The following is a 57,671-nucleotide window of genomic DNA, read 5'->3' as shown; positions in this document are numbered from 1 at the left end:
CTTTTTTGAGGACGTGCGGGTCGTGCGGTATTTGCGGGAGGTGACGTTGTTGTTGATCTGGGTGTCGGGCCTGGTGATTGCGGTGGTGACGGCGGCGCGTCAGATCCCGGCCGAACGGGAAAGCCGGACCATCTTTCCGTTGTTGGCCAAGCCGGTGACGCGGGCGCAGGTGGTGTTGGGCAAGTTTGCCGGGGTATGGCTGGCGACGGGATTGGCGCTGGCGCTGTTTTACGGGTTTTACCTGGTGGTGGGGGCGCTGCAGGGCGCGCCGGGTTCATGGACGCTGGGGTTCCAGGCGTTTTGGCTGCACTGGATGATGCTGGGGGTGGTGGTGAGCATGGCGATTCTGGGGTCGCTGGTGTTCAGTGCGCCCTCGGTGAACAGCACGATTTGTTTCATTGTGGTGGCGGGGATTCTTTTGCTGGCGGGTCATCTGAACGTGATGGCGGCCGCGCAGCCGGATCCGTGGGGCTCGGTGTTGTACGCCCTGTACTTTGCCGTGCCGCATCTGGAGTTGTTCGATGTGCGTGACCTGTTGATTCACGAGCATCCGCCGGTGGCATGGGGCGCAATGGGGGTGGCGACGCTGTACGCGGCGGTGTATGCCGGGCTGTTCCTCACGGGTGCGTGGTGGATATTCCGCAAGAAGGCGTTGCCGACATGACGGGTCGAATCACAGCCCTGGTGTGGACAGCCGGCCTTGTCCTGGCGATGGGCCTGGGCGCATGGCTGGAGCCGCGCTCGGAAGCATGGCGGGGCCGGCGCGCACAGGCCGACAGTCTGCTGTGGACGTTGCTGGGCGACGGACGCCGGCTGTTTGCCAACCACTTTTTCGTGAAGGCGGACGTGTACCTGCACAGCGGCTATTACCCCTCAATTTTCGATCAGGCGCGGCAGGCGTGCGAACACGGGGTGGACGCGGACGCTCACGATCACGACGGCCACAACGCGGAGTCCAGGGACGGTGGCGGGATGCTGGCCGCGGCTGCTTTCGGGGAGGTGAGCCGGGGAAGCCATGAGCATGAAGAAGGTCGCAAGGAGGTGGAGGGCGGTTTCATGGGCCCGCCCCGCGATTGGATTGACCGGTTGAGCCGGCATTTCAAGGTCACCGAGCATACACATCTGTCCGGAGGACGCACCGAAGCGGAAGTGTTGCCGTGGTTGCGGGTGGCGGCGGAGTTTGATCCACATCAGATCGAGGTGTACACCACGGCCGCGTACTGGCTGGCCAACCGGTTGGGGAAGCCCGATCAGGCGGAGGCGTTCCTGCGGCGCGGGTTGCGGGCCAATCCGGACAGTGAGGAAATCTTGTTTGAGCTGGGCCGATTGGCCTGGCAGCACCGACGGAACGCCGACCGCGCGCGGCATCTGTGGCAGGCGGCGGAACGGGCCTGGCACGCGCACAACCCGGTGTTGAACGAGACCAACCGCCTGGTGCTGAGCCGCATTGTCGGCATGCGGGCGCAGATGGAAGAGGATCTGGGCAACTACGAGGAAGCGATCCGGTACTGGACGAAACTGCAGGAGTTGTCGCCGCAACCGGAGGCGATTGCCCGGCGGGTGGCGTCGTTACGCGATCGGCTGTCGGGGATGCATTGATCGGGTGAGCCGGGGGTGCAGCAAGGTTGCCCCACCCGTTGGACGTGGGCGCGGTGTGAGGGGCTGTCGGGTGCTGGATCCTCCCGGCCGGTGTTCGAGGGTGGACGGCGCGCGCCAGCGGGCGGACAGGTCAGGGCCGGGCTTGGCCCTCAGAGGCTCCGCAACCACGGGAGAACACGACGCGGCTCCGGCGGGCCATCGGAAATCTGCAAGGCGCGGCGGCGACCGAGCTCGGCGTAGAGTTGTCGAAGTGTTGGGGCGGGCAGCGCAGGTTCGGCGCGGGCCAGAAAGAGCGGTCGGGGTGCGGCCAGCAGGACGGGCGTGAGAGGTCCGTTCATGGCGAGGAAACCCGGGCAGAACAGGTCGGGTTGCGCGAGTCGTTCGATGTCCTGCAGGTCCATGTGTTCCAGGTCGGCCACCACTGCGTCGGCCTCCGGAGCGGCGAGCAGGGCCCAGAGGCCGGCCCGGCCGGATCCCCACAGCAGCCGGCCTTTGGGCGGGGCACCTGAAGGTGCCAGGTTGGCCACACTGCGCAGGAGGGCGACGACCGTCCGGACGTGGACCTGCAGTGCCGTGCGATTGTAGGTGTAAAAATGGGGCGAAGCCTCGGGCGCCGGAACCGCCGGGAATCGGGAGATGGTGACGACCGTATGGCCCTCGTGCAGGAGGTCGGCCATGAGACGGGTCTGCGACGCGGACCCGGCTCCGTTGGCGGGGTCCGTGAGAAGCAGGACCATCCAGTGGGCGCGTTGGGGCCGGGTTTGTTCGGGGGCGGGCAGGTGATAGAAACCCTCGATGGGTTCCGGCAGGTCGGGGTCGTGGATTTCGAAACGGGCCGTGCGTGTGGTGGTCGAGCCCTGCAGGGGTGAGAATCGCAGCGTGGGCGGTCGGTCGGGGGGCGCCAGCTGGAGGGTGTGGAACCAGAGCGGCCGGGCCACGAGCCGGAACGAGTTGAAGTCGTCGCGGCGTTTGGGGAGGAGCGATTCCCACTGGCGTCGGCGGATTTCGATGCGTGTGCGGATGTAGTCCTCGGCCGTGAGGGTGGGTTGGGGTCGGCGCGGGTCATCCCCGATCCAGAGCTGTTGTTCAGGGAGAGTGGGGCAGGGTGGCTCGGGTGAGGCGGGTCGGTCCGGTTCACCCAGCAACCAGCGTTCGAACCATGCGTAGACGGCTTCGCGGCTGGCACGGTTGTAGTTGTGACCGGCGTCGAAGCGAACATAGCGCAGGTGATCCGGGACGCCGAGCAACCGGTAGACGGTTTCGATGGCGGGGCCTTCGATCTCCAGGGTGGTACGGGTCCAATCGCCGGTGGCGGCCACCAGGATTTGCGGTCGCGGCGCGGCTGCGGCTGCGAAGTCGAGGTTTGAGAACCGGATGCGCAAGCCCGGAGCATTTTCGCACACGCAGCCACCCTGCATGGAATGGGAGACCATGCAGACCGGGGCGACGACGGCGGGGCGATGGTCCACGGCCGCCAACAGGAAGGTTTGCGTGGCGCCGCCGGATGCGCCGGTCACGCCAATCCGGTTGGTATCCACCTCGGGCAGGCTGCAGAGGAAATCGAGGGCGCGGAGGCTGTTCCAGAGCTGGAGCCCCAGGAGGTTCACGCTCCACAGCCGGGCGGTGTCCGTCTCGGGGAAGGCGCGGTGTCGTTGGTCGAAAGTGGCGGCGTCGAACCGGGCGGGGCCGTCCGGGGCGAAAAACGTGTCGCCGTAGCCGACCATGTCGTAGGCAAAGGCCACCATGCCGCGTCGGGCGAAATGGATGCAGCGGGCGGGGAACCCGCCATCGGGCGATGGCGTGGCCCGGCCCAGCGGCCAGTGTCCGTGGGGATTTAGCACGGCCGGGAACGGGCCGTTGCCGCGGTCACGCGGCTGGTAGAGGTTGCCCCCCAGGTAAAAGCCGGGCCAGGTTTCAAGCAGGACCTTTTCGACGGTGAAACCTTCGTGGTCGGTGCGATCGAATCGGTGGACGCGGAGCGGTGGGCGATCCGGCATGGGCCAGAGCCCGGCACTGACGAGGATTTGTTCCCGGATCTGACGGGTGCGGCTTTCCCAGTCCGCCCGTGAGACGGGAGGTTCGAACGTGCGGGGTGTGTTGTGGGTTCGAACCGTGGGCTGGGCGGGAACGGTGGAAGTTGCCGCCGCGAAGGTCAGCAGTCCGAGGAAAACGCTCCCGGCGCGGTGCAGCAGGGCTGTTGCCGGCCGGCGCAGGCCCCGGGAGCCTTCATCCGTTCCCTCCCGGGGGTTGACAACTCTCCGAGCGGCCCGGGGAAGAATTCGCGACGCGTGGACCGTGCGCGCGTTGGTGGAAAACCGCGTTGCCGGACGCATGGCCTGCAGGATGAGCCGTGGCAACGGATTGCGCCAGCCGGAAACGGTCGCGGGCCGACGAGACGTCAGGCTCGGGCGGATGCGCGCGGTGATGCAGGGAACGGCCGTGGGGACCGCGGTTGTTTTTGCCGGGTGACGTGCCGTAAGATGCGCGGGATAAGAGGCAAATCCATGGACAGCCAGATGAACCTGGACGCACGCGCAGCTGCGGGGGAAAACCGTGCCCCCGCGGAGGGGGCACCGCGGTTTTCGGTGGTGTTGCCCGTGTACAACGAGCGCGAAAACCTGGAACCGTTGCTGTCGGAGCTGGAAGAGGTGCTGCGCGGGCTGGGCCATGCATTTGAGGTGCTGGCCGTGGACGATGGCAGCACCGACGGCAGCGTGGAGGAGTTGCAACGGCTGGCCCGGTGCCGGCCATGGCTCCGTGTGGTCCGACACCGGTTCAACGCGGGCCAGAGCGCGGCCTTTCTCACGGGTTTTGCCCATGCCCGCGGCGAGATCGTGATGACCCTGGACGCCGACGGTCAGAATGATCCCCGCGATCTGCCGGCGATGCTGGCGCGACTTCAGGGCCGTGTGGCCGCGGTGTGCGGCATCCGACAAAAACGCCGGGATTCGTGGGTTCGGCGCGTGTCCTCGCGCGTGGCCAATACATTTCGCAACGTGGTGACCGGGGACCGGGTGACGGACGCCGGGTGCGCGTTGCGGGTGATGCGGCGCGAGGCGTTGCGGGAACTGATTCCCTTTAACGGACTGCACCGGTTTCTGCCCACGGTGTTGCGGTATCAGGGTTACGAGGTGGTGGAAATGCCGGTGAACCACCGGCCGCGCACGCGGGGGCAGTCAAAGTACGGGATCGGCAACCGGCTCTGGCGCGGCATTGTGGATTGTCTGGCCATGCGTTGGTACCGGGCCCGGGCGTTGCGGGCCGACCGGGTCGTGCCCGAGGCGACAGGCCCGGCCGCATCCGGCCCGGCCGAACCGGGTCGGACACCCTGAGGCCGGGCATGGCTCTGCGCGGGGCATACGAAGGGCTGCGATCGACGGCGGGGCGGTTGTGCCGGGGCGGTTTCCCGGCATGTTGGAAGGGCCATGGTGACGGAGGGTTTCCAACCGAGTGATCCGACGCGATTTGCCGAGGCGATCCGCCGGTTTGATGAGGAAAACGCGCGGGATCCCAACACGATCGAGGTGGACGGGCAACGTCTGCCGCGCGAACTGGTGTATGCGCGCTGGCTGAGCGAATGGGTCGTGCGACTTTGTCCGCAGGCCGGGGAGGCGTTGCGGCTGGCGGCACGGTGCCAGCATTTGCGGCGATGGGAGATTCCGCGGGAATCGTTCCCGATGGACCGCGCCGGTTACCTGCGCTGGCGCACCACGCTGCAACGGTTCCACGCCGAGCAATCCGGTCGGATCCTCCGCGAGGTGGGGTATCCGGAGGAGATGGTGCGGCGGGTGCAGGAGCTGAATCTCAAGAAGGGCCTGCCCCACGACCCCGAGATGCAGGTGCTCGAAGACGCGTTGTGTCTGGTGTTTTTGGAGCATCAGCTTGAAGACCTGGCCGCGAAGACCTCCGAGGAGAAGCTGTTGAACGCATTGGCGCGGTCGTGGAAAAAGATGTCGCCCGCCGGCCGTACGGCCGCCCTGGGGCTGCACTATTCGGAGCCTTTGCGGGGGTTGTTGGCGCGGGCGATCGCGATGGCCGAGGGCGGGGAAACGGGGGCGGAGGAACCCTGAAACGTGGGGCGGGTATCGCCCGAAGCCCGGGATCGGGGTGGGCAATGGATACGTCGGGGAGCCCCGGCCTCTCGGGGCACTGCCCGGAGTGGCTTCGACCAGGGCTTCATGGGGTGGCGGCGCGGCGTCTTCCGGGCTTTGACAGGGCATGGAGCCGGGGCAACGTTCGTGGGTCATGCGAATCCGAACCATAACCCGGGCTTGTACCGCCCTTTGCGGCTTGGGTCTTTGTGCGGATGGATGGGTGCCGGGATCCGCGCAGGCCGGGCCGTTGCAGCGCGAGCCGAACACCACGCTGCGGATGCCGTTGGTTCCCGGTCGGTTGGGGTACACCTTCGAGGATGCGTTTCTGGGTCTGGTGTTCACCAATGCGGTGGCCCTGGCCACGCCCCCGGGCGAAACCAACCGGTTGTTTGTGGTGGAGAAGTCGGGCCGGATCGTGGTGATCACCAACCTGGCGCAACCCACCCGGACAGTGTTCCTGGACATCAGCGCTCGGGTCAGCACGAGTTTGAATGTCAGCGACGAGCGGGGGCTGCTCGGGCTGGCGTTCCATCCCGGTTACGCCACCAACCGGTACTTTTACGTGTTTTACACCGGCCCGGCCACCACGGCGGTGCCGGGCGGGACCAACGCCCTGCACGACATTCTGTCGCGATTTCAAACCCGGGCCGACGATCCAAATCGCGCGGATCCGAACTCCGAGGTCCGTCTCCTGGTTCAGTACGATCAGGCGTCGAACCACAACGGTGGGGACCTGCACTTTGGGCCGGACGGGTACCTTTATGTGTCGCTGGGCGACGAGGGCGGCGCGCACGATCAATACGGCAACAGCCAGCGGATTGACCGGGACTTTTTCGCCGGCATCCTGCGTCTGGACGTGGACCAGCGGCCGGGCAGTTTGCCGCCGAACCCGCATCCGGCGGTGACCGGGCAATATCGGGTTCCGCCGGACAATCCATTTGTGGGGGCCACTTCGTTCAACGGGCGCCCGGTGGATCCGGCCCGGGTGCGAACCGAGTTTTGGGCGGTGGGATTGCGCAACCCGTGGCGGATGGCCTTCGATCCCGAGACGGGTTGGTTGTTTTGCGGCGACGTCGGTCAGTCCACGCGCGAGGAGATCAACCTCATCGGGCGCGGTGGCAACTACGGGTGGAGCTATTTCGAGGGCAACTTCCAGCGGACCAACAGTGCGCAGATCCCGCCGGGGTTCCAGCATGCACGGCCCCTGCTCGATTATGGTCGGTCGCTGGGTTACTCGGTAACCGGCGGTGTGGTCTACCGGGGACACCGCTTTCCCGATTTATACGGCGCGTATGTGTACGGCGATTATGGTAGCGGCCGCATCTGGGCCCTGAAAACCGACGGCACGAACGTGTTGGAGAACCGGCTGCTGTTTCAGAACCCGCTCGGTGGCCCGTTCAACGCCGGCGGAATCTCGGCCTTTGGCCGGGACCCCCGTAACGGCGACGTGTTGTATGTCGACCTGCGGTTCGGCACCAACTCCGTGATCCGCCGCATCATCAACAACACCAACTTCACCGGCACGCCGATCCCTGCCACGTTGGCAGAGACCGGCGCCTTCGAGGATCTGACCCGGCTCAAGCCCGCCCCCGGCGTGGTGGCGTATGAGTTGAATCTGCCGTTCTGGTCGGACGGCGCCCGCAAACAGCGGTGGTTCTCCATTCCCGACCCCTCCCAAACCATGGAGTTCTCCCCTGACGATCCCTGGCGGTTCCCCGCGGGCACGGTGTGGGTGAAACATTTTGAGCTGGAACTGACCAATGGGGTGCCGGAATCCGCCCGGCGCCTGGAGACGCGCCTGTTGGTGTTCGACGGGCAGGCCGGCTACGGTGTCACGTATCGCTGGGGCGACGCCACCACGAACGCCTGGCTCGTCCCTGAAGAAGGGTTGGACGAGCCGCTGATTATATACGCGGCCGACGGCTCGGTGTTGCGCACCCAGGTTTGGCGTTATCCCAGTCGGGTCGAGTGTCTCCAGTGTCACCGGACCTCGGCAGGCTTTGCCCTGGGATTCAACACGCCGCAACTGAATCGGGACCACGATTACGAGGGGTTTGTAACAAACCAGATCCTGGCCCTGGCGGCTGCCGGATACTTCACCCATCCGCCCACCAACACCGCCGGCTGGCGGGCCCTGGCCGCCCCCGGGGATTCAACCGTGAGTCTGGAGTATCGTGTGCGCTCGTGGCTGGCCGTGAACTGCGCGCAATGCCATCATCCGGGCGGGGTTCAGATGGCCCGGTGGGATGCCCGCCTGAATACGCGGACCGCAGAGGCCGGACTTCTGGACATGCCCCTGTTCCACGCCGCCCCGGGTGATACCCGGCGGTTGGTGGCCCCGCGCGATCCGGATCGGTCGGAATTGTTGCGTCGAATCGCCGTACGCGGGCCCGGCCAGATGCCGCCCATTGCCTCCACCTTGGTGGATGAAGAGGCCGTGGCACTGCTAACGGCGTGGATTCGCGATGGCCTGACCGATTGGGAACCGTGGGAAGCCTGGCAACGGCGCAGCTTCGGCGATCCTCCCGGGCCGGAAGCGGCGCCGGCGGCAGATCCCGACGGCGACGGTGATCCGAACGAACTTGAGTTTCTGGCGGGAACGAACCCGCAGGACGGCCATGACCGTTGGCCGTTGACGGTCATGGTCGGATCCGACGGATCCGTGCGATTGCGGGTCTGGCAGCCGGCCAACCGGAGCGTCCGGATCGAGTTTACTCCGGAACTTCAACCGCCCGTGATCTGGACAGCCCTGCCCGTGCCCGCCAGGACTTTCCCCGCGGAGGGCCGGTGGGTGGAGTTCCTCCTACCCTCGGAACGTTCACGGGGCTTTTACCGGGCCTCGTTGGAAGCGCCCTGAGAACCGTGATGAACCCGCGTGCCCCGGCGCTGTGCCCGTCTGACGAGACGGCGCGGACCGGCCGCACGAAGCAGTGGCGGCCCGGTTGTCGATCGGCGATGAGCCCCGGTCACTTGGGCCGCGGCAAAAGGGCGTCCAGGAGGCCGTTGCTGGCCACCATGACGTAGGCCTCGCGGCCGGTGTTGGAACCGGACCACGGCCGCGTCCAGAAGCGGCCGCCGGCGCACTCGACCAGCAACCCACCTGCGGCAATGTCCCACAACCGAACCTGGCGCTCGATGTAGGCATCGAATCGTCCGCAGGCCACGTACGCCAGGCCGAGTCCGGCCGAGCCCATGATGCGAACCTTTCGCGCCCGCCGGGCCAGCCAGGCAAAGTAGGGGAGCGATTTCTCCAGGTTGGACCGCGTTTTGGAAAAGCCGATCATGATCATCGCCTCCTGCAACCGCGCAGTGCGGCTGACCCGGATCACACGCCCGTTCAACCGGGCCGGTTCGCCCCGAACGGCGGTCCACACCTCGTTCACAAACGGGTCATGGATCACCCCCACCATCGTCACCCATGCCGCGGTGCCACAAGAGCGCGGCATTTCCGGGGGCACCCGCGAGGCACGCACCTGTAGGGCAATGCAGACACAAGCGTGCGGGATGTTATGGGCAAAATTCACCGTCCCGTCGATGGGGTCCACCACCCAGCGCACCTCGGTGGAGGCGTCCCCGCAGGAACCTTCCTCCCCCACCACCGGAATCTCCGGGAAAGCCCGTCGAAGCCGGCGCTGGATCTGTTCCTGGGTGCGCACGTCCAGCTCGAGTTTAACGTCATGATGCGTGGCCAACTGAATCGCCTTGGCCGAGTGCAAATGCCGACGCAGCTGTTCGCCGGCGGCCACGGCCGTTTCCGTGGCCACCTTCAACGCAGACCGCAATGTCCTCAACGACAACGTCTCTTCCATAAGACCTTCTGGTGGCCTGCCTCCCCGCAGTGCCCACGGGGTAGCGACACCAATTCGCCCCTCCAAGGCAAGCAGAATTTCCGCCTGCCGGACGAACGAGCCGAGCAGCCCGGGCAGGGGAGGACACACACCCCACCGCGGTTTGGAGCCACCGGGGAACCGTCCGGAACGCACCGGTAGGCGCGAAGGGTCGTTGTCCTCCCCCGCGGCTCATTTGCCGGGCAGGGATACCTATCAGGCGCAGACCGGTTTCAGGCCCTGCAGGGAGGTTTTCCATGCGTTGCGGCTCGAAAACCTTCCCGACCCCGGTGGGGCCCATGCCCATGGGCCAGGTGGAACGCACTGCACTCTGAATGAAGGCACATCCGGGAGGTGAAAGAGAACGGGGCCGGAATGTCCCCGCCGTTCCAACTGTCAAACGGATGCGTGCAACGCCACGGGATCCGAATCGAGCGGAGTTCAACTTGCAAGCCCTGGCCGGAATTTTGGAGTGGGAGGGCCTGCGGCGGTGCGCACCCCGGCCGGATCCCACCTTTCCCGCCCCCAATCAACCCGGCTGTGCTGGCGCTGGATTGGATGGCCGGTGGGTTGTTGAATCGATACGCCTCTGCGGTTTGTTGGAACAGGGCGCGGACGAGGCCCGCCGCCGCTTCAGAGCCACGGCTGCAACCGCGCCCGCAGGATCTGGCGGGCGCGGTACAGGCGGGATTCCACCCCTTTGACGGTGGTGCCCAGCACGGTGGCAGCCTCCGCTTGGGACAGCCCCTCCCATTCACACAAGACCACCACTTCGCGCAAAGAGGCCGGCAGCTCCGCCACGGCCCGGCGCACCGCCTCGAGTCGTTCCTCCGTCATGAGCTGATCGGCCGGAGAGGATGCGGTCTGCGGGGTCGAAGGAGTTGCCGGGACCGGGTCGGCGCGATCCTCGCCGGCAAGGGACTCCCAGGAAATCGTGGGATGTCGTTGCCGCCAGCGAAGGCGGTTCCGCGCCAAATTGGTTGCAATGGTGTACAGCCAGGGGACCAACCGGTCTGTACGACGGAACCGGGCGCGGGCCCGGTACAGGCGCACGAAAGTTTCCTGGGCAAGGTCCAGTGCATCTTCGGGGTTTTGCAGCAGGCCCAATAACAGACGGTAAACGGCCGGGCCGTGTCGCTCCATGAGTTCGTCCAGGGCCGCGTCGTCGCCGGCGGCCAGGCGCTGCATGCTGCGCCGGTCCAGCTCGTCCGGATCAGGGGTGCTCATGACCTGCGTGCTGTTGCCGGGCCATGGCCTGCTCGGTGGCCTCATGCGTCGTCAGGGTCAGTCGCAGCATTTCCTCGAAATAGCGCCGACCCTGCTCCGGCGGCATGGCGCGGCGGACCTCGTCGAAATGCCGCAGCATGGCCACCTGACATTCGGCGCGCAAACCGGCCAGTTCCCGCACCAGTTCCGCCGCCCTCGGCGTGAATCCTCCGCCCCGCACCAACTCCTCTTCCAGTTCCGCCTTCTTGGCTGCGATCCGCGCGCACCATTCCCGGCAAACCGGCAGGTAACCCTCATGAAGCTGGCGAATCCGGGCCAGTTCCTCCCTGCCCAACCGAAACTCGCGGCGCAGCCATTCCAAATCATCATTGGGATTGCTCCAGCGTGCCGCTGACCAGTGCGCCGTCAGCCGGGCGGCACCGAGAAACAACCCCACGCTTACCACCACCGCGCAGGCCAGAATCCAGGCGGCAACACGTGCATTCATGGCCAGGGAGAAACGGGACTGACCCGCGCGACGTAACGTTCCCGGGCCAGGCGTTCGGACTGTTGCCAACCCTGCACCAACCCGGTCGCCATCCCCAGCACGCAGACCACCAACAACGTGGTCAGTGCCCGACGCGGTTCCAGCCACAGTGCCACCAACCGCATCCACCACGGTTCGCCGGTGAACCCGATGGACGCGTCCACGGCTTCAATCCGGCGCCATACACCGGCTGCGAACCCTGCGGGCAACCGGACCTCCGGTCGAGCCCGCCGTAACAGCTCGTCCAGCTTCAATTCCCCGGTTGGATCCTGATGTTTCATGGTCTCTGATCCGGGCGCATTCGGCCACCGCACGCGCATTTAACCCGGACCAGCCTAACTTCCGGATCGCGTTCGTGGCAACCGTGCCGGCGCGCGGGGGGTGCGCCCCCATGAGTTGGTACACCGGCAACCCGGAAATCCCTCAGAGGGGGCCGAGCCAGCGGGCACGGGTACCCGGCCGAAACGGCGCGGAGCCGGACCCGGGACTGTTGCCGCGCCCCGCCGTGGCACTTCGGCCCGCAGGTGCCGTCGTGGGTGCGGCCCTCACGGCGGACATGTGGCGCCGGGATGTCCGCCTTGGCCCGGTGGCGACCCGCGAAAAAAGAATGAGGGATTCCCGGAATGCCGGGGTAGTAACGGGTGAGACCGGGATCGGCCGGCTGAGTGCGCCGGTCGGATTCGGGTCGAAACGGCCGCAGGCCTCGAGCGGAGAGATGCACGAATGAAACCGATGACGCGATTCACGGTGGCGACCATGTCGGCCACGCTGCTGGCGTGGGCTGTGACGGGTTGTGGTTCCGGTCCGGGCGGTGCCACAGCCGGGGCCAAACCCTATCCGTTGGACGTTTGCCTGGTCTCGGGTGAGAAGCTGGACGGGCACGGGAAACCGTACGCCTTTGTCCACGAAGGCCAGGAAATCAAACTTTGTTGCAAGGATTGCCTGAAGGACTTCCAAAAAGAGCCGGCCAAATACCTCGCAAAGTTGGCGGGTCCCAACCCGGCCCCTGAAGGCGCCGCAAGGACCGGAAACGGTCACTGACGCGGGCCGGCGGGGTTCCATCGAGTTACAAGCCGGTTTGACGGGCGAAAAACCGCGGGGAGAAGCCGCGGGCGGGGGAATTGTCGTGCCTGAAAACTCGTGCCGTGCGGTTCCTTGTGGAATCCGCCGCCAACCCCTGCCAGTCCTTCGGGCCACGGCCGGATCATTACCGGGCGACAGGCTTTCCGGTGACCAACCGGTGCGGGAGGGGAACGGATGGGGGAACCGGCGTCCGGGTCGGGCGGGGGCATCGTCCCGACCGGGCAGTAGCCGGGTTGTTTTCCGTCATTCAGATGCCTGACCCGTGGCGAGTGACATGCGGTTGAACAGATTCAACACGAAGCCATGCCCCGGATCGCACCTGGCCGGGATACCTGTTCCTCGGGGGGCCGGCGTGGAACGCGCTGCGACCGGCTGCCCGACATGGTGCCGGACAGCCGCGTACGGCGCAGTTGTTCTGGTTGCTTTGATCTGGGGCGGCTGCCGTGGAATTCCCACAGCCGAGGAGTCACGGCTCCGCCTCGCGGTGGCAGAGGTTACCCGGAGCCATGACCCGGGACGCGATCCCCGCTCGTTACCGCCCTTGAACGGGGAGTCAGGGCTGCGGGATTACCTGCTCCATGCCATGCTGAACAACCCGCGGGTGCGCGAGGCCTGGTTTGAGTGGGTCGCCTCGGTGGAACGGATCACCCGAGCCCGCTCGCTCCCGGATCCCCAACTGACCTTTCAAATGGACCTCGGCGAGGTGGTGATGGCGGTCATGCCGGGCCTGATGCAGATGTTTCCCGGACCGGGAAAGCTGGGCGCCGCCGCGCGCGTCGCCACTGCCGAGAGCCAGACAAAATACTTCGCGCTGGAGGCGGCGGTGTTGCAAACCGCGTTCGAACTGAAGCGCGCCTGCTACGAGCTGCACCTGCTCGACGAGCGCATTCGCATCCTCCGCGAGACCCTCGACCTGCTAAACCAGCTTGAACGCATTGCGCGCGCGCAAAACGAGGTGGGCGACGTCACCCTACAGGACGTGTACCGCGCTCAAATCGAGCAGGACCAACTCCTAACCCAAATCGCCAATCTGGAAGATTCGCGCCGTCCGCTGCTGGCTCAGTTCAAGGCCGCGCTCGGGCTCGCGCACGATCAGCCCGATCCGCCGCTGCCGGCCCGCCTGGAAACCACGCCGCTGGAACTCGACGGGGACACCCTGCTGGCGACGGCGTTCGCGCGCAACCCGCGGCTCAAGGCGCTGGAAGCCGAGGTGCGCCTGGCCGAGGCGGACCTCGCGCTGGCGCACACGGCGAAGGTGCCCGATTTCAACCTGGGGCTGATGGCCGACGCCAGGGCCACACCGACGATGTTCCGGCCGCTGGCCGGCATGACGCTGCCCATCTGGCGCGACAAGATCGCCGCGCAGATCGCCGAAGCTCAAGCGCGCCGGCGCGCCGCGGAAGCCCGCCTGACTGCCAGGCAGATCGACCTCGCGGTCGATTTCGCCATGAGGACCTTCGAGTTCCGCGAGGTCACCCGGAACCTTGCCCTGTTGCAGGAACAGCTGATCCCGAAGGCGCGCCGCTCGCTCGAGATCGCACAGGCCGACTATCTCGCCGGCCGGATCGGTTTTTTCCAGCTCATCGACGCGGAGCGAACGCTGCTGAGGTTCCAACTGGACGAAGTGAGCGCGCGCACGCGGCGCGAAATCCTGCTGGCCGAGTTGTCGCTGTTGATCGCCGGCGTGCCGCCGCAAGGCGCGCCGGTGTTGGCCTCCCCGCCGGAGATTTCCGCCGCCGGCTCGAACGTGTTGGATCCCCATGGACACTGAACTTTCCGGTTTCTCGCCCATGAAACTGAAACACCTCCCCGGTCTCCTGCTCCTCGCCGTCGTCGCCGCCGGCGCGTTTTTCCTGGGCCGTTCGACGATGCACGACCGCGCAGCGGCGTCCGGGGCCATGCCGGCGGGCGAAAGGACCTTTTACACCTGCGGCATGCATCCGCAGGTGATTCAGGACCGCCCCGGCAACTGCCCCATTTGCCGAATGAAACTGACCCCGATGCGACGATCCCCGGTCGGTACGGGGACGAAGGATGAAACGGCAGCGCACCGGGATGGCATCGTGATTGATCCCGTGACGGTTCAAAACATGGGGATCCGGTTGACCGTGGTGACCAACGGCCCGCTCCGCCGGACGCTGCGCACGGTGGGTGTCATCGAGCCGAGTGAGACCGCGTTGGTGGATGTCACGATCAAGTTCAGGGGCTGGATCGAAAAACTCCATGTCAACTACACCGGCGCTCGGGTACGGAAGGGCGAGCCGCTGTTCGAAATCTACTCTCCCGAGCTGTATTCGGCCCAGGTGGAGTACCTGTCGCTTTTGGGGTCGGACCCTGTGGGGCGCCCCGGGGCGGAGTCCTTGCGTCGTGCCGCCCGGATGAAGCTCCGGTACTGGGACATCACCGACGATCAGATCGCCGAGTTGGAAACAACCGGCACACCCCGCAAGACCCTCACGGTGGTCGCCCCCGGGGACGGTTTCGTCCTCGAGAAACACGTGGTCGAGGGTCAAATGGTTCAACCCGGGGAGCGGATGTATCGGTTGGCCGATCTGAGCGTGGTGTGGGTTCACGCACAGGTTTACGAACAGGACCTGCCGTTCGTCGAGGTGGGTCAGGAAGCGATTGTGACGCTCTCCTATTTGCCCGGGCAGAGGCTCCGCGGTTCGGTTCGTTACGTATACCCGAACCTTGACGAGAAGAGCCGTACCGTCCGGGTTCGGGTGGAGCTTCCCAACCCGGACTTCCTGCTCAGGCCCGGCATGTATGCGCGCGTGGAGCTGAGCCGGGAAGTGGATCCGGCCGCGCTCCTGGTACCGGAATCCGCCGTGGTCCGGAGCGGCACCCGCAACACGGTGTTTGTCGCCCTGGGCAAGGGCAAATTTGAGCCCCGTCAGGTCGCGCTCGGTCCCCGGGCGGACAACGACATGGTCCAAATTCGATCCGGTTTGCAACCCGGCGAACGCGTGGTGGTGTCCGGTCAGTTCATGCTGGATTCCGAAAGTCAGTTGCGGGAGGCCCTGTTGAAAATGCTTGAACCCGGGCCGACCGGTGCGGTCATGGAAAAGCCGGAAGCTTCCAATCCCACCGGTCGAGCACCCGCGGCGGCTGCATCGCCACCCATGATGAACCCCGGAACGAGGTAAACCCATGCACGAGTTGTTGCGGACAACCCGGGCCACTGCGCGGGACGCGATCCCGGGCTTCCGGCCCCGTCCGGCAGAGGGTCCGGTGCGGCCGCGCAATACCACCAGCGACCGACCCCCTCATGCGCATAACCGGCCCGCCGCCCCGACGGATGAAACTCGACCGAAGTCCGTCCGGTGCGGGGACTCGACCCACCGTGATGCGGCGCGTGTTGCCGGGCATCCGACCCATCACCGCGACCCGATGCAAAGTGGGGCTCTGAATCCCTGCAGACTCACACCGGCCATGAGGTTTGTGGTTCGCGACGCCACAGGGTTGCCGCGCCGGGGATTCCGTTGGACACCCGGCGGGGCGGGCATGAGATGGGTTTTCTGCCCGGGAACTCCAGATGGCCCGGACATGAGTCGGGTCGGGCCGGCTGCCCCTGAGGAGCTTCGGGTCCGTACGGGGGAAAGAATCCGCCCGGTCTTGGGGCAGCAAGGTCAGGGCGGTCCACCACTCTGCCCCGTTTTATCGTGCCGGGGCGAGGTCGGGTTTCGGGCACTTGTTTTGGCCAGCCGGCCGGGTGTGCGTCTCCGGATGGCAGACCACGGTCGGGTGCCCCATGGCGGGGCTTCAGGGCGGACCCGGGCGCCGGCAGGTGCCGTTTCCCACCGCTCAGAGCATTGCGCGCTGGCGTGGGTCCCGATCGGCACCGGCGCCGCCGACCGATCACCGGCGGGAACGACGACCCGGGTTTTCAACCGTGGGCAAGTTGCAATAAGGCCACATGCTTGCGCGCATCATTGATCTCTCCTTGAAGAACCGGTTTCTCGTGCTGGTGGCCACGCTGGCGCTCGTGCTGGGCGGCGTGTACGCCGTACGGAACATCCCGCTGGACGCCATTCCGGACCTTTCGGACGTCCAGGTCATCATTTACACCGAGTACCCCGGCCAGGCTCCCCGGATCGTGGAGGACCAGGTCACTTATCCCATCGCCAGCAAGATGCTCGGCGTGCCGCATGCCAAGGTCGTCCGGGGTTACTCGTTCTACGGTTTTTCGTTCGTCTATGTGATCTTTGAGGACGGGACCGATCTGTATTGGGCTCGGAGCCGCGTGCTCGAATATCTGAGTGCGCTGGGGCGACAGTTGCCCGCCGGTGTCACGCCCGTGCTGGGACCCGATGCCACCGGGGTCGGGTGGGCCTTCATGTATGTGTTGGAATCCGACCAGCGCGACCTGTGGGAACTGCGCAGCTGGCAGGATTGGCACCTCCGATACCAGCTCCTGGCCGTGGAGGGTGTGGCCGAGGTGGCGTCGGTGGGGGGCTACGTCAAACAATACCAGGTCACGGTCGATCCGGAAAAACTCCGGGCCTACAACCTGTCGCTGGCCGATGTGACTCGGGCCATTCGTGGGAGCAGCGGCGAGGTGGGGGGCCGCGCCATTGAACTGGCGGAGCGGGAGTACATTGTGCGAATCAAGGGGTACGTGCAGGACCTGGAGGCGCTGCGGAAGGTTGCCGTGGGCGTCGGCCCGGGCGGCGTACCAATCCTGCTGGGGCAGGTGGCGGATGTGCAGTTTGGCCCGGCGATGCGGCGTGGGGTGGCGGATCTGGACGGGCGGGGCGAGGCCGTGGGGGGGATCGTCGTGGTTCGCTACGGTGCTGATGCGCATCGTGTGATCCGGGAGGTCAGGAAACGGCTGGACGAGGCCATGAAATCCCTGCCCCCGGACATCCATTACAAGATTGCCTACGACCGGAGTGCGCTGATTGACCGCGCGGTGCGGACGTTGGAGGAGAAACTGCTGGAGGAGAGCCTGGTGGTGGCCCTGGTGTGTCTCGCCTTCCTGTTGCACTTGCGGAGTGCCCTGGTGGCCATTGTGATCCTGCCCGTGGCCATCCTCACATCGTTTCTCATCATGTTTGGGCAGGGGATCAGTTCGAACATCATGTCGCTGGGCGGCATTGCCATAGCCATTGGCGCGATGGTGGATGCCGTCATCATCATGATCGAGAATGCCCACAAGCACCTGGAGCATGACCAGGGCCGGCGACCCCACTGGCAGATCATCCGCGACGCAGCGGTGGAGGTCGGTCCCACGCTTTTTTACTCCCTGCTGGTGATTACGGTGAGTTTCCTGCCCGTGTTTGCGCTTCAGGAGCAGGAGGGACGTCTGTTCAAGCCGCTGGCGTACACGAAGACCTATGCCATGGCCGCGGCTGCGGTTCTGTCGGTCACCCTGGCGCCGGTGCTGATGGGGTATTTCATCCGGGGCCGGATCCCGCCGGAGGAGAAGAACCCCATCAACCGGCTCCTGATTGGGTTGTATCATCCGATGGTGGACGTGGTTTTGCGGTGGCGGTGGGCGGTCATCACGGGGGCCGCCGTGCTGGTACTCTGGACGTTCCTTCCCAGCAACTGGTTGGCCGCACGGTTCCTTCCCGAAGGTCGGCTCAGGGAGTGGGTTTTCTCACTGGGCAGACTGTTTCCGTACCAGAACCTCGGTTCGGAATTCATGCCGCCGCTTTACGAAGGGGACCTGCTCTACATGCCCACCACGTTTCCCGGCATCTCAGTGACCACCGCAAAGGAACTTCTCCAGCAAACCGACAAGATCATCCGGAGCTTTCCCGAGGTGGAACGCGTGTTCGGCAAGATCGGGCGGGCCGACACCGCCACCGACCCGGCCCCGCTCGACATGATCGAAACCACGATCATGCTCAAGCCCCGCGAGCAATGGCCCGAGGTTGAGATCACCGATGCCGAGGGCCATGTGATCGCCCGCCGGCGCCGCACGCCGGACGAGCTGGTCGATGCGCTCAATCGCGCCGTTCAGTTCCCCGGCCTGGCCAATGCCTGGACCATGCCGATCAAAACCCGCATCGACATGCTGTCGACCGGCATCAAAACCCCCGTGGGCATCAAGGTGGCAGGTCCCGACCTGCGCGAGCTCCAGCGGATAGCCGCCGAGATCGAGGCCGTGATCCGGCAGGTACCCCACACCACCAGCGCCTATGCGGAGCGCGTCTTCGGGGCGACTTATATCGAGGTGGACATCGACCGGGAGGAGATTGCACGGTACGGACTCAGCCTGGCCGAGGTGCAGGAAACGTTGGCGGTGGCGCTGGGCGGCATGGAGCTGATCAGCACCGTGGAGGGGCGTGAGCGCTACACCGTCAACCTGAGGTACCACCGGGATTATCGCTCCGACCTGGAGGCGCTGCAGCGGGAGGTTATCATCCCGACACCCACCGGCGCACAGGTACCCCTGGGACAACTGGCCACGCTCCGCATTGTGGACGGGCCGATGTCCATCAAGAGCGAGGGTGCCGTGCCCCAGGCATGGGTTTACGTGGACATCCACGGCGTGGACGTGGGCACCTACCTGAAGATGGCCATGCAGGCCGTCCATGAGGCCGTGGCCAGCGGTCGGATCCATCTGCCGACCGGTTACAGCATCTTTTGGAGCGGCCAGTACGAGTCCATGCAGCGGGCCCAGCAGCGTCTGAGGATCGTCCTGCCACTGACACTCCTGGTCATCCTCACGATCCTGTACGTCAATACCGGTTCACTCATCAAAACCGCAATTGTCATGCTGGCGGTACCCTTCTCGCTGGTGGGTGCCTTCTGGGCCCTCCACCTGTTCGAATACAACCTCAGCGTGGCGGTGTGGGTGGGGATCATTGCACTGGCGGGGCTGGATGCCGAGACGGGCGTGGTCATGCTCCTGTATCTCGACCTGGCTTACGAACAGTGGAAGAAGGAAGGGCGGCTGACCAATCTTACGGCACTGCGGGATGCGATTTACCACGGGGCCGTGAAGCGGCTCCGTCCCAAGGTGATGACCGCCACCGTCATCATCGCCGGCCTGATGCCGATCCTGTGGAGCCAGGGTGCCGGCGCCGATGTCATGAAGCGCATCGCCCTGCCCATGATCGGCGGCGTCATGACCTCCACCTTGATGGAGTTGCTGGTCTACCCCGCCATCTACTACGTCTGGCGAGGCCGGGAACTGCGAAGGCCGGGTCATGAGGTGGCGATATAGAATCCGCTGCGACCGCCGGGCCGGCCCGCGGACCCGGGGTCCGGTCCGGTTCGGCGCCGGATCGGTCAGGTCGCGGGCAGGGCTTTCCGCGTTTGTGCTGTTGAGTCCCGGTGTGTGCGCGGTTCGACCCTGATCTGTGGCCCGAGCCGAGACCGGGCCCACGCAATCGGCTGCTGCACCCGCGGCCGTGGTGTGTTGGATTGGAAGGCCGTCCGCCGCTCGGGATTTGGGTAGGCGGATCCTCTACCCGGAAACGAAACCGCCCTCTGTCACGCCGGGAGAGGCACCCGGGCGGCGCGATGGAAGGTTCCCGGGCCGGTGTGACCGCGGAGTCGGCGGACAGGGGGCTCACCGGGGGGCGGGCGCGGTAGGAGGGGCCGGTGAGCAGGCCGATAGAATGCGATCGGCACCGGGGGACGGAGTCCTCCGCGACGTTATAAGCGTGTGGGGTGGTGGGTTGCATGCGGGGCCTTGACAAGTTGTAACCATCCGCCGTATAAGCAATGCCGAACAAATCAACGAATTAACACCCCAACTTCAAGGTCCTCATATGAACGCATCCTGTTCCGGCCCTGTCCCTGTCGCCACGGCTTCCTGGTATCGGCTGCTGTTCAGTTTCCGGTGGCTCTGGAGGTTGCTGATTGTGGTGGGGATGGCGCGGGGTGGCCCGGTTTGGGGCCAGACGGTGACCGAGGATGGGTTCAACGGGTACAGCAGTGCGTCGGACATGGTGGCTGCCGGCTGGCGGCTTTCGGCGTTGAATCCGGCCCTCGTGACCACGACGTTTCCGGCGGCGGGGGAGGGACGGGCCCTTCGGTTGCGGGCCAACCCGGTGCCCGGGACGGCGCCTGCGGTGGGCATGTGGTATCGCACCAACGAGTACACCGATTTTTATGTGGCGCTGGACCTGGTGGACTGGCCGGGGACGGACAAAAACCAGGCGGTGGTATTGTTCGGACATCTCACCGATGCCACAACGGGTACGGTTCATCCGAACATCAATCCGGCCACGGCCCAGGGAGTGATCTGCAACTATGACACCTCGCAGTATGGTGAGGGGCCGACGGACCGGCGGCAGGGCCAGTTTCAAATCAACGTGGTGAATGCGGGGTTTAACACCCGGACCCTGGCCGTGGCCGAGGTGACCCTCGAGCCGGGCCGGTCGTACCGGATGACGTTTCGGTCGAAGTCGAATCGTTACACGGCCGAGCTTTACGATTACCACGATCTGACGCGGCCCTTGGTGGTGTTGGAGGCGGAGGATTTCTCGTTTTATTCGGGTGCGTGCGGGTTCCTTGGGTTCAGCCGGCAGGGCACGGAGGGCACGGTGGACCTGACCGTGGACAATTACTATTGCGGCCCGGACCATCCGCATGCGAACGAGGTGCCGGTGATGGTGCACCCGGTTGCAGGGACACCGCAGGTGGTGGCCCGGAATCCCACCAACCGGTTCACCCATTTCCATCCGGCGGTCGAGGGCATTCGGTTCACGGTTTCGACCTTTTCGGACACCGCGATTGATGTATCCGCGACGCGGCTGTACTTGAACGGGCAGGATGTGAGCGGCGCCTTGCAACCCTTGCCGGCGAACGCCTCCACGGTGACCCTTGCCACGGCACCGGGAACCCTCGCCCCCAACCGCGTGTACGCGGCGCGGATCGAGGTACAGGATGTTTCGGGGACCCGGCGGTCCACGAACACCTTCTGGTTCGACACCTTCCAGGAATCGTTGTTGGAAGCGCCGCCGTTCAAGACCATCGAATGCGAGGATTACAACTACGAGAGTGGCCGGTTCCAAACCGACCCCGTGCCGCCCAGCGGTTACACTCCGGACGGCACTCTGGTGAACGGATCTGGTGTCGGATACTACGACCTGGTCGGGACTCCGAATGTGGATTACTTCGACACCCGGACCTCGCCCGAGGGCGGTTGGAATGACTATCGCACCTGGGATGCTGTGGGCACGTCGTCCGGAAACCAGGACCTCAGCGACCTGACTCATTTCCTGCGCGACCCGCTGCCCGCCGGGCTGATCCGGAGCAAATACACCCGCCTTGGGCTTCAGGAGTATGTGGTGGCCCGGACCGAGCCCGGCGAGTGGTTGAATTACACCCGGATGTTTGTGCCCACGAATTACCACGTGTATCTCCGGGTGGGCAGTTTCGGGGCCACCGAGGCGGAGTTGGGACGGGTCACGAGTGATCCGACCCGGCCCGATCAGACGGTCGTTTCGCTCGGCCGGTTTTACATTTCCAACCACCTGATGCGGATTCATCAAACCTACGTGCCACTCATGCGGGACGGGCAGCCAGCCGTGGTCGCGCTTGCCGGGCAGGAGACCCTGCGCCTGACGATGGGCGGAGTGCCGGGTCAGGACGCGCGCAAGGTTTACCTGAATTACCTGTTGTTTGTACCGGTGGCGGCCCTGCCGGAACCGGTGCGGTTGGAAGTGTCCCGGGAGGGGTCGGACGTTGTACTGACGTGGCCGGAAGGGCCGTGGCGCCTGGAAGGCACGCCGGCCCTGGGGACGGCGCCCTGGACGGAAATCGTCGAGGGGATTGTGCAGGAGGGCAATCTTCGGCGCCACAGGGTCTCGCCAACCGGTGCGCGTTTTTATCGTTTGGTGGCTCCGTAGATACCCGGGCGTGATTGAGATCCGACCTGCCGGCAGGACCATCACGCAGCCGGGGGCCGTCACGGCGGGGTACCCGACTCCAGCGTTGCTGGCTCGGGTGAGACAGGACGTCCCGCCGGACCGGTGCCTGAGCTTTGCACACGTCCTGACCGACCTCGGACGGTCGGTTCCCGAACGGGCGGGTCCTGCTGCCGGTTGCCGCGGTGCGGGTGCTGTGGGGGTTGGATCCGAGGCGGGTGGTTTGCTCTGGACGCGACCCGTGGTTGGTGGGTAGAAGGACCGCATGAAGCGCATGCTGTGTCCGGGCCGCATCGGTCATGGGTTCGTATGGGCGGTGTGCATGGGGTTGGTGGCTGGGGCCGTGGCGCAACCCCGTTACGAGCCGCGGTGGGAGTCGCTGGACCGGCGTCCGACGCCGGAATGGTTCCGGGACGCCAAGTTTGGGATCTTCATTCATTGGGGACTTTATTCGGTGCCGGGCTGGGGCGTGAAAGGTCAGTATGCAGAGTGGTACTGGCACCGGATGGCCAAGAAGGGGGACAACAATCCCTGGTGGGAGTACCACAAGCGCGTGTGGGGTGAAGATTTTGACTATGCGCAGTTTGCGCCGCTGTTCCGATGCGAACATTTCGATCCGGACGAGTGGGCGTCGTTTTTTGAACGGTCGGGGGCGCGTTACGTGGTGCCGACGTCGAAGCATCACGACGGGTTCTGTTTGTGGCCCAGTGCCGAGGCCAGCCGTACGTGGGGACGGCCATGGAACGCCGTGGACACCGGCCCGCGTCGGGACCTGCTCGGTGCCCTGGCGGATGCGGTGCGAAAGCGGGGGCTCAAGTTCGGCTTCTACTACTCGCTGTACGAATGGTTCAATCCCTTGTGGCGGAGTGACCGGGCGCGGTATGTGAATGAGCACATGCTGCCGCAGTTGAAGGACGCGGTGCTGCGCTACCGGCCGTCGCTCATATTCAGCGACGGCGAATGGGAAATGACCTCCGGGGAATGGCGCTCGGAGGAGTTCCTGGCGTGGTTGTTCAACGATTCCCCGGTGGGTGGGGAAGTGGCGGTGAATGATCGCTGGGGCAAGGAGACGCGGCACAAGCACGGCGGGTATTACACCACGGAATACGCAGCCGGTCTGCCGGGCGCGGACCATCCGTGGGAAGAGAATCGCGGCATGGCCTATTCGTATGGCTGGAACCGGATGGAGACGGCGGATGACTATCGGTCGGCGCGGGAGTTGATTCTGCTGTTGTGTGACACCGTGAGCCGGGGCGGGAACCTCCTGTTGAACGTGGGGCCGACCGGGGACGGCCGGATTCCCGTGATCATGCAGCAGCGGTTATTGGAGCTGGGCGAATGGCTGCGGGTCAACGGCGAGGCGATTTACGGCACACGCTTCGCCGGGCGGGCGGCCCAGTGGACCGAGGGTCGCATCCCCGAACAGAAGTACGGTGACTACAACTTGGAGTACAAACTGCTGGAGCAGGTGGGACAGCAGCCACGTCCGGATGGGCAGGCAGTCAAACAGGTTTTCTTCACGCGAAAAGGGGACACGCTTTACGCCATTACGGCCGGTTGGCCGGGTCGACGCCTGGTGTTGCGCGATGTGGAGGCCCCGTCCGATGCGGAGGTGACGATGCTGGGTGTGCCGGGCCGGCTCAAGGCGAACCGGGAGGGGCGGAACCTTGTGATCGAGACACCGCAGTTGGGCCCCGAGGAGGCGCCCTGTCGGTACGCGTACGCGTTCAAGATTCGGGGCGGACGACTGCTTCCGGCGCCGGCCGCAGCCCGGTGAGCCTCGGGTGTTGCGGATGCCCGGCGGCGGGACACCGGCCTGCGCCCGGCCGGCAACGTGAGTGCAGGTGGCGGAGTGGGCCGGGACCTGCGCGGGGCGTGCGGGCGGTTTGGCTGTGAGTGGCGACAGCTTTGGATCCGGTGAGCCGACTTCATGAACCGATGGTGAGTCGCTGGCACAAGGTGGCGTGGGAAGGGATTGCTGTGAAAGGTAGGTCCATGCGCCTGGGTTGGGTTTCTTTGATGCTGGTGTTGGCCTGTCTGTGTGCCCGGTCCGGGCGGCTGACCGGGGCGGAAGCGGCAGGGCGTCGCTTCGACGCCGTGGTGGCGGCGGACGGCAGCGGCGATTTCACGAGCATTGAAGCGGCCGTGTACGCAGCCCCGTACCGGCCACCGGGTCAGGTGTGGATCATCCGGGTCAAGCCGGGGACGTACAGGGAACGTGTCTATGTGCAGCGGGAACGTGGTTACATCCGGTTGGTGGGGGACGATCCGGCCACGACCATTCTGACGCATGAGATCCACGCCAACATGACGGGACCGGACGGGCGCCGGTTGGGGACGTTTCGCACCGCCACGCTGCAGGTGGATGGTGACGGATTCGAAATGGAAAATTTCACGGTTGCCAACACGGCCGGGCCGGTGGGGCAGGCCCTGGCACTCCGGGTGGATGGTGATCGGGTCCGGTTCCGGCACTGCCGGTTCCTGGGTTGGCAGGACACGATCCTGTTGAACCGCGGCCGGCATTACTTCGAGGGCTGTTACGTGGAGGGGCATGTGGACTTCATTTTTGGCGGAGCGACGGCCTGGTTTGAGAACTGCCACATTCATTGCCTGCGGGACGGTTATATCACGGCCGCTTCCACGCCACCGGATCAACCGTATGGTTTCGTGTTTCGGCGGTGTCGGATCACCGGCGAACCCGGGGTGAAGACCTACCTGGGCCGGCCCTGGCGACCTTACGCCATGACGGTGTTTTTGGAGAGTTACATGTCCGAAGTGGTGCGGCCCGAAGGGTGGCATAACTGGGACGATCCGGGTCGGGAAAAGACGGTGCGATACGCCGAGTTTGGAAACCACGGTCCCGGCGCGGAGAAGGCTGCCCGGGTTTCGTGGGCCCGGCAGTTGACGGCGGAGGAAGCGGCCGCATTAACGCCGGCGGCGGTCCTGCGAGGTGCCGATGGTTGGGATCCTGTGGCCGGTTGGCTGCGGACGGATGACAAGCGGTGACGCTGCTCCGGCCGTTGGGTCCCCCATGGTGGATGGGCGGGCGGTGACAGGGTGTCTGCCGCGTGTTTTGGGGAGGTTTGACCGCGTCCGTGACGGGCCAATGGCTCGGGATTGAATCAGCGCCAGTGGGTGTGTGAGCGGCTTGGGCGCACCTCGAACCGCCGGGCGCCGCTGCGGGGGTTGATGGGGATGCAACGTGCCGGAGCGCACCGGGATGCGTTTCCAACCAGTTGGGGCGCGCGGCGGGGCTTTGGCCTGATGCTTCGGCGTTTGCGGCAGCGCGCTGGCATTGGGAGCATCCGAGGGCCCTGTCGATTCCCGGGCCGGGTCTAGCGGTAATTTTTTCGTGACCGCACAGGGCGATCCGGGTTATGGATGGTCGAGAAAAGCCGGATTCAGGGGTTCGAGCCGGGTGGGTGCCGGCGGTGGCGCCGCTTCGAGGCCCCATGAACATGGATCACGTCATCGCGTTGCGAGCCTTCCACCGGAAGGTGGTGGGGATTCTTCTGTTGCGCCGGGTCGTATTGGGGCTGGCTTTGTGGATGTTTGTGTGGGGTGCGGCGGTTTTGGTGTTGCGCGTGGCCGGGGTGAACCGTGGGTTGTGGCTTTGGGTGGGGCCGATGGGGTGTGTGCCGGTGGCGGCGGCGGTGGCGGGGTGGGAACTGCGTCGTGCACCGTCGCGTGCCATAATTCGGGCCTTGTATGACGGACTGCTGCGTTGCGGCGGGATTTTGATGAGCGAGGAACGGGAGAACATGCGCGCCTGGTACGGCCAATTTCCCGAGGCACGGGTACCAACGGTACGATGGCGATGGGGTCGGCCGGTGGGGGCGTGTCTGGCGGGACTGGTTTTCATGGGTTTGGGCTACTGCATTCCGGATCGCATGGTCGGGGTGCTTCAGGAACCGCGTTTGGAGTTTGGACAATGGTTGACCGATCTGCAGGAGGAGACGCGGGCCCTGGCGGAGGAACAGGTTTTGGCTCCCGAAGAGGCGCAACAATGGCAGGAGGAACTGGAACGGCTGGCGCGGGAGGCTTCCGGTCGTGAACCGGGGCGGGCGTGGGAGGCGCTGGACCATCTGCGGCAAAGGCACCAGGACCGGGCTCGTGCGGCGGCCGAGGAGGCTTTGCGGTTGTTGAGGGAGCTGCGGCAGATGGAGGGACTGGCGCGTGCGATGCAGGGGGCGATGGAGCTGGGGTTGGACGCCGAAGGGCTGGCTCCGGCGGCGCGGGAACTCTCGGACTTGCTGCAGGGTTTGGGTCAACCGACCCGCAGCGGGGGATGGGAGCTGTCGGGCGCGGCGGTTTCGGGATTGAACCTGACGAATGCGCCCGATTTGTCAAAGCTGCTGGCGATGGTGGGGGATGCGAAGCGGACCTTGAGCAATCGGGTGGCGCGGTTGTCGGAGTTGCGGTTGGTGGAGGGGCGTTATTTGTCGGAGTGTCAATCCCTTTGCCAATCCACGAACGTATCAGGGCTGGTGGCGTATTTGTGTCAGGGCGGGAGCACGAACGAACGGTCGGATCGCGTGGGGATTCCGGGTCGCGGTGGTGTGGACCGGGGGCGGGGTGACGCGCCGATGACATGGAAAGAGGCGACGGAAGAGGCGGGGGCACGGTTTGAGGAGCGGGTGTTGCCGGTGGGACCGGGGATCGGGGATTTACAGCGGCTGGGGGTGAGTTGGGGTGAGCCGGAAGTGGCGGGTGCGGACGTCCAGGTGGCGCATGGCGCGCTGGCGGGCGGGGCGGCGGGGGCAGGGGTGGCTCATGGTTCAGTGGTATGGCCGAGGCATCGGGAGGTGGTGCAGCGCTATTTCCGGCGGGAGGCTTCCGGAGCCGGTGGGCCGGGTCCGTAAGAGTGGCGGGGCGTCGCAAGGAGGAGGAGAGGAGGCGATGGACAAACCGATCATGCAGCCGGAGGAACTGGCGCCGGTGGTGGAGCTGGCCAACCGGGTGTTGGCGGAGCTGGATCGGATTCTACTGGGTCGAAGCCGCTTACATCGGCTCGTGTTGATCGGGATTCTCAGCCGGGGCCACATTCTGTTGGAGGGCGTGCCCGGTTTGGGGAAGACGGCTTTGGTGCGGACGTTGGGGCAGGTGTTGCGGTTGCAGTTTCGGCGGATTCAATTCACCCCGGACCTGATGCCGGCGGACGTCCTGGGGATGCACATTCTGCAACAGACGGATTCGGGTCGGCGCGAGCTGGTGTTTCAACCCGGGCCGGTGTTTACGAACATTCTGTTGGCGGACGAAATCAACCGCGCCTCGCCCAAGACGCAGTCGGCCCTGCTGGAGACGATGCAGGAGAATTCGGTGACCCTGTTGGGGACGACCCGGCCGGTGCCGCGACCGTTCTTCGTGCTGGCGACGCAGAACCCGATCGAGATGGAAGGTACGTATCCCCTGCCGGAGGCGCAGTTGGACCGGTTTTTGTTCCGGGTGTTTTTCGACCTGCTGGATACGGAGGTGCTGGAGCGGATTTTGTACGAGCGGCGTCGGGGCGAGTTGCCGGAGCCGAGCTGGCAGATGACGTCCGGGGACCTGGACCGGTTGTTTGAGGCGATGGACCGGATTTACCTGCCGCGTGCGGTGTCGCGGTACATTGCGCGGTTGGTGGCGGCCACGCATCCGCAGGGGCCGGAGGCGCCGGAACCGGTGCGGCGGTATGTGGCGCACGGAGCCTCGCCGCGCGCGGCGATTGCGATCGCGGAGGCGGCGCGGGCGCATGCGTTGCTGGCGGGGCGCCCCAGTGCCGGGTTCGAGGATGTGAAGGCGGTGGCCGAACCGGCGCTGAATCACCGGATCATTTTGAATTACCAGGCGCGGTTTGATCGGGTGACGGCGTCGTCGGTGGTGCAGTCGGTGTTGGAGAAGCTGAAGGAGACGGAGCTGCAGTTGCCTCGCGATGTGGAGCTGGTGGAAAGGTAACCTGTTGGGGCGATGGGGCCGCGGTCGTTGCGGCTGGCTGGGGTGGATCGGGTGGCGGTCGGGCGTGCTGGTGTTGGCCCTGGCTCTGGGGCCAGGTCCGGTTCGAGCCCAGCAGCGTACTTTTGGGGATGTGACCGTCACTCTGGCGACGCCGTATTCGGAGTTAACCAGGCACGGGTATCTCGAGGTGCGGGCCTGGGTGGAGAATCACTCGGAACGACGGGCACGACAGGTCCGCTTGCGTCTGCCCCACTCGTCCTTTGGGTCAGAGGGGTCTTTGAAGCATGTGGAGCGCACGATTGTGGTGCCGCCGGGCGGGCGTATGGAGGTTCCCCTGTGGCTGCCTCCGTTGCCGATCTGGGGAGACGGCCGATTGGTGGTGGAGGTGGACGGGCGCGAGCAGGGTTTGATCGAGGCCCCCGACCTGGATCAGCACATGCGGCAATGGTACGTGGCCACCAGGACTCCAGGGAACCATTCGGTCATGTTGGTTGCTCTTGGAGTGAACCAGGACCGCGCCCGATCCGTTTTGGGGGGCAGCGCAGGGCCCCACGGGGCGGAGCAGGCCACGGGACCCTCAGATGCCGGGGATCTTGCGCGGGGCGGCGTGTGGAAGCCGGACCCGAAAAGTCGCGGACCGCACTGGTTGGAGTTGGAGTTCCGACCGATGCGTGCGGACCACCTGCGCCTTTACGACATGAGCCATTATTCCGGCACGATGACCGGGCCGTTCGTGACGGTGGTGGGTGTCTCCGGGCGGACGCTGGTGCAAACGAACATGCCGCCCAAGCCGGCGAGCCCCGTGCGTCCCTCGTCGCCCGTGGTGCGGGAACTGTCCCTGGGCGCTCTGGACGAGCCGGTGAGGTTGGTACGGCTGGAATTCACGGGCCTATCGGCCTCGGATGTTTCGGTAGACGCAGTGGAACTGGCGGGCCCGGACGGCAGTGCATGGGCCCTGGACGCACGGGCCAGCAGCGAAAATGCCGGCTTCCTTGCGAGTTATGGTTCCGTGGGTCGGACCTGTGTTCGCCCTGCGTTTGGGGTGGGGTCCTGGAGCTCTCACTGGCTGAGCTATACGCCGTTCGATGCGGTGATTTTGGGCCCTTCGGACGTACGGGCATTGCCGCCGGAGGTGGCCGAGGCCTTGTGGCGGTATGTGGAGTGCGGGGGCAACCTGTTCGTCTTCGGCGAGTTACCAGTGCCGGAGCCATGGTCCCGCCTTCAACAGACCCATCCCTCCGGCGCAAAGGAATACCCAGTGGGGCTGGGTTGGTGCGTGGTGATGCCGGAGGATGCTTTGGAGAAAATGGATCACGACCTGCTGCGGGTGCGACTCCGGGAACTTGCGGACAGTAGTGAACGGTTCTGGCAGACCCTGCCGCGCGGCGACACCGCCAACCGGGCATTGGACCTGGGAATCCAAACCGGGTTGAGTCTCCGGTGGTTTGTGTTGCTGGGGTTGGGTTGTGTGGTGGTGCTGGGTCCCGTGCAGTGGTTGCTGGTTTGGCGGTCCGGGAGGCGTTCCACCCTGCTCTGGACGCTGCCGCTACTCTCGGCGTTGACCACGGCCGGGGTGTTGATGGTGCCGGTGTTGCAGGAGGGGATTCAGACGCGGGTCGGATTGGAGGGTTTTACCGTATTGGATCAGGTTCAACACCGGGCATCCACCGTGGCCGGGCTGGGGTACTACTCGGTGTTGCCGCCACGGGACGGGTTGTCTTTCGATGAGCAGACCGAGTTGACGCCCTTGATAGAGTTGGACCGATTTGTGAGCGCGGGTTCGGCCCGGCGCGTGGTGGATTGGACGCGGGGCCAGACGTTGGTCGGCGACTGGGTCCGGCCCCGGGTGCCTGCGATGTTTTTGGTCCGGAAATCCGAAACGCGCCGGGAACGCCTCGAGTGGGAACGGGCCGGAGAAGAACTGCAAGTGATCAATGGACTGGGAACGCGGCTGGTGCGCCTGCGGTTGGCCGATCCGGAGGGCAGGCTGTGGGAGGGATCGGACATTGAGGCGGGCGCGCGCGCGACTCTGAAACCGGCAGGTCGGTTGCCCAATATCGGGGTGAAGCCGGTGGTACCAGCGGACCTTTGGAGAGAGGCGGGCTTTGGCGGATTTGGTTCATGGGCGACGAACCGGCAGGAGCGCTTGTTGCGTCCCGGCACATATTTGGCGGAGCTGGAGGAGAATCCTTTCTTGGGAACGGGCCTTGCCCCGGGGGTCGGGACACGGCGTATGCCGGGCCCTTGCATCGTGTACGGAATCTTCGATCCGAGAGTGCAGCGGTAGCCGCCATGATGCATGGCCCCGTAAGCGGGGAAAAGGATGGAGCCGATGCGGCAACGGATGAGAAGGCCGGGATGAGCGGGTTATGCGAGTGGAAGTGAGGAACCTGCGAAAGGAATTCGGGCGGACGATCGCCCTGGCCGGAGTGTCATTTTCGTTCGAGTCCGGCCAGATAGTGGGTTTTGTGGGGCCGAACGGGGCGGGCAAGACCACCACGATGCGAATCATGGCAACGGTGGAGGAGCCCACGGACGGGGACGTACTGTTGGACGGAGTGTCGGTGTGCGAATATCCGGAGGTGGCGCGAAGGCGCGTGGGTTTCGTGCCGGACACTTTGCCCGGGTACCCGGACATCACCGTGCGGGAGTATCTGGATTTTTTTGCGCGGGCACATCGGATTGGGCGCCGGGAACGGGCGGATGTTCTGGCGGCAGTGGAGGAATTCACAGGGCTGACGGGCCTTCGGGACAAGACCCTCAAGGCGTTGTCCAAGGGGATGAAACAGCGGGTGAGCCTGGCACGGGCGCTGATTCATGACCCGGAGGTGCTGATCCTGGATGAGCCGGCGGCGGGTCTGGATCCGCGGGGACGGGTGGAGCTGCGGGAGTTGCTCCTGACTCTGGCCCAGCGGGGCAAGGCGATCTTCATCAGTTCGCACATTCTGGCGGAGCTGACGGAGATTTGCACGGCGGTGGTGATCATTGAGCGCGGGCGGGTGGTGACCCAGGGACCGATTCAGGAGGTGGTGCGGGAGAGCAGCCGGCACCGGACCTTTGCCATGCGCCTGCTGGAGACGCCGCCGCACGAGGAATACCAGCGCCTGGTGCGGATACTGGCCCAGATGCCGCGGGTGGAGCGGGTGCAGTTGCAGCCCCAAGAGGTGCTGTTCGACGTGTCCGGCGACGGCGCCGTGGCGTGCGAGATTCTGGCGCGGCTGGTGGCCGAGGGGTTTCATGTATTGGAGTTTCGTCAGACCCGTGCCGACCTCGAGGATGTGTTCCTGAAGGTGACGCAGGGGGAGGTTTCATGAAGGTCCTTGCGGAACTCAAGGGGTGGTGGAAGCCGGGACGATGGTGGCCCGGGTGCCGGGAGTGGTTACGGCGACGGGACTGGAATCCCGTCCTTGTGAAGGAACTGCGGCAGGCTTTGCGGAGCCGGATCCTCATGATCGGACTGTGTTTCCAGGGCTTGTTGATGGTCCTCTTCGGGTCCCTGAGAGCGGCCCCGGGACTTGCTGCGGCGGAGGAGACCGCCGGGATCTTTGTGATGGGCATCATGGCTTTTTGGATGAATCTGGTTACCATCGGAGCCGTGGCCCAGCAGCTACTGGGACGAACCGCACAAGACCGGGAGGAGGACGGGATGGAGCTGTTGTACGCCACGCGAATGACTCCGGCTGAAGTGGTCCGGGGCAAGCTTTACGCGGCTGCGTACGTGGGGTTTCTGTATGTTTGCGCCGGAACCCCTTTGCTGGCCCTGACGACGTTGTTGGGTGGTGTGGATCTTCGAATGGTTCTCGCAGCGGCCTGGTCTGCATGGAGCTCCGCGGTCTTCGTCGGGGTGTTCGCCCTCTTGTTGGCGTGTACGCCATGGAACCGGGTCGTCAAGTACGGCCTGTTTGTGTTGATCCTTTTGCCGGCTTTGGTTGGTCAGGTTGTCTGGTCGGTAAGCATGTTTATGGCACGCGCGTATGCCGGTTTCGGTCTGGCTACGCCGACGGGCCCGGGATTGACCGCCGAGAGGCTGTTGTCGGTGGCGTGGCCTGTTGCGGTGTGCGCTTTGGGCTATGCCGGGGCGGTGGCATTATTATCGCCGTCGTCAGCCAATCGTGCGCTTCCGTTGCGGGCGTGGGTCACGGTTTGCTGGCTGGTGGTGGGCGGATTGAGTATGGCCTGCGCGTGGGTTGATTTGAAAGCTGACAGGGTTCTGGTGTGGGGTATCGTGACCGTGGCGTTGATGGTGCCGGGGATCGGACTGCTGGTCATGCAACGCGATGGTTTGCGGCCCCGGGTGCGGCGCACGATTCCCCAATGGTGGCCAGGGCGGGTGGCGGCCTTTCTGTTTTACAACGGGCGGGCCGGGGGACTCGCGTGGGCTACCCTGTTGCTGGCGGGAACATTGGGGGTGATGTGGTGGGCGGTTTCCATGTGGCACGGTCCGGTGTCGTTGTGGGCAGACTCGGCCAGTGAGGAGGCGCACGCCGTACTGCGAACGACGGCAGTGGTGTTGTACCTGCTGGCCTACACGGGTACGGGTCTGTACCTGCAACGGCGCTTCTGGCCGCGGGCATCAGGGTGGAAGGCGACGTTGCCAGTGATCCTGGTAGCGGGTTGGGCCATGGTAGTGCCTTACGTATGGATGGCACTGTCCGGCCCCATCGATATGGCACTATTCGCGTCTTACCACGGTGGCAGCATCACCAATGCCCTGCTGGTGGTCGAGTGGAAAGACCTGAGGTCCCATTTGTGGGTATCGGGCCTGTGGTTTGCCGCCGGGGTGGTGTTGAACCTTCCCTGGCTTGTGCAGCAGGCACGGGCATTCCGAAGGGCCGAGCCGGGGGAAGCAGCCGGGTTGAACGCCGTGCCGCCGGTGTTGTCCGGTGCGGGTTGACGAGGAAGGGCTCCCACCGGGATGCGTCGCCTGCGGGCTGCCCGGTGATCGGGCTGCAGGGTGAAGGACTCGCAAACCGGCCCGACGCGGGGCCCCGGGCAAACAGTCGATGAAGCCGGAGATTCGCCAGGCATTGAGGGATGGGGAGCGCAAGGGGTCGGCTTACCGGCTGGAGTGGCCGCCCCTGGGCCCGTCCGGGGCCATGGGGGCCCGGCTGGGACGGCGCGTGGGCACCTCGATTGATTTTCAGGATTACCGGGAGTACCAGCCCGGGGACGATCTGCGTTTCGTGGACTGGAACGTGTATGCGCGGACGGACCGGATGGCGATCAAGCTGTTCCGGGAAGAGGTCACGCCGCATTTGGACCTGCTGATTGACGGGTCCCGGTCCATGGACCTGGAAGGGACGGTGAAGGGCGCCGCAGTGGCGTATCTGGCCGGCGCCCTGGCCGTGGCGGCCGGCCGCAGCCTGTGCACGCGGGCGGTGTGGCTTTCGGGGGAAGGCTTTCAACGATTGCGCAACGACGTGTGGTCTCCGTCCATCTGGGACGGTCTGGAGTTCGAAAGCGTACGGACACCCGAGGAGGCGTTGGAAGGGTTGCCGCCCCGGCTGCAGCGGCTGGGGATGCGGGTGTTTTTGAGTGATCTGTTGTGGCCGGGCGAACCGGCGCATGTGGTCCGACGCCTTGTGACCGGCGGGGCCGGCTTGGTGGTGGTTCAAATCCTGACGCGGGAGGAGCTGGATCCGCCCGCCCGGGGAGGGGTCCGATTGACGGACAGTGAAACGGGGGAGGCACTGGATCTGCATGTGGATCACGAGGTGGTAAGGCAGTATCGCTCGGCCCTGGCGCGGTGGCAGGAGACCTGGGCGGGGACATGCCGTGCGTGTGGCGCGTGGCTGACGACGGTGGTGGCGGAGGAGGTTTTGGAAGGCCGGCTCGGGTTGGACCGGTTGGGTCTCCTGGTACCCGGTTAACACCGGCGCCCGGCCGGAGGAGCGGGACGGAAAGCGCATGATCGAAAGCGACACAGGGTTGAAGCCGGCTGCCCGGGACGGGATCGGTCGGGTATGGACCCGGGTCGGGCGGCTGAAGGTGGAAGCATGCCATTGTTTCTGCATCCGTGGGCGTTGATCGGGCTGGCGGCTGTGCCGGTGCTGGTGTTGGTGTATTTTCTGAGGAACCGGTTTCGGCCCTGGCTGGTGGCCAGCCTGATGCTGTGGCGGTTGCCGGCACAACCGCGCACCGTGGGCGCGCGACGCGAACGGTTGCGCCTGCCGTGGTTGTTCTGGTTGGAATTGCTGGTGTTGGTGTTGTTGGTGCTGGCGGCGACGTCACCGGACTGGAACATCCGGCGCGGTGGACGACCGTTGATCGTGGTATTGGACGATTCCGTCTCCATGCGGGCGCGCAGCGGTGGAACCACGGCCCGGGAACGAGCCCTCCGGTTTCTGGAGCAGCGGCTCCGACAGGAGCGACATTCCGCGGTCCGATTGATTCTGGCCGGGTCCACGCCGCGGACGTTGGAAGGGACCGGTGCGGACGTGCGGTCGTTGCGCCAACGGCTGGAGGCGTGGCGTTGCGAAGCGCCGGCGTCGGATCTGGCACGTGCCATTGGATTGGCGACCGAGTGGAGCCGCAACCAGGCGGATGTACTGGTGTTGACGGACCAGCCGCCGCCGGAGGGGCTGAATCCGGGTGAGGGCCTCGTCTGGTACGCAGCCGGTCAACGGGTGGCGAACGCCGGTTTTGTGGGTGCAGCGCGGACGACGGCCGGGGAGCGCGACCGCTGTTTCCTCGAGGTGCTCAATGGCGGAACCGGGACGCACCAGACCGAGCTGGTGATCCGTGTGGGCACGGAAGTGTGGGATCGGAAAGAGCTGTCTCTGGCCCCCGGCCAACGGCACCGGTGGGTCTTCAACGTGCCGGCAGACGCTCCCGTGGTCACGGCGGTGCTGGGCTCGGACGGTCTTGAAGAAGACAACACGGTCTGGTTGGCGCCGCCGCCCCGGCGGATGGTGAGCGTGGCGCTGGCCCTGACGAACGTTGCGCTGAAGTCCCTGGTCGAACGCACACTGCAGGCCACGGGACTTTACCGGCCGGCGACGCAGGTGCCGGACCTGGTGATTCATGAGGGAGCCGCTCGAGCGTGGCCGGCCCGGACCTGGACCGTGGAATGGCTGGGCCCGGAGGAACCGGTGCTGTTCGCGGGCCCCTTCCTGCCGGACCGGACGCATCCGTTGATGGAGGGGCTGACGTTGCAGGGCGTTCTGTGGGCGGGCGGGCGGCAAATGGAGGCGCCCGATCTCGTTCCGATCCTGCTGGCGGGAAACGTGCCGTTGATCGCTGAACGCGCCGCTGCGCAGGGCGCGCGCCATCTGACGTTTGTGTACGACCTGGAACATTCGACTCTCCACGAGAGCCCCGACTGGCCGATCCTGTTTTGGAATCTGCTGCATTGGCGCGGCAGCCGGTTGCCGGGTCTGCGGGACACCAACGTGCGCCGGGGGGCGGAGGTGGCCGTGGTCCATGAAGGCCGCGGCGTCACGGTTCAGGGGCCGGACGGATGGGAATGGACCGCGGACACGGGTCTGGATCCGTGTGTATTTGTGCCGCCCCGGGCCGGATTGTACCGGGTGAATCGCGGGGCGGAGGGCGAATGGCTGGCGGTCAATCTGTTGGCCGAGGGTGAGACGAATCTTTCGGGTTGCGACCGCGGGGTGTGGGGGACGTGGCGGGTGGACGTCCGGGCCCGGCAGGAATCGGCGCCGTGGAGCACGTGGTTGGGCTTGCTGGCCTGCGTGTGTGTGCTGGGGCATTTGTATGGGGTGCTGGCGGAACGGCGAGGGGCGGCATGATCACGTTTCTGCAGCCGATCTGGTTGTTGCTCCTGTTGCCCGCGGGGGTGGCGCTGTGGTTGTGGCCGTTGCCGGGGCGGTGGCAACGTTGGTTGCGCGGGGTGACCCTGGTGTTGATTGTCCTGGCGCTGGCCCGGCTGGCGGTGCGGCTGCCGGATCGGAGCGGGGTGGTGATTGTGGTGGCGGACCGGAGCGCATCCATGCCGGCGCAGGCGGCTGCAGCCCAGGAGGAAATCATCCGACTGTTGGAGCGGAGCCGGCGTCCGCGGGATGAGGTGGGGGTGGTTGCGTTCGGGCAGCGGGCTGTGGTGGAAAGCCTGCCGCAGCGGGGTGCGTTTCCCGGGTTTCGTGCGGAGGTGGGTCGGGACCAGTCCTCCCTGGCGGAGGCGCTGGAGACGGCCCTGACGTTGATCCCTGACGAGGCTGGTGGCCGGATCCTTGTGCTGTCGGACGGAAAATGGACGGGGCGCGATCCCATTGGGGCGGCGACCCGCGCGGCGGCACGGGGTGTGGCGATTGATTATCGGCTCCTGAGCCGACCGGAGGCGGGGGACGTCGGGATCCAGAGTTTCGACGTGCCGCAGAGTGCGGCGCCCTCGGAGGGGTTCCTGATGACGGCCTGGGTTTGGTCGCCTGGAGACCAGGAGATTCGGTATCGCCTGTTGCGGAATGGCAGGGTCCTGGCCTCCGGTTCCCGAAGGGTTGAAACGGGTTTGACGCGGCTGATGTTCCGGGACCTGGCGCCTGACCATGGGTTGCTGGAATACGAGTTGGAGGTGGAGGGTGCGGCGGAGGATCCGGTGCCGGAGAACAACCGGGCGCGCGCGCTGCTGATGGTGCGGGGTGAACCCGCCCTGCTGGTGGCGTCGGAAGCGGGGGAGTCGTCCGGGCTGGTCCGGTTGTTGAGGGCGGGCGGGCTGCGCGTGGTGGCGCAACGGCCCGGGGCTGTGCGATGGACGGCGGACGCTCTGATGGCGTATGACGCGGTGCTGCTCGAGCAGGTGCCGGCCAGCGTGATCGGATCGGTCGGGTTGGAGAACCTGGCGTTATGGGTGGAGGGTACGGGTCGCGGATTGATGCTCACCGGCGGGCCGAAGGGTTTCGGTGCGGGCGGATATTTCCGGTCGCCGCTGGAGCGGGTCCTGCCGTTGACCCTGGAATCGCCCCGCGAGCATTTGAAGCAGTCGGTGGCGATTGTGGTGGCGCTGGATCGGTCGGGCAGCATGGCCGCCCCCGTCGGGGGCGGGCGGACCAAGATGGACCTCGCCAACCTGGGCACGGTCCAGGTGCTGGACCTGTTGGGACCCGGAGACGAAATCGGTGTGATTGCCGTGGACAGTTCGCCCCACGTGATCGTGCAGTTGGATCGTGTGGAACGGAACGCGGCCCGGCGGGGGCGGATCCTTTCGATTCAGTCCATGGGCGGTGGCATTTTCATCTACGAGGCGTTGTCTGCGGCGGCGCGTATGATCCTCGAATCCCGGGCCCAGCGCCGGCACATCATCCTGTTTGCCGACGCGGCAGATTCCGAGGAACCGGGTGCGTATCGCGCGCTGTTGGAGAAATGCCGGGAGGCGGGCGTGACGGTCAGTGTGATCGGATTGGGCACGGAGGCGGATCAGGATGCGTGGTTGCTGAAGGAGATCGCGCAGCTGGGCGGCGGCGAATGCTATTTCACAGCCAGTGCGGAAGAGATCCCGCGGTTGTTCGCCCAGGACACCTTCACGGTGGCGCGCCTGGCGTTCGTGGAGGGGGTGACACCGTTCCGGTTCACCCCGGCGCAACGTGTGTTGGGGCTGGGTTTCGAAGGGGAACCGCCGCCCGTGGGCGGGTACAACCTCTGCTTCCTGCGGCCCGGGGCGCAACAGGCCGCGGTGACGACGGACGAAAATGCGGCGCCGGTGGTGGCGTTTTGGAACGCGGGATTGGGCCGCGTGTTGACGTTCAGCGGTGAGGCGGACGGGCAGTTCGCCGGGCCACTGGCCTCATGGGATCGCGTGGGCGAGTTCTACACCACGCTGGCCCGCTGGACGATGGGACGGCAGGAGGAATCGAATCCGGATCTGTTCCTGAGGCAGGAGATTCGCGACGGGGCGTGTTATGTGCAGGTGCACCTGGACCCGCAACGGCGCGAGGAAAGCCTTGGGGGTACGCCACGACTGACCTCGCTGACGGTGCGCGCGGGCTTGCCACCGCGGCGGGAGACGGTGCCGTTGGAATGGCGATCAGCGGACCTGCTGGAGGCGGTGGTTCCGCTGGAGAGCACCGAGACGCGCGTCCATGTGCTGGAGATTCCCGGCCGGCCACCGCTCACCCTGCCGCCGGTCTGCCTGCCGTATTCACCTGAACTGGCGCCCGGCCTGCAAAGTCGCGGTTCGACGACCCTGGCGGAGCTGGCCGCTGCCACCGGCGGTCGGGAACGCGGCGAAATCCCGCGCATTTGGAGCGAACTGCCGGTGCGCCGGCGATGGTTGGAGCTGACGCCATGGCTGTTTCTGGCGGCGATGGTGTTGTTTTTGGCGGAGGTGTGGGAACGGTACACCGGTTGGCTGAGCGCGGGACTGGCCCGCCGCACGGATCGGGAAATGCAGACGGCCATGCCCGGTGAAACCGCCGAGGTCACCCCGACGGCGTGGTCGGTACCGACTCGACGCAGGTGGTCGGCTCTGTGGGGGGCATGGCGAAGACGCTCCGGCCAGCCCGCGGTGCAGACCGCCCCGACCGACCCGGCGCCCGGACGTCCCCGGCAAACGGATGTGGCAAAGCCCGCCGGAGCACCGGGACGCACGGGTTCAAGCACGTACGACGCCCTGCGGGAGGCACGCGAGCGTGCACGACGTCGCCGGGGCTTGTGACCCCGGTGGTTCACCCGTACAAGGTCCCACGTTTCCGGCCGGGCCGGGTGTACTCCTGGCCGTCTGTGCCCAAGGACTCGTCGTTCCCCAACGGCCGTTACAGGGCCTTGGCTTCAAATACAACCGCGGACCTCTGTCCGGCAGACGCCAGGCTGAGCCGCGCGCGCGCGGGGTCCTTTTCCTCGCCGGTCGAGCGCCTGACGCCGGCTTTCTGTGGGTGGGTTGGCGGACAGGACGACAAGCCGGTTCTGCGGGTTCCTTCGACCTCCCAGAGCAGCTTGGAACGGGCTGGCGCGAAAGGTTCCACAGAACCGGGGGCCACTGGCGCGATTTGAGCATACGGCAAAAAGAGCAGCAGTCCTGCGCTGCGCGGGTGGTGGATTTTGAGCAGCAACAACGCGGCCCGGGCGGGGCGGTGCGGATTCACCGGGACGGCATGGCCCCTGCTGATGAGCGGGCGAAACCGTCGCCGGGTCGTCGGGCCGGTGGAACGGAAAGATGGTCGCAGCGGCGGTCGAAGAAGGGACCGCCCACGAGATCGTGGCCCGTTCGCGCGGCCCGGTTCATGCAAGAAAATCGAACCGAACCACGGAGGGATCATGCGAAAGAAAACCGAGCGGAGACATTACAGCCGGGCCTTGATGGCCCTGGGGATGATTGGCGCCGGCACGGCGGTGCAAGCGGAGGAAACGGCCGTGCCGGTGCTGACGGGTGTGGCGCCGACCACCCTCAGCGGCTATGTGGACACGTCCGCCATCTGGTTGCCGGGCCCGGGCGCGGCAAACCTCCTGCCCGGCCGTTCTTTTGACGGCGCCGACAAGCAGAACGGATTCAACCTCAACGTGGTCTCCCTGGTGCTGGAAAAGCCACTCGATGAGTCGGATTGGGCGGCCGGGTACCGGGTGCAACTCTTGTTTGGTCCGGACGCCAATACGCTGGGATCGTTGTCACCCCTGGGGGGCGCACCGGGGGACGTCGCAGTGAAAAACGCCCACGTAAGTTTGCGCGCGCCCGTGGGCTCGGGTCTCACCTTCAAGGTGGGCGTGTGGGACACGATCATGGGGTACGAGGTGTTCGAGTCCGGCAGCAATCCGAACTACAGCCGGTCCTACGGTTACTTCATCGAACCGATCATTCACACCGGTGTGTTGGCGTCCTACGACGTGGAGGAGTGGTTGTCGCTCTCGGCCGGGGTGGCCGATGGAGGCGGCTTGAACAGCATCAACGCCCGCTCGGGTGGGGATTCGGTCCTGAGTTACGTGGGTTCGATCGTTCTCACGGCTCCGGAGACCCTGGGATGGGCCGCGGGGGCTAAACTGTACCTCGGGGCCATGGATTCGGGGCGGGTTGGGGCCAGGGACATGGTCAACTGGTTTGCCGGGCTCACCGTGCCCGCGCCGCTGAAGGGGTTGTCGGTCGGCGTGGCCTACGATTATCGGGCTCACGGATTGTTCGACGGTTCCTATGAAAATGCCACCGGCCTTTACCTGATGTATCAAGCCACGGAAAAGTGGCAGGTCAACGCGCGGGCCGAGTACGCAACCGGCTCGGCCGGGGCGTACGGGTACTCGGGGTCGGGAGATGTGCAATTGTTCGGGCTCACCGGCACGCTGGCCTGTCAACTTTGGGATCATACGCTCGGGCGGTTGGAGGTCCGCTGGGATCATGATTTGAACGGCCGCGGCGAATTCCTCAACGGCCGTGCAGACAATGCGGTTTCCCTGGCCGTCAACGTCGTTTACCAGTTTTGACCGGCAGGGCGGGCCGGCGGCCGGCCATCCGGGTGTGTTGGCCGGCGCCGCGTTTCAAGACAGCCCGACCCGCGATTTGCAAACCCGCAAACGCACGTATGTTTTGCCATGGCTCGCAAGAAGACCAGCATCAGGATGGACACCTCATCTCCAACGTCGGCCGCGCCGGGCGCCGCCGTGCCCAGGCCGGCGACCCCGACGGGGCAGGGGATTCCGCAGACGTTCCGATTCACCGCTCCGGACGCCATGAGCGTGTTGCTGGTGGGCGATTTCACCCACTGGCAAAACGCGCCCATCCCCATGCGCAAGGGCCCGGGCGGGGTCTGGGAGGTGACCGTTCCACTGGCCCCGGGCATTTATCACTACCGTTTTCTGGTGGACGGCGAGTGGCGGGATGATCCGGAATGCACCCTGCGCGTGCCCAACCCCTTCGGTTCGCAGAACAATGTGCGTTTCGTGAGCTGAACTGGGGCCCTGTCCAACCATACCCTGCCCGTGCGGCCCGCGGAATTGGGCAGTTGCGGGGCGCCGGCACGGGGTCGCCATGCTCCCGGACCGGGACGGGCCGGCCGCACCTTGGCCCGGATAAGGTCCGGTTTGGTGGACCTAACGGCGATGCGCTTTGCAGCCGGCGCCCTGTGCAGCGGGCGACCCGGTAATGTTCAGCTGCGTCGGCCCCGGCCGTTCCCGTTGACGGCGGCGCCCGCGTTGCCGTTGCGGCGCGACCCGCGGGCGGGGCGTTCGGGCGGGTCACGATCAATCCTGGCGTAGTAACTGTTTTCGCCCAGCAGCCTTTCCACCGCCTCCTCAAGCGCCGGCGACGGCCGGACGAAGAACCGTTCATGGGTCTCCAACACCACGGTGGCATCGTTCGGCCGGACAAAGCAGAGGTACAGGGGACATCGGCCCGGATGGGCTTCGACCAGTTGTCGGATTGCCTCCAGGTTTTCCGGTTTGGCCGCCCCGGGATAGATGCGGAAATGGACGGCGCGGGTGAATCGTGCCGGCGCCTCCTCCAGCGGGAAGGCATCCCAAACGAACAGCTTGGCCGAACCCTCCTCGGTACCGGTCTCACCCACCACCATCACCACGGCGTTCGGTTGCAACACCGCCCGGCAGCGTTCCGTGGCTTCCTCGAAACACAGTAGCTGCACCGTGCCCGTCATGTCCTCCAGGGTGGCGGTCAAATAAGGCCGGTTGGACTTCCGGCTGACACCCTCCTGGACCGACACGACCAGCCCGCCCAGCCGCGTCGTGCTCCGTGGCGGCAGTTGGGCAACGGTGGCAGCCGTGGCCAGGCCGTACTGCTCCAGCAACCGACTGTACGGTGCCAGCGGATGACCGGTGAGATAAAGACCCAGCAGTTCCTTCTCGTGGGCGAGCAATTCGTGGGCCGGCCATTCGGGCAATTGCAATGATGATTCGGCGGGTACGTCCGCCTCCTCACCCAACAGGCCGAACAGCGACCGTTGCCCCCGCTGACGATCGGCCTGAACGTGCGCGGCGCGCGTCAGGGCCGGGTCGATCTGGGCCACGAGCGTGGCCCGGTTGGGTCCCAGCCCGTCGCAGGCCCCCGCCTTGATCAACGCCTCCAGAATCCGCCGGTTCACCGCCCGCGTGTCCACCCGCTCGCAGAGATCGAACAGAGATCGAAAAGGTCCGCCCTGTTGCCGGGCCTGGATCAGGCTCTGGACGGCGGCCGTGCCCACACCCTTGATGGCCGCCAGACCGAACCGGATGGCCTGCGGCGGCCCCTCGGGACCCGTCCGGACCGGCGTGAAATGCACGTCGCTTTCGTTGACATGGGGCGGCAGCACCGAGATGCCAAATGACCGGGCCTCGGCGATGTATTGGGCCAGTTTCTCCGTGTCGGCCATGTCGTTGGTCATCATGGCGCAGAGAAACTCCACCGTGTAATTGGCCTTGAGCCAGGCGGTCTGATAGGCGGTGATGGCGTACGCGGCGGCGTGGGATTTGTTGAAGCCGTAGCCGGCGAACTTTTCCAGGAGGTCGAAGATTTGATGGGCCTTGGCGGGCGGGATGTTGTTTTTCTCCATGCACCCGCGCACGAAAATGTCCCGTTGCTTCGCCATTTCCTCGGGCTTTTTCTTGCCCATGGCCCGGCGCAACAGATCGGCGCCGCCCAGCGAGTATCCCGCCAACACCTGGGCGGCCTGCATCACCTGCTCCTGGTAAATCAGAATGCCGTAGGTCTCGCGGGCGATCGGCTCGAGCAGGGGATGTTCATACTCGATCTGCACCTCGCCGTGCCGGCGCCGGAGGAATTCGGGGATCAAATCCATGGGTCCGGGCCGGTACAGCGCGATCAGCGCGGTGATGTGCTCGATGGAACTGAGCTGGAACTTCCGACACAACTCGCGCATGCCGGCCGATTCCAGTTGGAACACCCCCAGGGTCTGCGCCTTGTTGAGCAGCTCGTAGGTCTTCGGATCGTCCAACGGCAGCTGGTCAATGTTGATCTCGATCCCCCGTGTCTGCCGGACCAGGTCGCAGGTGTTCCGGATCACCGTCAGGGTTTTGAGCCCCAGAAAATCCATCTTCAGCAACCCCAGGTCGCCCACGGGGCCCATGGCGTACTGGGTGACCAGCGAGCCGTTTTCGTCCGCCTTGAGGGGAAGCAGGTTGACCAGGGGTTCCGGCCCGATCACCACCCCGGCCGCATGTACGGAGGCGTTGCGCGCCAGGTCTTCCAGGATTTGGGCCGTGTCAATCAGCTCGCGCGTGACCTCCTCGGTCTCATAGGCCTGCCGCAGCTCCGGGGAAACCTCCAGCGCCCGGGCCAGGGTGATCTTGGGATCATTCGGGATCATCCGCGCCAGCCGATCGCATTCGCCATAGGACAATCCCATCGCGCGTCCCACGTCGCGGACCACGCTTTTGGCGCCCAGCGTGCCAAAGGTGATGATTTGCGCCACGCAGTCCCGGCCGTACTTTTGGCGGACGTACTCGATCACCTCGGCGCGGCGATCGTCCGCAAAGTCAATGTCAATGTCGGGCGGGTTGACCCGTTCGGGATTCAAGAACCGCTCGAACAACAGCCCGTACCGCAGCGGGTCCACGTTGGAGATCCCCAGCAAATAGGTCACCAGCGAGCCGGCGGCCGAACCCCGGGCGGCACACGCAATGCCCCGTTCCCGGCTGTGTTTGACGAAATCGCCCACGATCAGGAAGTAGCTCACGAACCCGGTCCGCTGGATGACCTGCAGTTCGCTTTCCAACCGCGCCAGCACCTGTTCCACGGCGCGACGCACCTCGGGCGCGTCCGGCGACCACGGCCGGTCCGGCGGCGCGGGCGGCAGGCCCGGTAGCAATTCGGGCCGTTCAATCCCCTCGACCACGAAGCTTTCGCCCTCCACCCGCACGGCCAGCGTGTACCGGCGACGCAACCCTTCCGCGATCCACACGCGCAGGTACTGTTCCTGCGTGTACGGGGGCGGCGGACGAAACACCGGATAATGCAGCCGGCCGAACTCGATCTCCACGTTGCATTTTTCGGCCACCTCCAGCGTGTTGCGGATGGCCTCGGGCACCTCGGCAAACCGGGCCTTCATTTCCTCGGCCGACCGCAAATGGAATTGCTCGGGCGCATACCGCAGCCGCCTGGGATCGTCGAGGGTTGTCTGCGTGCCGATGCAGATCAGGCAGTCGTGCGCCCGCCAGTGATGGCGTTCCAAATAATGCACGTCGTTGGTGGCCACCACCGACAGGCCGAACTCGCGTGCCCAGGCCAGTAACTGCCGGTTGACCCGCGCCTGCTCCTCCAACCCGTGATCCTGCAACTCCAGGTAAAAATGATCCGGCCCGAAAACCTGTTTGAACCAGTCAATCGTGGCCCGGGCCCTGTCGAGCTGGCCGCGCACAATCAGCTCGGGGATCTCCGCCGCCAGGCAACCGGACAGCACGATCAACCCCTGCCGATGCTGTTCCAGCAGTTCCTTGTCAATGCGCGGCTTGTAGTAGTAGCCCTCCAGATGGGCGGCGGTGCTCAGCCGGATCAAATTGTGGTAGCCGGTCTCATCGCAGGCCAGCACCGTGAGGTGATGGTACACGTCGCGGCCGCCGGCCTGGGTCTTCTTCTCGAAGCGACTCCCCGGCGCCACGTACATTTCGCAACCAAGGATCGGTTTGATGCCCCGCGCCCGGGCCTTTTGGTAGAAATCAATGATCCCGTACATCACCCCGTGATCAGTGATGGCCAGGGCGGGAAACTTCAGCGCATGAGCACGCTCCACCAGACGGTCCAGGCGGCAGGCCCCGTCCAGCAGCGAATACTCCGAGTGAACATGGAGATGGACGAAATCCGCGTGCTCCATGCGGGGAGGGTAACGGGAGCGTCTGGAACCGGGCAAGCGGCCCTTGTTCACAAATCGCGTCCCGGCCGGCGCCCCGGTTCATCCCGCCCGGTCCAATGGGGCCGGTCGGCGGCCCCGAAAAAAAGCAGGGCCCGTTTCGATTGCGCCGTTGCGTTTCGCCCGAACTGCTCTATTGTTGTTGCACCGCGGGGGCCGGAAAGTCCGGCAACCGCATCAGCAGAAACCATCCATTGAGCAGAGACGACACCATGAGCCAGAGCGACGCGATCGGGCAAAAAACCCGCGAGCTGTGTGAAACCATCCTGGAAGACGCGGGCTTCAAATCCGCCCAGCAGCGCATCCAGGCGTTCCTGGAGGACGAGAAGGCACGGACCCAGTACGAGGAAGTGGTTCGATTGGGCCAGTCCCTCCGCCGGAAACAACAATTCGGCGAGCCTCTGAGCGAGGAGGAAATCGAACAATTCGAAAAGGCGCGCGAGGAATTGCTGGCCAACGAGGTGGCCCGCGGATTCCTCGATGCCCAAACCGAGCTGGAGGAAATGCGCCAGGCCATCCAGCAACAGGTCGCCCTGACCATGGAACTGGGGCGGATGCCGACCCGCGAAGACATGGACGGTTGCGGTTGCGGTTCCGGTTGCGGCTGCCACTAAGCCCTCCGCAAGACCGCGACAAGCCCCGGTTAGTCACCACGTTGACCCAACCCTGTACGGGCACCCCGTACGGGGTTTATTCGTCTTTGGGCCGGGCACGACCGCGTGGGCCGGTGCCGTGCTCCGCTGCGCCGGCGTCCGGCACCGCCCCGGCCGTCCGCAGGATGATCTCCTTCAGCGGGGTTCGCGGACGAAAACCGGTGTAGCGGGCCAGCTTCGTGACCCGCGGACGACGGCGCTGCATGTCCTCGAATCCCGGCCCGTAAGCCTCCGCATAGGGCACCCGCTCAATCTTCGAAGACGAACCCAACAACCGAATCACCAGACGGGCCAGCCCGAGAATGGTCGTCTCCTCGGTGCTGCCCACGTTGAAGACCTGCCCATACGCCTCCGGACAGCGAAAGAGCCGCACCAGCGCCTCCACGGTATCGAGCACCCAGCAGAAACAACGCCGCTGCCGGCCCGTCCCATACACACGCAACGGCACCCCGCGCCTGGCTGCATCAATGAACCGCGGCAATACCATGCCGTACCGACCCGTCTGCCGCGGGCCCACCGTGTTGAAAACCCGCGTAACCACCACGGGTAGACCCCGCTCCTGCGCGTATGCCATGGCCAGAAACTCGTCCATGAGCTTGGAACAGGCATAGGTCCAGCGCGGATGGGTGGGGGGACCGATCAGAAGATCGTCCTCCTCGGCGAATTCCGGCCTGGCACTCCGACCGTAAACCTCCGAAGTGGAGGTGAGCAGCACCGGCACACGCCGCCGCGACGCCAGCTCCAACACCACCTCCGTCTCCCGCAGATTGGCCCGACACACATGAATCGGCGAGCGCACCACCAGCTCCACCCCCACCGCCGCCGCAAGGTGAAACACACCCCTGGCATGACGCATCCAACCGGCCAGACGCCGCGAGCCGGATACCGTCGCCGTCTCCACCGTCAGCCGCGGATCGTTCCGGACCGACCGCAGGTTGTCCAACGTGCCGGTGGAAAGATCGTCCACCACCGCCACCCGATGGCCCTCGGCCAGCAGCCGCTCCACCAGGTGCGAGCCAATAAAGCCCGCCCCACCCGTCACAATCACCAACCCGGAAGTGCCCATGGAATTCAGAACTGCGATTCGGCCGCCAGCGACATCAGGGCCCGCGCAACCCCCTCGGCCAGACGCTGACGAAACTGCGGGTCTGCAATCCGCCGGGCCTCCTCCGGATGACTGAGATAACCCCCCTCCAACAGCACCGCAGGCCGGTTCTGCCCCTGCAGCACCGTCATGAACCGCGCCCGGCGCACCCCGCGGTCGGCCAGCCCGGTCTCCTCCAGCAACGCCCGATGCAGCCGCACCGCCAACTGCAGGTTCGCCGCATCATGGGCATTGTTGGGATGCACCATCATCACCGGGTCGTCGAACTCCCGCGTCAGCGTGGACGGGAGGCCCGTGGGGGTCAGACAATACGTCTCCAAGCCGCCCGTGTGGTTGGTGCCGTTGACCGAGTTGAAATGCAAACTCAGGAACAGGTCCGCCCCCGACTTTTCCGCCAGGGTCACCCGCTCGGTCAGGGAAACGTCCATGTCGGTCTTGCGGGTCAGAATCACCTCCCAACCTTGCGCACTCAACAGGGCCGCCACCCGCAGGGCCCAGTCCAGCGTGAATTCCTTTTCCCAGCGCCCGTCCACCACGCTCCGTGCGCCCGTGTTTTGTCCTCCATGTCCGGGGTCCAGCACCACCCGGGGCGGGCGACCCAGTCGAATGAGCGTCGGGCCTCGCAAGGGCTCGATCTGCTTGGCGATGTCCAGTTCGTGCAGCCACAGCTCCTGGTCCTGCCATTGCGGCGCATGGCCCAGTCGGATCTGCAGCCCCTCCCACTGGGCCACGGTGGTCCCTGCACGAAACCGCCACAGGCCCGACCCAACCTGCAAGTCGCACGTCACCGGATTGGTGGACGTGATCCGGGGCGGGGGCAGCCCCTGCCCGGCAGCCCACCGCTGCAGGGAGATCCACGAACCGGGCACCGACGGCGGTGGAACCACGGAAACTTCCGAACCCGGCGGTGGTACGTCCAGCGGCGGCGGGGACACGGTGGTAAACCGGGGCCGCGGCGGGCCGGCACAACCGGCCAGCACCCACACCAACAACAGCGCGGTCCGCACACCGTACCCAGCCCGCATGCCCGCCATTGTGCGGACCAAACCCCGGCGCTCAAGCGGTTTATGCCAACTCCGGCAAAAACCATGCCGGTGCCGGGCAACACGTTGCCAGGCGGGCAAGAGCCCCGGCGATCGCACCCCCGAACTGCTGGCCGGGAGGAGCCTGCGCCCGTCATTCCTCCGTCACCGGCGCGGGTTATCCCTCCGCCTCGTCCACCGGCGCACCCCTTTCGACCGGCGCAATCCCCACAATCGCCGGGTCGCCGTACAACGTGTACGAACCGGCCCGGACGATCCGTACGTCCAGCAACTGACCGCGGTGCCGCTCCGAACCTTCAAACACCACGATCTTGTTGCAACGTGTCCGGCCCATCATGCGCTGCGGGTTCTTCTTGCTGGGCCCTTCCACCAGGATCTGCACCGTCCGACCCACCATCGCCGCGTACCGGCGCCGCGCGATCTGATTGATCAGCTCCAGCGCCCGCGCGTGCCGTTCCTCAATCACCTCCTGCGGCAGTGCCCCCGGCATCGTCGCCGCAGGCGTGTTGCGTCGCGGCGAGTATTTGAACAGAAACACGTTGTCAAACTCCACCTCCCGGCAAAGCTCCAGCGTTTGTTCAAAGTCCTCCTCGGTCTCGCCCGGGAAACCCACAATGATGTCCGTGCTGATCCCCATGCCGGGCTTGACGGCCCGCAACCGCGCGACAATCTCCAGAAACCGCTCCCGCGTGTACCCGCGGCGCATGAGCTTCAGGATGCGGTTGCTGCCGCTCTGGACCGGCAGGTGCGCGCTTTCCACCAGCTTCGGCAACCGACCGTACGCCTCGATCAAATCCTCTCCATACCCCTTGGGATGCGGCGCGGTGAACCGAATCCGTTCGATCCCGTCCACCTCATGCACGGCTTCCAGCAGCCGCACAAAGGGCGAGCGGGGCCGTCCGCCATCCCCGTCCGCCACCGGCCAGGGTTCATCCGGCGCCAGCCACCCCGGCCGACCGTCCGGGCCGGGACGACGCCCGTAGCTGGTCACAATCTGCCCCAGCAAGATGACCTCTTTAACCCCGCGCGCGGCCAGCTCCCGACACTCGGCCACAATGTCCCGGATGCTCCGACTCCGTTCCGGACCGCGCGTCTGCGGCACAATGCAAAAGGTGCAGTGCTGGTTGCAGCCCTGCATGATGCTCACATAGGCCGTCACCGGAGTCGAACCGTTCAGGGCCGGCAAATGCTCCCGAATCGCGGATTCGCTGCCCGCTTCGGGTGCCGTGTCCACCACCGCCGTCCGGCGCCCCCGCAGCAACTCATCCAAATAATCCGCCGTCCGGTGCAGCTTTTGCGTCCCCAGCACAAGGTCCACCCCGGGAACCTGCCGGAGCAACTCCGCTCCCCGGCTCTGCGCCATGCAGCCCAAAAAACCCAGCACCACCTCCCGGCCGCTCCGACGGAAATCGGCCGCCAGCGCCCTCATCTTGTTCAGCGCCGTCTGCTCGGCATGGTCCCGCACACTGCACGTGTTCAGCAACACGATGTCCGCCTGCTCCTCCGACGGCGCAAGGGTGTAACCGCGCGCCAACAGCTGCGCGGCCACCGCCTCGCTGTCCCGCACGTTCATCTGGCACCCGTACGTTTTGATGTAAACGCTCGGCATGGTTTGCGGATCTTGCTCGGACACCAACGTAGGCCAGAACGACCCGCTTGAAAAGGCCCCGAACCACCCCAAGCCCGCAAACCTGCCCCCCGACAGCCGCCGATCCGCCACGCCGGAACCAGTCCCCGAGATCGTGCCCGTCCCTCCACAGCCCGACCCGTCGCGGCTTTCCATCCCTCCGGGCGGCCGTCACGCCTGGTGCACGACCCGTCACAAGTTTGTCGCGCATTGGGTCTTGCAGCTCCGGGGCTGCAGGATCATGCTGTGGATGAAGGGCAAAGCCGGGCGGGGCACGCATATCCGTGCGTCCCCGACCGAACGCCCGGGCGCAGCAAGCATTCAAAAAACGACGGAGGGTCTTATGGCAACGAAACGAGCCCGCAAAACCGCGGCCAAGACGGCCCGCAAAGAATCGGCAGCCACCTCGCCCGCCGGTCAAACCTTTCGGTTCAACGCACCCACGGCCATGAGCGTGTTGCTCGCCGGCGATTTCACACACTGGCAGCAGCAGGCCATCCCCATGCACAAAGGCCCCGACGGCGTCTGGACCGTGACCGTCAACCTGCCGCCCGGAACCTATCATTACCGGTTCATCGTGGACGGCGAATGGCGCGACGATCCCGAATGCACGTTGCGCGTCCCCAATCCGTTTGGGACGGAAAACTGCGTCGTCAAGGTGCCCTGAGCCAGGCAACCGGTCCATCCACAAAACCCGATCGACGATCCAGCAGCCTCCTCACCACCCGGCCAAGACAATGTCCGCAGACCGGGCCAAGGGGAGGGCGCCGTGCCGGGCTTACCCCAACCCCGACCCATGAACCGCACCCGGTGGCAAAACAACCCCGACAGGCTGCCCGTATTCTGGGCGGCGTTGGTCACCAGCCTAACGGCATTCCTCACCCCGGTTTGCGGTGCCACGCCCGAACCCGGTTGGTCCTTCTCCGTCCGTTGGGAAAACGACACTTTCGGAGGGACGGACCGGTTCTACACCGACGGCATCTCCCTGGCTTTGTTCCGGATGGAACCCCGATGGCTACGTTCATGGACGGATCGTCAGGGCTGGCCCGCCGACCAGGTGGCCGTAAGCTTCGAAGCCGGGCAAATCATGGTCACACCCTCCGACACCCGCCGCGTAGTGCCGGATCCGCGGGACCGCCCCTACGCCGGCCTGCTTTACGCCTCGGCCTCATTGCACCTCCAACAACGCAACACCTATCACGGCCTGAAATTCATCACCGGCGTCGTGGGCCCATGGTCCCTGGCCGAAGACACCCAGAAATGGGTCCACGAACGCATCGGCAGTGCGGTGCCTCAGGGCTGGGGTAGCCAGCTCCACAACGAACCGATCCTCAACCTGGTCTACGAGCACCGACGGAAATACCGGCTGTGGGGCGCCCCGGACGGCCCGGCCGTGGAAGTTCTGCCCCTGGCCAACGTCATGCTCGGTAACGTGCTCACCCAGGGACAGCTGGGCGGTCAGGTGCGGTTGGGATACCGGATCCCCGACGACTTCGGCACCACCCTCATGCGCGGCATGGTCCATCTGCCGCCGGCACCGCGCAGACAGCAACCCGGGGCCGTGCAGCACGGCTGGAGCGTCTACCTCTTCGGCGGCGTCAATGGCAACCTGGTCGCCCGCAACATCACCCTGGACGGAAACACTTGGAAAGACAGCCCCTCGGTGGACAAGGAATGGTGGGTGCCCGCAGCCGAAGTGGGCGGGGTTTTGGAAACCCGCCGCTGGCAGTGCGCCTTCACCTACGTGTTCTGGGGCCGCGAGTTCAAAGGACAGCCGGACCTGAGCGAGTTCGGAGCCCTTACCCTGAGCTGGCGGTTTTGAATTCCCCTCTGCCTTGACACCGCCCCGGCAATGACCCGGGCCGGTACACCGGGTCCGGATCCAGCCCGACCGCGAGAAGACCGTCCCCGCGAACCCGTAATGACAGGGCGGACCAACCGCCCGCCGGGAGGGGCCCAGACCCCTGTCCCCGCTTGACCCACCACAGAGACACAGAGGGCACAGAGGAACAAAAGGGAACATCCGGGCGTGGGCAGAAGGAAGGTGGGAACACAAAGCAGCCGCCGCTTTGCCGGAGGGCAAGGGTGGCCCGGCGCAGATGCCGCGTCTGTTCGTCATGCCACGCCTGCACGGGGAATGTTCAACAGCGTCAGCGAGCTTTCCATAGGATGGGGCAGGGTGGATGAAGTCGCCTCGCGGGCTGGGGCGGAGGCAGGTTGCTTGTCAGAAAGTTCGCCAGCAACCCTCTGGGAGCCATCTCTGTGCCACCGTGCCTCTGTGGTGGATTCCTGAGCGCGTTGCTGTCTCCGGTCCCCCGGCCGCGCTGCGGCCTCCGACGCCTCCGGCCGGTTGCACCGCGCCCCCGGGAGGCGTAGATTTTCCGCGGTTCCGGAAAGAGCGGAGTATCGCTCCCGGGAGTTTTCCCGGGGGAGGAAAGTCCGAACACCGCAGGGCACGATGCCGCGTAACCCCCTGCACCCGGGTAGGAGTGCAGCGCGGGATACACGCGGGCGGCGACGCCGTGAGGCGTCCCGACGGACAGTGCCACAGAAAACAAACCGCCTGTGCGCATCCCGGCCGATCCCGGTCGGGCCGGCGCACCGGCAAGGGTGAAAAGGTGGGGTAAGAGCCCACCGCTCGTTCGCGCAAGCGACGAGGCACGGCAAACCCCATCGGGTGCAAGGCCAAATAGGGGACGTTCGAAGTGGCCCGCTTCAGTTCCGCCCACGCGGAACGCGTCCCGGGTTCTGGCCGCGCAGATAAATGATACTCTCCTCCGGGCCACAAGCCCGGAGCAGACAGAATTCGGCTTACAGCTCTTTCCGGGGCCTTTTCCCGTATTTCGGAAACCGCCCGGGGTTGTTGACCCTCCGTTCACCGGACAAAACCTGCCGACCCGGCTCGGTCCGAGAAGGCCGGCACCCCAAACCAGCTCCCGGCCTTCGACCCGCCGCCAGTCTTTATCAGATCCCTGCCCGCGGCGTTCCGTTTGAAGGTCACTGGCAACGTGGTGACTCTGCAGGGGCAACTTCGCCGCCGCAGCACGGCGTGTGCGCTCCCAATACCCCCACAATACCCCCGCCCGGCGACCGGGTGCATCCGGCCCATCCCCTTTGCCGTGCACCGGCCCGGCGTCCTGGGACGCGGGGCCTTCCCTGGATCCGCACCATCAGCCGCTTATGCGCGGGCGTTAACGGGCGCCGGCCGGACAAGACAGGGCAGGTTGAGGCGCGCTTTGGGTGCCTCGACCCCCGTACTTTCCTCCGGGCCGGTCCACGCCCCGTGCGGCGATCCCAAGCCGATTCTTCCATGCGCCCCGGGGCAGGTTGGATCCCCGTCGCCGCCCATCCCCGCGCACGCGGGCCCCGCAAAAAATGAGCACCCCTTCCCGGAGGCCAGGAAGGGGTGCTGTTGCGGTCGGGTGTGTGGTGCGTGGAAGATCGTTAATCCAGCTCGATCACCCGGTAGTATTGCTGGACGTTGGCCCGCGTGGGCGTCAGGTAGCTGACCGGCTGGCCGGTGCCCTGGATGGGCGCGCCAATGTTCTGCCACCCGCCACCCAGCGAGGAGACGGCCTGAATCTGGTACCGTTTGTCGGGCTTGGTGTCGAAGGTGATTTCGGCAGCCGTGTAGATGCGAACTTTTTCATCCCCGCCGCCGAGGTTCTTTCCCTGGACAAACACCACGCCGTCCGGCAACGCCACCCCCGGCACGCGCGGATCCAGCCCCAGCGCAAACTTCAGCCAGTTCGGCACACCATCGCCCGCGGGACTGGCATTGGGCGCTGCCATCGGGTCGTTGATTCCGGTAAAGTAGGCCTGCTGCCACCAGTCGGGCAAACCGTCGTTGTTGGCGTCGCCGCTCAGGTCGGCAATCGAGGCCTTCAGCAACCCGACAGCATAGCTGAGGTTGTGGATGCCGTAACTGCCGTCCTCCAGCACGAACAGGTAGTTGTACAGCGCCCGCAGTTGGGCCCGCGTGAACTTGCTCCGGGTTGCCGTGTCGCTGGCCACCACGGGCTGGCCCACCGGCGGCAGCATCATGGCCAGCTTCTCCAGCAGACCCTTCACCTCGGTCTGAACCCCTTCGATGATGCCGTCGCCGTCGTAGTCCTGTCGTTTGAAGTCGAACGTATCAATGTCACCATGGCACTGCACACAGGCCCGGACGAGTTCCACACGATTCGAGCCGGTGTCCCAGGCCATCTTCCATGTGTGCCCGCCGACCTGCAGGTGCGCGGGATCCGCCCGGTCGGTGTCCTGCATGTGGCAGGCCACGCAACTGTCGCCCACCACCTGGTAATGCGCCGAGCTCGGGATCACCTTGCCGTAGGTGACCGCATTGGCACCCACCAACATGTCCGCCTGCGGACCGTAATGCGGACCGAACCTGTTGCTGCCGGCCGTCACCTCCACGTAGTTGGTCGCGTTCTGACGCGACATGTGGCAGTTCATGCACAGCAGGCCCTTCCCACCCTTGGCCACCACCGTGAACCCGTCGGCCAGGGTTACCGGGCCCATGGCCCGCAACTGATGGGGATTCGTGGCGTCGTGCGGATCATGGCAGGCGCTGCAGTTGATCGATTCGTACTGCGTGCGCCGTTGCGCCATCGGCACGCCCTTCATGCGGTCAATGAACCCGATGCCCTGATGGCATCCCACGCAGTCCGTACGCTCCTGGCGTACCGCCACCGCATGCCGCGAATTGGCCCACTGCAGCGGGTAGACGTGATACGGTTCCTCGGAGTGGCACTGGGCACAGTCGCCCGCACTATAGCTCACCGTGATGCGCGGCCAGTTGAACAGGTTGGTCTGGCCCAGCGCCAGCGCATGTTCGCTGCCGGCACCGTGACAGTTCTCGCACTGGATGTTGGCGAGATTTTTCAAGGCCTGCGGCAGGGCAGCCCAGTTCGTCGGACTCAACCGGCTCGGAAACGTCCACCCCAACTGCGCCGCCACGTCATCAAATCCACCATTCACCGCAGCGGGATCGGTGTCGTAGCCCACCACGTGGCATTGGATGCAGGAGGCCCGGTAATAGGGTGCCACCTCCCCGTTGATCGCGCGTTGGAAGAACGTGGCGTGGGCGGTCTGCTGCCACTGCGCATATTTGTTCTCCGCAATCGCACCGCCGCTGTGGCACAGCGCACAGGTCCAAGCCCCCAGGTACGTCCCCGCGGACACGTTTCGTCGCAGCACGAGGTTCGTGGTGCCCAGGTTGACCGTTACCTGCACACTGTATTGGCCGGCGGCGCTCGGCTTCAGCAAGCGCCGGTCCACAACGTTGTAATCCAGCTGTGCCCTGGGATCGAACGCCGGCACATTCGGCCCCAACGGACTCTCCAGCAGGATGTCCGCACTGCCCACCGGCTTGACCGTCAATTCCCAGGTCACCCCGGTCACGTTCGTCATGCTCTTGGGCAGCAGCAGCTCCAGGTACACCGGTTGCCCGATGCCCACCGTGTCCAACCCGCCGGACACCTGCAAATTCGTCGGCAGACCGTAATCGTGAATGTCCTGGTGCGTCAGAGGCCGGGGGACCAACAGGGGTGATTGAGCCGGCGAGGATACCGACCACAGCCCCAGCAACCCTGCCACCACGCCCGCCACACCGCCGCGCCGAATGCCGTTTCGTGCTTTCATACGCATTGTCGGTTGATGATGGTTGACCGACCGACCCTTCAAGCTGCCGGCATTCTCGATCCCCCCGGACAGGCCGCCTACGCATGTTTTGTCAAAAAGGCATCTAAAGTTGCCCCCGCCGTGTATGCCTCTGTCTTTGCCTTCAAATGTGCGCGACCGAAATCAGTGGAAGGGGCCAACGCCCGCCGGGAAGGGCACGGTCCTCCGTGCCCGTTTATTTGGGGGCGCACGCCGCCCGGGAGGGGCGCAGTCTCTGCGCCTGTGTTCTTGCGGACGGCGAGGACGCCGTCCCTCCCGTGCCTTTGGCGGAACACGGCACACCTCTCTGTGTCCTCCGTGTCTCCGTGGTGAAACCAAAGACCTGCGTGTGCCCGCCAATTGTTGCGGATGGCGAGGACGCCGTCCTTTATCGGAACGGGCACCATCCGCCGTGTCCGCAAACCTTGGCCCGGGGCCGAACACCCGCCGGGGAAGGGGTCACCTCCCCGGACGCCCAATAACGTCCGCCTCCGACAGCCACGCCAGCCCCGAACCCGCTGCCCCACCGCGCTGCCGTGAAAGCCGGCTTTCCCGGGGTGGTGAAAAATCTGTCCAAACCTCCAAGGCTCCGCATCGGAAGGGCATCCCGGGGAATCCCCGGGACCCGTCACCGGGCGCACAGACTTGCACGAAAGACCATTTTCACGGGCATTCTGAGCGTTTTCTGTCACCGACAACCCAGCTTCGAGCCATCTTCCAACCGCGACTGCATATCCGTAGTTTGCCCGATGCACTGCGGGTTTTCACCGGTGCCACGATTGGGAGTTCACCCAGATTGTCGGAAGCCGGCCTTATGGTAAGAAGGAAGCGTGTTCGCCAATGGAGTCGGCCGCACCAGCGGCCTTTCCGGCGGCGGACGGAACGGAACCTTCCGAGACAACGGGGGTGCGCGGAACGGGCCGGCCGGTCTTCGGTCCGGGACGCGCGAAGGGCGCAAGCCGCGGGAGGTTCCAGGGACAAGTCGGGAGTGGAGTGACAGACAACATGCCGGAGCAAACACAAGCCATTACGCTGAGCATGAGCCGGGACGGCGCGGACGACGGGCCCTTGCCGGTGTGGAAGCGGGCGCTGGACCTCTTCTGCATCCTGGTGAGCCTGCCCGTGACGTTGCCGCTGGGTCTGGCCATTGCAGCGTATATCAAACTGGTCTCGCCCGGCCCCGTGCTGTTCCGCCAGGAACGCATCGGGTACCGCGGTCAACGGTTCTGGTGCCTGAAGTTCCGCACCATGCGGGTCAACGCGGACACCTCCTGCCATCAACAACACCTCAAATCGCTGCTGACCAGCGACGCGCCCATGATCAAACTCGACGTCAAGGGCGATCCGCGGTTGATCCGCGGTGGCGCCTTTCTGCGGGCCACCGGACTGGATGAGCTGCCCCAGCTGATCAACGTCTTGCGCGGCGAAATGAGCCTGGTGGGACCCCGGCCCTGCCTGCCCTACGAATACGAACAGTACGACGATTGGGCACGGCAGCGGTGCGAAGCCGTGCCGGGGCTGACCGGCCTCTGGCAGGTCAGCGGCAAAAATCACACCACCTTCCGTCGCATGATCGAACTGGACATCCAGTACGCACGGACCAAATCCCTCTGGCTGGATCTCCGGATCATGGCAAAGACCTTCTCGGCCTTGGCGGCGCAGGTGCGCGAAACCCGCGCCGCTGTCCGCACCCCGGCTGCGTCATCCCCGACGCACCCGGCCGTTCCCGCCGCGAACGGGGCCGCCAAGGCCGCCTAAAATTCCCCTGAAGTTTTCCCACTTTCCACCGATCTTTTAGCCATGGCAAAGCCATTGACCGTGGGCGTCGTTGGTTGCGGCTACTGGGGCCCCAACCTCATCCGTAACTTCCGGCAACTGCCCGGTTGCCGACTCAAGATGGTCTGCGACGTCAACCCGGACCGGCTCGCCCACATGCAGCGGCTCTACCCGGAACTGCAGGTCACCCAGAACTACGAAGACCTCGTCCATGACCCTGAACTGGACGCCATCGCCATCGCCACGCCGGTCCGGTTCCATCACCGCATGGCCCGGGCCAGCCTGGCCACCGGCAAACATACCTTCATCGAAAAACCCATGGCCGCCAGCGTGGCCGAATGCGAGGAACTGATCCAACTCGCGGAAGACCGGGGCCTGACACTGATGGTGGGGCACACCTTCCTGTTCTCGCCCGCAGTCCGCAAGATCAAGGAGATCATCAGCCGCGGCGACATCGGTCCGCTCCACTACATCGCCGCCCGGCGCCTGAACCTCGGCTTGTTCCAGAAGGACATCAACGTCACCTGGGACCTCGCACCCCACGACCTCTCCATCATCCTCTACATCATGGAAAGCCTGCCGCGCGTGGTCTCCTGCTGGGGCAACGCCCACATCACCCCCGGCATCGAGGACGTCACCAGCCTGCACCTCACCTTCGACCACAACCGCATCGCCATGGTCCACAGCAGCTGGCTCGACCCCAAAAAGGTGCGCGAAATGACCTTTGTGGGTACACGGCGCATGATCGTCTACGACGACGTCGCCCTCCACGAGAAAATCAAAATCTACGATGCCCGCGTGGAGGTGCCGCCGCACTACGACACCTTCGCGGAGTTCCAATACTCCTATCACTACGGCGACATGTACGTCCCATACGTCAAACAGGAGGAACCCCTGAAGCTCGAGTGCCAGCATTTCCTGGACTGCATCCGTACCGGCCAGAAACCGCTGACCTCGGG

Annotated in this window: 37 protein-coding genes and 1 other RNA gene (2 of these 38 cut by a window edge); 28 read left to right on the top strand and 10 right to left on the bottom strand. The window is 65.5% G+C overall.

The features are described from left to right. Positions 1-664: the 3' portion of an ABC transporter permease gene (locus tag G4L39_RS07800; protein WP_165107242.1), read on the top strand. 116 nt of this gene lie to the left of the window's left edge; only the last 664 of its 780 coding nucleotides appear in the window; its start codon lies off the left edge, out of view; its stop codon occupies positions 662-664. Then, a complete protein-coding gene (locus tag G4L39_RS07795; protein WP_165107241.1) occupies positions 661-1,599 on the top strand; it encodes a tetratricopeptide repeat protein in 939 nt (312 codons plus the stop codon). The genes G4L39_RS07800 and G4L39_RS07795 overlap by 4 nt, the downstream gene beginning before the upstream one ends. A 149-nt stretch (positions 1,600-1,748) precedes the next feature. Here G4L39_RS07795 and G4L39_RS07790 read toward each other — a convergent pair whose 3' ends face one another. Next, positions 1,749-3,932, bottom strand: coding sequence for an alpha/beta hydrolase family protein (locus tag G4L39_RS07790; protein ID WP_165107240.1), 2,184 nt, complete (start codon positions 3,930-3,932; stop codon positions 1,749-1,751). A gap of 183 nt (positions 3,933-4,115) precedes the next feature. Here G4L39_RS07790 and G4L39_RS07785 point away from each other — a divergent pair, with 183 nt between their 5' ends. The 3 genes from G4L39_RS07785 (at position 4,116) to G4L39_RS07775 (ending at position 8,550) form a co-directional block, all read left to right on the top strand. Next, entirely contained in the window at positions 4,116-4,931 is an 816-nt protein-coding gene (locus G4L39_RS07785) for a glycosyltransferase family 2 protein (protein ID WP_165107238.1), read from the top strand. Between the two features lie 93 nt (positions 4,932-5,024). Continuing rightward, the gene (locus tag G4L39_RS07780; protein WP_165107237.1) at positions 5,025-5,669 is read left to right on the top strand and encodes a DUF4202 domain-containing protein; all 645 of its coding nucleotides are present in this window, start codon (positions 5,025-5,027) and stop codon (positions 5,667-5,669) included. A 175-nt stretch (positions 5,670-5,844) separates the two neighbouring features. Then, a complete protein-coding gene (locus tag G4L39_RS07775; protein ID WP_165107235.1) occupies positions 5,845-8,550 on the top strand; it encodes a PQQ-dependent sugar dehydrogenase in 2,706 nt (901 codons plus the stop codon). A gap of 109 nt (positions 8,551-8,659) precedes the next feature. Here the strand turns inward: G4L39_RS07775 and G4L39_RS07770 are convergent, their stop codons facing one another. The 4 genes from G4L39_RS07770 to G4L39_RS07755 all read right to left on the bottom strand — a co-directional run bounded on the left by G4L39_RS07770 (position 8,660) and on the right by G4L39_RS07755 (position 11,554). Further along, on the bottom strand, positions 8,660-9,502 hold the full coding sequence (locus G4L39_RS07770; RefSeq protein WP_165107234.1) for an inositol monophosphatase family protein: 843 nt from the start codon (positions 9,500-9,502) through the stop codon (positions 8,660-8,662). Positions 9,503-10,153: 651 nt separating this feature from the next. After that, positions 10,154-10,747 carry an RNA polymerase sigma factor gene (locus G4L39_RS07765; RefSeq protein ID WP_165107233.1) on the bottom strand — a complete coding sequence of 198 codons (594 nt, stop codon included), beginning with the start codon at positions 10,745-10,747 and terminating at the stop codon, positions 10,154-10,156. Further along, positions 10,734-11,234: a periplasmic heavy metal sensor gene (locus G4L39_RS07760; RefSeq protein WP_165107231.1), complete on the bottom strand. Its 501-nt coding sequence runs from the start codon at positions 11,232-11,234 to the stop codon at positions 10,734-10,736. Before G4L39_RS07760 ends, G4L39_RS07765 begins: the two co-directional genes overlap by 14 nt. Continuing rightward, positions 11,231-11,554, bottom strand: coding sequence for a hypothetical protein (locus tag G4L39_RS07755; RefSeq protein ID WP_165107229.1), 324 nt, complete (start codon positions 11,552-11,554; stop codon positions 11,231-11,233). Before G4L39_RS07755 ends, G4L39_RS07760 begins: the two co-directional genes overlap by 4 nt. A 442-nt stretch (positions 11,555-11,996) precedes the next feature. Between G4L39_RS07755 and G4L39_RS07750 the strand changes: the two genes are divergently transcribed. The 17 genes from G4L39_RS07750 (at position 11,997) to G4L39_RS07670 (ending at position 40,942) form a co-directional block, all read left to right on the top strand. Continuing rightward, on the top strand, positions 11,997-12,314 hold the full coding sequence (locus tag G4L39_RS07750) for a hypothetical protein (RefSeq protein ID WP_165107228.1): 318 nt from the start codon (positions 11,997-11,999) through the stop codon (positions 12,312-12,314). A gap of 625 nt (positions 12,315-12,939) precedes the next feature. After that, complete coding sequence (locus G4L39_RS07745) at positions 12,940-14,127, top strand: TolC family protein (protein WP_205880864.1); 1,188 nt, start codon at positions 12,940-12,942, stop codon at positions 14,125-14,127. Then, positions 14,117-15,502 (top strand): efflux RND transporter periplasmic adaptor subunit, encoded by a 1,386-nt coding sequence (locus G4L39_RS07740; RefSeq protein WP_165107224.1) that lies wholly within the window; start codon positions 14,117-14,119, stop codon positions 15,500-15,502. Before G4L39_RS07745 ends, G4L39_RS07740 begins: the two co-directional genes overlap by 11 nt. A gap of 770 nt (positions 15,503-16,272) precedes the next feature. Further along, a complete protein-coding gene (locus G4L39_RS07735) occupies positions 16,273-19,533 on the top strand; it encodes an efflux RND transporter permease subunit (RefSeq protein ID WP_165107222.1) in 3,261 nt (1,086 codons plus the stop codon). Positions 19,534-20,083: 550 nt separating this feature from the next. Then, entirely contained in the window at positions 20,084-22,168 is a 2,085-nt protein-coding gene (locus tag G4L39_RS07730; protein WP_165107220.1) for a hypothetical protein, read from the top strand. Positions 22,169-22,451: 283 nt separating this feature from the next. Further along, a complete protein-coding gene (locus tag G4L39_RS07725; protein ID WP_205880863.1) occupies positions 22,452-23,963 on the top strand; it encodes an alpha-L-fucosidase in 1,512 nt (503 codons plus the stop codon). Between the two features lie 218 nt (positions 23,964-24,181). Continuing rightward, the gene (locus G4L39_RS07720) at positions 24,182-25,192 is read left to right on the top strand and encodes a pectinesterase family protein (protein ID WP_165107219.1); all 1,011 of its coding nucleotides are present in this window, start codon (positions 24,182-24,184) and stop codon (positions 25,190-25,192) included. Positions 25,193-25,638: 446 nt separating this feature from the next. Beyond that, entirely contained in the window at positions 25,639-27,048 is a 1,410-nt protein-coding gene (locus G4L39_RS07715) for a hypothetical protein (RefSeq protein ID WP_165107217.1), read from the top strand. Between the two features lie 37 nt (positions 27,049-27,085). Continuing rightward, positions 27,086-28,120, top strand: a complete 1,035-nt coding sequence (locus tag G4L39_RS07710; protein ID WP_205880862.1) for an AAA family ATPase — start codon at positions 27,086-27,088, stop codon at positions 28,118-28,120. Then, the gene (locus tag G4L39_RS07705) at positions 28,098-30,407 is read left to right on the top strand and encodes a hypothetical protein (RefSeq protein ID WP_165107215.1); all 2,310 of its coding nucleotides are present in this window, start codon (positions 28,098-28,100) and stop codon (positions 30,405-30,407) included. Before G4L39_RS07710 ends, G4L39_RS07705 begins: the two co-directional genes overlap by 23 nt. Positions 30,408-30,489: 82 nt before the next feature. After that, a complete protein-coding gene (locus G4L39_RS07700) occupies positions 30,490-31,434 on the top strand; it encodes an ABC transporter ATP-binding protein (RefSeq protein WP_165107213.1) in 945 nt (314 codons plus the stop codon). After that, positions 31,431-33,014 (top strand): hypothetical protein, encoded by a 1,584-nt coding sequence (locus G4L39_RS07695; protein WP_165107211.1) that lies wholly within the window; start codon positions 31,431-31,433, stop codon positions 33,012-33,014. The genes G4L39_RS07700 and G4L39_RS07695 overlap by 4 nt, the downstream gene beginning before the upstream one ends. A gap of 109 nt (positions 33,015-33,123) precedes the next feature. After that, the gene (locus tag G4L39_RS07690; RefSeq protein ID WP_165107209.1) at positions 33,124-33,990 is read left to right on the top strand and encodes a DUF58 domain-containing protein; all 867 of its coding nucleotides are present in this window, start codon (positions 33,124-33,126) and stop codon (positions 33,988-33,990) included. A 126-nt stretch (positions 33,991-34,116) separates the two neighbouring features. Next, entirely contained in the window at positions 34,117-35,871 is a 1,755-nt protein-coding gene (locus G4L39_RS07685) for a vWA domain-containing protein (RefSeq protein ID WP_165107207.1), read from the top strand. Then, complete coding sequence (locus G4L39_RS07680) at positions 35,868-38,726, top strand: VWA domain-containing protein (RefSeq protein WP_165107205.1); 2,859 nt, start codon at positions 35,868-35,870, stop codon at positions 38,724-38,726. Before G4L39_RS07685 ends, G4L39_RS07680 begins: the two co-directional genes overlap by 4 nt. Positions 38,727-39,325: 599 nt before the next feature. After that, entirely contained in the window at positions 39,326-40,477 is a 1,152-nt protein-coding gene (locus tag G4L39_RS07675; RefSeq protein WP_165107203.1) for an outer membrane beta-barrel protein, read from the top strand. Positions 40,478-40,585: 108 nt separating this feature from the next. Then, positions 40,586-40,942: a glycogen-binding domain-containing protein gene (locus tag G4L39_RS07670; RefSeq protein ID WP_165107201.1), complete on the top strand. Its 357-nt coding sequence runs from the start codon at positions 40,586-40,588 to the stop codon at positions 40,940-40,942. Between the two features lie 197 nt (positions 40,943-41,139). Here G4L39_RS07670 and dnaE read toward each other — a convergent pair whose 3' ends face one another. Then, a complete protein-coding gene (dnaE, locus tag G4L39_RS07665) occupies positions 41,140-44,811 on the bottom strand; it encodes a DNA polymerase III subunit alpha (protein WP_165107200.1) in 3,672 nt (1,223 codons plus the stop codon). A gap of 248 nt (positions 44,812-45,059) precedes the next feature. Between dnaE and G4L39_RS07660 the strand changes: the two genes are divergently transcribed. Beyond that, positions 45,060-45,461 (top strand): YlbF/YmcA family competence regulator, encoded by a 402-nt coding sequence (locus tag G4L39_RS07660; RefSeq protein WP_165107198.1) that lies wholly within the window; start codon positions 45,060-45,062, stop codon positions 45,459-45,461. Between the two features lie 76 nt (positions 45,462-45,537). Here the strand turns inward: G4L39_RS07660 and G4L39_RS07655 are convergent, their stop codons facing one another. From G4L39_RS07655 to G4L39_RS07645, 3 genes are all read right to left on the bottom strand, one after another. Continuing rightward, positions 45,538-46,566 (bottom strand): NAD-dependent epimerase/dehydratase family protein, encoded by a 1,029-nt coding sequence (locus G4L39_RS07655; protein ID WP_165107196.1) that lies wholly within the window; start codon positions 46,564-46,566, stop codon positions 45,538-45,540. Positions 46,567-46,571: 5 nt separating this feature from the next. Then, positions 46,572-47,630 carry an N-acetylmuramoyl-L-alanine amidase family protein gene (locus tag G4L39_RS07650; RefSeq protein ID WP_165107194.1) on the bottom strand — a complete coding sequence of 353 codons (1,059 nt, stop codon included), beginning with the start codon at positions 47,628-47,630 and terminating at the stop codon, positions 46,572-46,574. Positions 47,631-47,805: 175 nt separating this feature from the next. Further along, the gene (locus G4L39_RS07645; protein WP_165107192.1) at positions 47,806-49,257 is read right to left on the bottom strand and encodes a MiaB/RimO family radical SAM methylthiotransferase; all 1,452 of its coding nucleotides are present in this window, start codon (positions 49,255-49,257) and stop codon (positions 47,806-47,808) included. 361 nt (positions 49,258-49,618) lie between these two features. Here G4L39_RS07645 and G4L39_RS07640 point away from each other — a divergent pair, with 361 nt between their 5' ends. From G4L39_RS07640 to rnpB, 3 genes are all read left to right on the top strand, one after another. Beyond that, complete coding sequence (locus G4L39_RS07640; RefSeq protein WP_165107190.1) at positions 49,619-49,942, top strand: isoamylase early set domain-containing protein; 324 nt, start codon at positions 49,619-49,621, stop codon at positions 49,940-49,942. Between the two features lie 129 nt (positions 49,943-50,071). Further along, positions 50,072-51,097: a lipid A deacylase LpxR family protein gene (locus G4L39_RS07635; protein ID WP_165107188.1), complete on the top strand. Its 1,026-nt coding sequence runs from the start codon at positions 50,072-50,074 to the stop codon at positions 51,095-51,097. A 568-nt stretch (positions 51,098-51,665) separates the two neighbouring features. Further along, positions 51,666-52,105, top strand: an RNA gene (gene rnpB / locus G4L39_RS07630) — RNase P RNA component class A. 614 nt (positions 52,106-52,719) lie between these two features. Here rnpB and G4L39_RS07625 read toward each other — a convergent pair. Then, positions 52,720-54,918 carry a multiheme c-type cytochrome gene (locus G4L39_RS07625; protein ID WP_165107187.1) on the bottom strand — a complete coding sequence of 733 codons (2,199 nt, stop codon included), beginning with the start codon at positions 54,916-54,918 and terminating at the stop codon, positions 52,720-52,722. A gap of 1,023 nt (positions 54,919-55,941) precedes the next feature. On the opposite strand from G4L39_RS07625, the gene G4L39_RS07620 reads away from it, so the two are divergent. Together G4L39_RS07620 and G4L39_RS07615 are read left to right on the top strand one after the other, a co-directional pair. Beyond that, positions 55,942-56,694, top strand: a complete 753-nt coding sequence (locus G4L39_RS07620) for a sugar transferase (protein WP_205880861.1) — start codon at positions 55,942-55,944, stop codon at positions 56,692-56,694. A gap of 42 nt (positions 56,695-56,736) precedes the next feature. Next, positions 56,737-57,671, top strand: partial view of a Gfo/Idh/MocA family protein gene (locus tag G4L39_RS07615; protein ID WP_165107185.1) — the 5' portion only. It continues 151 nt past the right edge of the window; the window shows 935 of its 1,086 coding nt (coding positions 1-935); its start codon is at positions 56,737-56,739; its stop codon lies beyond the right edge, outside the window.

The sequence above is a fragment of the Limisphaera ngatamarikiensis genome (genome assembly GCF_011044775.1).
Taxonomy (GTDB): Bacteria; Verrucomicrobiota; Verrucomicrobiia; order Limisphaerales; family Limisphaeraceae; genus Limisphaera; species Limisphaera ngatamarikiensis.
This window is presented reverse-complemented; position numbering and strand designations above follow the sequence as displayed.

Coding starts and splice junctions, on each gene's coding strand:
- G4L39_RS07795 (WP_165107241.1), top strand. CDS start 661: ATGACGGGTCGAATCACAGCCCTGGTGTGGACAGCCGGCCTTGTCCTG.
- G4L39_RS07790 (WP_165107240.1), bottom strand. CDS start 3,932: ATGCGTCCGGCAACGCGGTTTTCCACCAACGCGCGCACGGTCCACGCG.
- G4L39_RS07785 (WP_165107238.1), top strand. CDS start 4,116: ATGAACCTGGACGCACGCGCAGCTGCGGGGGAAAACCGTGCCCCCGCG.
- G4L39_RS07780 (WP_165107237.1), top strand. CDS start 5,025: ATGGTGACGGAGGGTTTCCAACCGAGTGATCCGACGCGATTTGCCGAG.
- G4L39_RS07775 (WP_165107235.1), top strand. CDS start 5,845: ATGCGAATCCGAACCATAACCCGGGCTTGTACCGCCCTTTGCGGCTTG.
- G4L39_RS07770 (WP_165107234.1), bottom strand. CDS start 9,502: ATGGAAGAGACGTTGTCGTTGAGGACATTGCGGTCTGCGTTGAAGGTG.
- G4L39_RS07765 (WP_165107233.1), bottom strand. CDS start 10,747: ATGAGCACCCCTGATCCGGACGAGCTGGACCGGCGCAGCATGCAGCGC.
- G4L39_RS07760 (WP_165107231.1), bottom strand. CDS start 11,234: ATGAATGCACGTGTTGCCGCCTGGATTCTGGCCTGCGCGGTGGTGGTA.
- G4L39_RS07755 (WP_165107229.1), bottom strand. CDS start 11,554: ATGAAACATCAGGATCCAACCGGGGAATTGAAGCTGGACGAGCTGTTA.
- G4L39_RS07750 (WP_165107228.1), top strand. CDS start 11,997: ATGAAACCGATGACGCGATTCACGGTGGCGACCATGTCGGCCACGCTG.
- G4L39_RS07745 (WP_205880864.1), top strand. CDS start 12,940: ATGCTGAACAACCCGCGGGTGCGCGAGGCCTGGTTTGAGTGGGTCGCC.
- G4L39_RS07740 (WP_165107224.1), top strand. CDS start 14,117: ATGGACACTGAACTTTCCGGTTTCTCGCCCATGAAACTGAAACACCTC.
- G4L39_RS07735 (WP_165107222.1), top strand. CDS start 16,273: ATGCTTGCGCGCATCATTGATCTCTCCTTGAAGAACCGGTTTCTCGTG.
- G4L39_RS07730 (WP_165107220.1), top strand. CDS start 20,084: ATGAACGCATCCTGTTCCGGCCCTGTCCCTGTCGCCACGGCTTCCTGG.
- G4L39_RS07725 (WP_205880863.1), top strand. CDS start 22,452: ATGAAGCGCATGCTGTGTCCGGGCCGCATCGGTCATGGGTTCGTATGG.
- G4L39_RS07720 (WP_165107219.1), top strand. CDS start 24,182: ATGCGCCTGGGTTGGGTTTCTTTGATGCTGGTGTTGGCCTGTCTGTGT.
- G4L39_RS07715 (WP_165107217.1), top strand. CDS start 25,639: ATGAACATGGATCACGTCATCGCGTTGCGAGCCTTCCACCGGAAGGTG.
- G4L39_RS07710 (WP_205880862.1), top strand. CDS start 27,086: ATGGACAAACCGATCATGCAGCCGGAGGAACTGGCGCCGGTGGTGGAG.
- G4L39_RS07705 (WP_165107215.1), top strand. CDS start 28,098: ATGTGGAGCTGGTGGAAAGGTAACCTGTTGGGGCGATGGGGCCGCGGT.
- G4L39_RS07700 (WP_165107213.1), top strand. CDS start 30,490: ATGCGAGTGGAAGTGAGGAACCTGCGAAAGGAATTCGGGCGGACGATC.
- G4L39_RS07695 (WP_165107211.1), top strand. CDS start 31,431: ATGAAGGTCCTTGCGGAACTCAAGGGGTGGTGGAAGCCGGGACGATGG.
- G4L39_RS07690 (WP_165107209.1), top strand. CDS start 33,124: ATGAAGCCGGAGATTCGCCAGGCATTGAGGGATGGGGAGCGCAAGGGG.
- G4L39_RS07685 (WP_165107207.1), top strand. CDS start 34,117: ATGCCATTGTTTCTGCATCCGTGGGCGTTGATCGGGCTGGCGGCTGTG.
- G4L39_RS07680 (WP_165107205.1), top strand. CDS start 35,868: ATGATCACGTTTCTGCAGCCGATCTGGTTGTTGCTCCTGTTGCCCGCG.
- G4L39_RS07675 (WP_165107203.1), top strand. CDS start 39,326: ATGCGAAAGAAAACCGAGCGGAGACATTACAGCCGGGCCTTGATGGCC.
- G4L39_RS07670 (WP_165107201.1), top strand. CDS start 40,586: ATGGCTCGCAAGAAGACCAGCATCAGGATGGACACCTCATCTCCAACG.
- dnaE (WP_165107200.1), bottom strand. CDS start 44,811: ATGGAGCACGCGGATTTCGTCCATCTCCATGTTCACTCGGAGTATTCG.
- G4L39_RS07660 (WP_165107198.1), top strand. CDS start 45,060: ATGAGCCAGAGCGACGCGATCGGGCAAAAAACCCGCGAGCTGTGTGAA.
- G4L39_RS07655 (WP_165107196.1), bottom strand. CDS start 46,566: ATGGGCACTTCCGGGTTGGTGATTGTGACGGGTGGGGCGGGCTTTATT.
- G4L39_RS07650 (WP_165107194.1), bottom strand. CDS start 47,630: ATGCGGGCTGGGTACGGTGTGCGGACCGCGCTGTTGTTGGTGTGGGTG.
- G4L39_RS07645 (WP_165107192.1), bottom strand. CDS start 49,257: ATGCCGAGCGTTTACATCAAAACGTACGGGTGCCAGATGAACGTGCGG.
- G4L39_RS07640 (WP_165107190.1), top strand. CDS start 49,619: ATGGCAACGAAACGAGCCCGCAAAACCGCGGCCAAGACGGCCCGCAAA.
- G4L39_RS07635 (WP_165107188.1), top strand. CDS start 50,072: ATGAACCGCACCCGGTGGCAAAACAACCCCGACAGGCTGCCCGTATTC.
- G4L39_RS07625 (WP_165107187.1), bottom strand. CDS start 54,918: ATGAAAGCACGAAACGGCATTCGGCGCGGCGGTGTGGCGGGCGTGGTG.
- G4L39_RS07620 (WP_205880861.1), top strand. CDS start 55,942: ATGCCGGAGCAAACACAAGCCATTACGCTGAGCATGAGCCGGGACGGC.